Source organism: Erythrobacter sp. LQ02-29 (genome assembly GCF_022576075.2).
In the GTDB taxonomy this organism is placed as follows: domain Bacteria; phylum Pseudomonadota; class Alphaproteobacteria; order Sphingomonadales; family Sphingomonadaceae; genus Alteriqipengyuania.
On the sequence record NZ_JANCNT010000002.1, the window covers coordinates 1 to 49,921 of the forward strand.

Below are 49,921 nucleotides of genomic sequence, written 5' to 3' on the forward strand. Positions count from 1 at the left end.
TGTATTCCTCGATAATTTCCTTCGGCCCGTCGATCGTCATCCTAGCGCGCTCGACATTATCGGGCACTTCGCGCGGCGCACCGAACCCGCGACTTTCTGCGCCTTCCTGCGCGGCTTTACGGATCGTCTCACGGTCCGGCCTGTCATCCATAAACGCGTTTCGTCCCATGACTTATTTCCCTTCAATCTGCTGGATCATAGCGATTACCGCGTCTGCGTAGGCGTCCCGGTTATCCAAGGCTTTCGTTCGCGGGGTATCGTTTAAGTCCATTTCCTCGATCATTTCTCCGTCCTCGAACATATTGGCGTAGGCTTCGCGTTGCATGATCGTGACTGGCACCATCGGCACGCCTGCCTCATCCAGTTGGCTTCTCAATTCGCGCTCGCGATGTGTCGCGAACGCAGCGTTGGTGCGGTTCAGGAGAATTGCGAACGGGATTTCGCGCTGAAAGACTTTCGACGTGCCTTTGATGTGTTGGACCGCAACGCCGGCAAGCGAGATTTCCATGGAGGATGGTTTTATGGGGACGAGCACGAAATGCGCTCGCCCGAGCGCAAAAGTGGCCGTTTGGGTTTTGACGCCTTCAAGGTCCACGATGACATAATCGTGGCCGTCCTCGGCCTCGATTATGATGTCCATGACCTTTTCTGCGTCATCTGCCGGAGCCGATAGAACGGCAAACGGCATCGGCCGATCGAGCGATTTGCGGTTATCCTGCCAGCGCAGGATATTTTCGTTGCGGTCGCAATCGACGATTGCGACCTGGCTATGCTTCGACAGAGCTTGCGCGAGCAGAAGCGCGCTTGTCGTTTTGCCTGTCCCGCCCTTCGGGTTCATCATCACGATTACCGGCATTCCATCCTCCGCAGCGTAGCATAGCATTGTTGCCAAGGGCATTGCATAGCGCCATGCGGCGCTATGCGCAAGCCCGCTGCTGCGCATACTGCACCGGCCTGCACTGCAATGTAATGGTGTAGGCTGGTGTAGGCTGGTGTAATATTGCGGAGGCAAGCGCTGCGAGCGCTGTTCGCTCGATGAATGTTGATCGGATGGCCTCAGCGGTATAGCTGAACCATGGCAAAGTATCAGCGATCAGGATTGTTGGGGCGCGACGTTGAAAAAGCGCTGGACGAGGGCGGCAAAGTTATCTTTGCGCGGATTGTGCAACATGACAACGGCTCTTGGTTCATCAACGTGATTGGCGATTGGACCGATGGGCAGGAAATGAGCTTGGCCCTGTATGATCGGATGCGAGTAAGGCTGTTTAAGCGGCTTGGAACTTGCCTTTCAACAGTCCTCGAAAGTCTCGATTACGGTGGCTCCATTCAAATAATTCCAGTCGAAGGCAGGCACGCTCAAACGGTTATTTAGAGCGGCAAACTGCCGCCGCGTTTGACTGCTAAAGGTTGACGGCCTACCCCCCCATGTGATTCCGGTGGTAATTCACGTCTCCGGGTCGAAGGGATTACGCCGTGGGTATCCAATTGCTGAAAGCTAATGCGTTGCACTCGCGCTTGGCGAAGGTGCAGGGGAAGGCTCGATTGGAGATCGTTCCGTGCGAAAACGGAGCCTGGACGCTTACGGTAAAAATCGCAGAAACCCTTTATATTCTGGCATGTGCGGACGCGCCGAAGGCCCGAACATATCCGACGATGCTCGGCGCTGTAAGGCGTGCCCTTCATAGCTTTTCAGACGTAGCAAGCATTTGGGTCGAACCGGGCAATCGCATTGCTGGTTGCGCCCTGACTCTCGAAGGTGTAACGTGATTTCTATCATGTTTCACTTAGGGGGCCTTCGTGATTATAGCATCCGTTTCCTTGGCGGCGTTACTCGCGCAGTGCGCCCCCCAAGTATCGCCTGATACCATGGCGGCTATCGTCCAGACGGAGAGCGAAGGTAATCCGTGGGCGATAGGCGTGAATGGCGCGGCAGGCGTCAGACAACCTAGCTCCCAGGATGAAGCGATACGGGTGGCGCGTGATCTGATCGCGCGTGGCCGGAACATCGATATGGGGCTGGCGCAGATAAACAGCGCCAATCTGTCTTGGCTCAAGCTCAGCGTGGAACAGGTATTCGATCCGTGCACCAATTTGCGAGCGGGCGCTTATATCCTGACCGACAATTATCGCCGGGCTGTCAGCACCGGCATTGAGCGGCCGCTGCACGCGGCCCTTTCAGCTTATAACACGGGCAGTTTCACGCGCGGCCTGCGCAACGGATATGTTGCCAAGGTCATGCGCAATGGCGGGCAGGGGGCTTTGACGCTCGCGCCGACCGCTCCCGTTCTCATCCAGGGGGACAACGCTCCCTTGGAAGCCAGCGAGGCAATCGCGCTGGCGAGCGCTCCCCAAGTCGAAGAAGTGCCCGCGCGCCCTCCCGCATGGGATGTGTTCGGGAAAGCCGCGTGGGAGCGGAAATATGCGGACGCCAATCAAGTAGGGAAGGAAATTTCGTATGAATAAGTTTGTTGCGCGCGGCGTAGTCGCCGCGCTGATTGCATCGTTTGCCACCTCGCCGGCTTTCGCGGCCGCGACGGGCGGCGGGCTCTCGAACGTCGAAAATCTGTTGAACGGGCTTGTCGACCTCCTGACAGGGGGCATCGCCCGCGCAATTGCTATTATTGCGCTGATCTTCTGCGGCTTCCTCATTGCGTTCGGGCGCGGCTCAACGATGATTTGGAGTGTCCTTATCGGTATCGTGCTCGTCTTTTCGAGCGCGTGGATCGTGGACCAAATCATTGCCTAAGCGGTTTCCTCCGCTGCTTGGGTTGGGGGGCGTGGCACTGCTGGCCGCGCTCCCTGCACCGGCCTTCGCGAATGACGCGGCGGCGGTTGCGAACGCGATCAAAGATTATCTTCTTGGCGGAATGACCGTCTTCGTGACGCTGGCGATCATCGTCGTCGGCCTCATGTTTTGGGCCGGTCGCGGGGCCAGCCAAATGGCCGTGACGGGCATTTGCGCCATCGCCTGCCTTAGTGCCTACGGAGCGATAGTCAGCGCGATTACGGGCGGCGATGCAACAGCGGTTGCATCGGTCTTCCGCGCGGGACTGGTTGGGGTGGCCGCCGCTGCCTTCCCCTTGGTGCTCGTTCTGGCGGGCTATTCATACATGACCGGGCGCGGGTCTTTCCAGATTTTAATCCCGATCCTCGCCGGGCTCATTCTGGTGTTCTCGGCAAGCGCAATTGCCGAGCTGGCGGGGTTTTGAGCGATGACGCGGAATAGGGAAGGGCGCAAATGAGGCCGGAAGACGAACCGCTAGTCGATGATACGCTGTTCTTGGCGCTGACGCGGCCCGCGATGCTTTGGGGCGTTCCGCTCGAAGGCGCGGTTTATATCATCCTGATCGGGATCTTCGGGCTCTTGGCGACCGGAAACCCGCTTTACGGCCTTGGCCTTGGCGGTGGCCTGTTCTTCGCCGCGCGCCTCGTCGCCAAGCAAGATTACAACCAGTTCCGGGTGCTGTCGCTGTGGATGCGGACCAAGGGCCTGCCGGCGAATGGTCGCATTTGGAAAGGGTCAAGCTACGGGCCGCTGGCCTCACCACTGTTGAAGCGAAAGGGCTTTGCCAATGTTCCCGAAAGTTAAGGAAGCCCAACGCGACGCCAATCCGCGCAAATTGCTGCCCTTCAAGGGGCATGTCACGGAGAATGTGATTCTCTGCGATCGCGGCGAGTTGGTTGCGGTGATGCGCCTTGAAGGGCGCTCCTTCCAGACGATGGATATTTGGGAGGTCAACGACTGGCATAACAAGCTCAACATTGCGCTTCGCTCGGTCGGCAATGAGCGACTTGCGGTTCATTCCTACATGGTCCGCCGCGCCCGCAGCGAATATCCAGGCGGCGAGTTTCCCGAAGGGTTCGAGCGTGAGCTGAACGATGCCTATCGGGAATCGCTTGCTGGCAAGCGCATGTATAGCAATGAGCTGTATCTTGCGGTGGTCCAGCGCCGCGCGGTCGGTAGTGCCGGTAAGGCGAGCGATCGGCTGACCGCGCTGTTTTCCAAACAGCGCGAAGACGATGGCGATCTTTCGGACCGGATAGACGATTTCAACGGAACGCTGCGCGACCTGGCTAAGCTGCTAGGCGCTGGCGAGCCGCGCCTATTGTCGCTTTATGAGCGCGACGGCTTGCAGTTCTCCGAAGTTTTGGAGTTCCTGAACAAGGTTCTGACGGGGCGCGATCGTGCGCTTCCGCTCGTTCGCGGGCACCTTTCGGGGGCGCTGTTTTCTGACCGGATCATTTTCGGCAGCGAGGTTATCGAGCTGCGCGAAGCGGGCGGCTCACGATTTGCCGGCATCCTCGGCGTGCGTGAACATGCAGCCGTAACCTTTCCGGGCATGTTGAACGGCCTTCTCGGCGGTGATTTCGAGTGCATTCTTTCGCAGTCGTTTGGCTTCCTCGCAAAGCCTGCCGCCGCCGAACAGGCGCGCAAGAAAATGGCGCAACTCGTTTCGACCGATGATGTGGCGATCAGTCAGACGGACGAGCTGGCGGCAGCGCAGGACAGTCTCCAATCGAACGAATTTGTCCTGGGCGAGCATTCGATGCAGCTCATGGTTTTTGGCGCTGACGTAAAGCGGCTGAATGAAAATTTGAGCGTGGCGCGCGCGATTATGAGCGAAGGCGGGATGGTGGCCGCGCGCGAAGATTTGGCGCTCGAAGCGGCCTATTGGTCGCAACTGCCAGCCAATTACAACCTGCGCCCGCGTCCAGCGCTTATTACGTCGCGCAATTTCGCGGCTCTGGCGCCGTTCCATACCTATCCGGTGGGGAAGGCGGATCCGCGACTTCTTCACGCGCACCTCAAGCCTATTGCCGGCCTGCTGGCGGCGGACGGGATAACCGAACTTGTGGTCAATAAGCCGGGGGAAGTCGCGGTCGAAAGCAAGGCCGGATGGGCGTGGCATGATGTGCCGGACCTGACCGATACGGGGCTGACCAATCTCGGCCGATTGATCGCCAATTCGACCAATCAGAAGCTCGATGCGAGCCGACCGCTCGTTTCGGCCATGCTGCCGGGCGGCGAGCGCGTCCAGGTGGTAGCGCCGCCCGCTGTCGAAGCGGGCTGTTATTCGCTGACGATCCGCAAGCCTTCGGTGGTCGATTTTTCGATGGACGATCTCGAAAAAGGCGGATTGTTCGCATCCGTAACCAAGCCAGGCGAACAGGTATCGGACGCGGAGAAAGAGCTGCTGAAACTGTATCAAGCGGGGGAATGGGCCGAATTTCTCAAACTCGCTGTGGTGGCGCGCAAGAATATTCTCATCAGCGGTGCGACCGGCTCGGGCAAAACCACACTCTCGAAGGCGCTCATCGCGCATATTCCGATAGAAGAACGGTTGCTGACGATCGAAGACACGCGCGAATTGAACGCGCCGCACCGCAATGTCGTCCACATGCTCTATTCGAAGGGCGGGCAGGGCAAGGCGGCGCTGTCGGCTAAGGAGCTGCTGGAAGCGAGCTTGCGGATGCGGCCCGACCGGATTCTGCTGCAAGAGCTGCGCGATGGCACGGCCTTCTATTATTTGCGCAATGTTAATTCAGGCCATCCGGGGTCGATCACCACGGTTCATGCTGACAGCGCCGCGCTCGCTTTCGAGCAATTGACCCTGCTGGTGAAGGAAAGCGAGGGCGGTTCTGATCTTGCCCGCGATGATATTCGCTCGCTGCTCAAGCTGCTCGTTGATGTGGTCGTCCAGTGCAAAAAACAGGATGGCCAATTCATGATAACGGAGGTTTGGTATGGCCCTGCGGTCGAAAGCGAGTAGCCCTTGGCTTTGGCTTGCGATCTGCGTGGGCCTCCCGCTGTGGCTGCTCATTGCTGGCCTCGGCGCTGTTATCGCAGCGGGGGCCTTTGATCCGGACATTAACCCCCTCGGCATCCCTTCATTTGTCATCACCAATTGGCATTTCGATGCGGTGCGAAAAGGCTTCTTGATCGGCGCGGGCGGCTCGGCCGTCATTGCCGCGCTGCTGGCGGTTCTGATTCTCCGCAAGCCGGTGAAGCTGCATGGCGATGCCCACTGGGCGACGATGACGGATATTAAGAAGGCGGGCCTTCTTGCTCCGGAGGGCCTGCTGCTCGCGGCCTACAAGGGCAAGATATTGAAGCTGGGCGGATCGGAGCATGTTCTTGTCGAGGCTCCAACGCGCGCCGGTAAAGGCGTGGGCATCGTCGTTCCGAACCTTCTCCAATGGAGGGATTCGGCGGTAATTCTCGACATTAAGCGCGAGAACTGGAAGCTGACGGCGGGCTATCGGGCAGGGCTCGAACAGACCGTTTTCATGTTCGACCCGCTCGATCCTCGTTCGGCTCGCTTCAACCCGCTAGCGCATATTGACCGCTCCGATGGCGAGAGCGTCATTAACGAGCTGCAAAAGATCGGGACGATGCTCTACCCGGAGCCGAAAAACGCCGATACCTTCTGGATGGATAGTGCGCGATCAGCCTTTATCGGACTCGGCGCCTATGTCGCTGCGCATCATGACGAGGAAGGGCCGGGGGGCTATCTCCCCTTCACGATCGGGGAGGTTTATCGCCAGGCCACGCGCGCGAATGGCAAAGTGTGGTTCTCCAAGATCGTTGCGGGGACGGCGAAAGCTATTCCGCCTTTGTCGGGGCCATGCGTCAACGCATTGGCTGACTATATTTCCAGCTCGGATAACACCCATTCGAGCATTCGGCAGACACTCACGTCGCGTATCAATCTCTGGCTCTCGGCCGATGTTGACCGCGCCACGTCCGAAAGCGATTTCGACCTCGGCCAGCTTCGCAGCTTCAAAACGTCGATCTATCTGTGCGCCTCGCCGGAGAACATCGAACGGGTGATGCCTCTCTACAATCTGGTGCTGCAACAGGTCATCGACCGCAATGTTGCCGAACTGCCGAACAAGAAACAGCATCCCTATCAGGTGCTGTTGTTGATGGACGAATTTGCTCGGCTCGGATCGGCCAAGATGATGGCCCAGGCGTTCTCATTCGTCGCCGGCTATGGCCTTCGGCTCATGCCGGTCATTCAATCTCGCTCGCAGCTCAAGGATATTTATGGCGAGCATGTCGCCAGAGAGATTATCACCAATTGCGGCGTGGAAGTCATTTTCGGCGTGAAAGAGGATGCCATTGCCCGCGAGCTGGAATCGCGCATCGGCACCTATACGTTCAAGGCTCGGGCAAAAAGCCGGAAGCCTTGGGACGCATTTCAGGGCACGATAACCGTTTCGGACCAGCGGCGTTCATTGCGCAACGCTCGCGAAATTACCGATATGAGCGAGAATAAACTGCTCATCTTGCGCGCCGCTACGCCGGCGATCGAGGCCGACAAGCTCCGGTTCTACGAGATTCCCAAGCTGGAAGAGCTGTCCGGGATTCCGCCTCCAGCATTGCAATTGCGGCGGCCAGCTCCCGGTGTGGACACACACGTAGCGGCACCAGCGCCGCCGTCAGCCGCCGGATTGCCGTTCGATCCCGATGAGGTTCCGAACGGGGGCGCGGAATTGCAAAGCTGGATCTTGGCCAACCTTTATGAAGTCCCGGAAGGAAAAGAAAAATGGTGATTGGTAGCAACGCGAACAATGGCGCTGGAAGGCGTGGCCAAAGTCCAGCGGAAGGGGCTGACAGCTCAAGGGATGCTGCAAAGGGTGCAGGGGTGAATGCGGGGCAGGGCCGCGATGCGGGCCGTGGCAAAAGCGGAAGTGAGATTATTCGGCAGCAGCTCGAACAGGCCGCCGCACAGAAGTTTCCCGGCGATCGGACCGGTGCCGCAAACTTTATGAAGGAAGCGAGCAAGGCAATGGGTCGCGCTGAAAGGGAGGGGATGGTTCCCAGGCCACAGGGCCGCGAACGTCCGCAAGAACAGGAAGCCGCGCGCCCGCGCGATGGCGACAGGGACCGCTAGACGCGAAAGCCAAGGCGCAAAATACAACAAGCACAACCCTAATGTGCTAATTCTACGATTGATGGTGCGGGCATCGCCGGAAAACTAATAGGGGTGGGGACCTCCCCTCCTTTCTGGCGCGCGATGGGATTCTCACCCCGTACAACATGTGAGAAGTGTCTCTTATCATATGCTCTTCCGCTTCAAGGTGCAGTATGGTAGAAAGGAGGAGTTCTTTCTAGAAAGGCGCTCCTCATGAGCCTCAATGTCAAAGACCCCGAAGCCCATCGGCTCGCCCAGGCTATTGCTCAGGCGACGGGCCAGAGCATGACCCGCGTGGTGACCGACGCCCTGCGCGAGCGCTTCGCCAGGATTGAGCGCCGCAGGGGCAAGGCGAACGTGCAGGAGCTGCTGGCGATCGCCGATCGGGCCGCCGCGCATGTGAAGCGCCCCTATGTTGACCATGCTGAATTGCTCTATGACGAAAGCGGCCTGCCGAAATGATCCTCGATACGTCGGCCCTGGTTGCGATCCTCTATCGGGAACCCGAGGCGGAGGCTTTCGCGCGGCGCATTCACGATGCTGATACCTGCCGCATCAGCGTGGCAAACCATGTTGAATTGTCGATGGTCATTGAAAGCCAGCTCGGCCCCCAAGGGATGCGCCAGACCGAAGCCTTCTTCCGGCGCGCCGGCATCACGATTGAGCCGGTGACGCTCGATCATGGCGAGCTGGCGCGGCAAGCCTTTCTCGATTTCGGGAAGGGCCGTCACAAGGCGGGGCTGAACTTCGGCGACTGCTTTTCCTATGCGCTCGCCAAAGCGACTGGCGAGCCGCTGCTGTTCAAAGGCAATGATTTTTCCCTGACAGATATCGAGGCCGCCGCATAACTCCTGCGCCCGCGCCAACGTCTATAGTTATGGAGGCGACCGGAATGCGGGCCGTACATGAGAATATCGCAGGCCCGTTAGCGATCAAGGAAGATCTGGCCCTCTATGGCCTCGTCACCATTGGCGCGACGCTGCACAGCGGGACCAAGCTGGTTCTCCACGGCACGATCGGCGGGGACCTGACAATCGAGCCCCGGACCCGTGCGATCATTCATGGCACCGTCGCGGGGTGCATCTACAACATGGGCGGGCGAGTGGAAATATTCGGCTTTGTCGATGCTGTCGAAGACTCTTCCCCGGACGCCGTCACAGTCATTAACGCCGCCGCCTCCGTTCGCCGCGGGCGAGCGAACATCAACGGAAGCGAGCGAGACAGCTAAGCGTCTCTGACGACTGTCTGCGTGGGGCCGTGCTCCTTGGTAGCGCTGCGCCGGGATAGCTCGCTCTCGACCAATTTGAGCGCTTCTGACGCCTGATGCGCGAAGGGTCGCCGGATTCTATTTTCTCGCGATAAAATTGGCTAAGCTCTCGGAGCTGGGTGGGCTCATATGATCCCAGGCGTTTCTTGATGGTGGCGAGCGCTTCCATCGCTCTTGGCTGCGGTCCGTGTTCAGGATAATTTTCACGGAACAGCTCGGCCGCCTCGTGTTCTAGCATATATGCCGGCAAAGCCCAGTCCTGCAATGCCGCGGCCTGGTCGAGCGCGCCCGGCTTGGTCTCGATCAGCGCCAGGTAATGCAGCGGATCGGCGACGAACTCGCCCGTGCCATAGCTGCGCGGATGTCTCGCGATCTCGCTGTCGCCGCAAAGGATCACCACTGTATCGACGAAGCCCTTCACCACGACGTCCTGGAAGCCATAGCGGGTCGGGACCGAGTAATCGTTCGTCCGGTAGCGCACGAGCGCGCTCGACGATACGCCGGCGCTGCGCGTCTCGCATGGCTCGAACGTCCCGGCCGGCAAGACTCGCAGCGCCGTCAGGTCCGCCAGCAGCCGTTCGCCAATGGTCGCGGCGTGCCATCCAGCCCGCTCGCCCTGGCGGGCACAACAACGCTCGAGGAGTTCGGCATTGAAGTCGTCGAAGCTCGCCGCCTGCGCGATCGGCGTCATGAACTTGGCGCGGGCATGCTTCACCAACCCTTCGACTTTGCCTTTATCGTTGCCCTTGAGCCCGAACACCCGCGCCGCTTCCCGCTGGCTCTTCCCCTCGATGAATACAAACCGCCGCACCGCTGCGTAGACTTTCACGGCATACATCCCCGGCCGCCCCCCAAAAAGCAGCAGCCTAACCAATGGCCGGTTTTTACACCGCCTCGCTCAGCAAAATGCAGGCGTTCCAGTGGCTGGTTTTGTCAGCGCCGTGCACACGCACAGGATGTTGAGGTAACAGCTCTGGCGATACCAAATCGGGTCGACCGGTTTCGGGCGATGGTAGTTGGCAGCCATCGCGTCTGTACGCCAAAGGGAACAATTTGGGAACATCGCAGGCCTGATCGATTACGAAAGCGAAAGTGCCTATTCTTCCTGCGCACCATGAACTATGTCGATGATGTAGACGTGCACTCCATCGACCAAATAGCGGATGAGATAGGGTCGAATAAGCGACCATTGCCGCAAACCTTGGCCGATGCTCCGGCCTTTGTCGGGAAAATCGGCAAGGCTTTCGGCAGCTTCCACCAGCCGCTCAGCGAAGCGGGCCGCTGCTTCCGGGTTGAACTGTCCGATATAAGAGCGAATTGCGGCGAGGTCCGAAAGCGCCTCGCGCGTCCAGACTACTTGAGCCATTCAGGCGGCATGGGCGCTTCGTCGGCTGTGCCCCAGGTCTTGAGCCAGTCTGTCACTGCCGCATTTGGCACCACTCGCCCTGCCGCAATATCGGCCAACGCACGTTTGCGCGACAATTCGAGCGCATCGGGATCTTCGTAGAGGGTGCGTTCAGCGTTCATGCAATCAAACATAGCACCTCTCGCCTTGCAAGGCGAGATGCCCGTTCAACTTATGGCGCCGGTGCTGGCAGGATGTGAGGAGAGGAGAAGCGTCATCAACTACCTCCTGTGGCATTGAAGCGCTGGCCGGTCGGAGCGCTCAATAGACATTTTCGGTCCCGTAACGCGGGCGGTGATCCCGGCTCCGACATAGGTCGGTTCAAGCGAAAAAGCCGCGAGCCGCACGGGCTGGTCGTTTGGCTGCGACAGGTCAATCATTTGGCCGCCCTCGAAAACATCGACGGAATAGGCCTTCCCGTCGCTGCAAGTATAAACATGGCGTCCGATGGCATCGGGATCGGAGCCGGGGATGTGGTCCCGGTCTTCTGGCGAAGCCGAACAACCCGAGCTGGCCAAGGCGGCCAGGAGGCCAAGGATTGCGCTCGTCGGCCTATCGATCATCTGGGGCTCCGATTGAGGCTGCGACACGAACTGGTCGCCGTGGGCGCCACAGGGGGCAAGCGCCCACGGCGTGGCCCTTCTCGGTCACGCGATGGCCAGCAAAGTGCTTGAAGGACCGAAACGCGCGCGGGGGCCGATTAGAAGAAACCACCCATAGTAAAGGAGGTGTCTGCAATGCCTGTTCGGATGGATCGGAGCCGCGGTGCGCGACAAGGCGAACAGTTCGGAAGCGGTGGTCCTCCCCTCCGCCAGCGAGGCGAAGGGGAGGTCTCGTTGCGGCAGGCGACGTGATGTTGCCCGCGCAGTCTTGCGTTCGGCATCTTTTGCCCGAAACGCGAGAGCATCTGTCATTCGCGCTCTTCCGCAATCGTTTTCTGGCCCCTGCCGCCAATGACTTCTACCTTTTCGAGGGTAATTAAGCCAATGTCCGGGATGTCTGCGAGGCCATCGACAAAAGTCCGGAGCCTCTGCTCTTTCTCGACGATCTCGATGACGACTGCGCGATCGCTTTCAAAAACGTGACGCCGATGGATATGCGCCGATCTGCCGAAACCCAGCCTGGCATCCAGAACGGTGATGCCCGCCAATCCCGCATCGCGCGCGCGCGATGCAATCACCTCCAGTACCTTGCGGTCGCCCAGGTAAGCGCCTTCGTCGGTGTAGATACGCAGCAACTTTGTCGTTTCAGGCATGATTTTCCTCCTTCACGCCGTTTCTGGTGCAACGGGCGAGGCATTCTCGTCCTTCCTGCGCTGGCGGTTTTCGATTGCTCCGAGCACAACCTTCGCAATCGACGGCAACACCAGAAGGGTGAGGACGGTTGCAGCGATCAACCCGCCGATGACCGTGACAGCGAGCGGCTTCTGAACTTCAGCCCCGGTCCCTGTAGCGATCGCCATCGGAATGAAGCCGATCGCCGGAACAAAACCGGTCATGATGACTGCACGCATCTTCTCGGCCATGCCTTCCCGGATCGCCTCGATCAAAGGCATCCCGTGCTCCTGACGTTCTCGAATAGCGGTCATCACCACCAGACCGTTAAGAACCGAAACACCGGCCAGCACAATTAGCCCGACCGCTGCCGAGACGGAGAAGTTGATACCGGTCAGGGCGAGGGTGAAAATCCCGCCGGCCAAGCCCAGCGGCAAGGTCAGGAAGACCGCAGTTGCTCGTCCGGCCGATCCAAGGGCCACGAAAAGCAGCACGAAGATGGCGACAAAGGCAAGCGGGACCACGATTGAAAGTCGTGATGTCGCGGCTTGCAGGCTCTCGAACTGTCCGCCCCATTCCAGATAATATCCAGCAGGCAGCTTTACCTGAGCAATCTTTGCCTGCGCTTCCTGGACAAACGAACCTGCGTCGCGCCCTTCCAGATTCAACTGCACGACGACACGGCGCTTGCCGTTCTCGCGTCTGATTTCGTTGAGGCCTTCCGTGAGACTTATCTGCGCCACCTGTGCCAAAGGAACCTGCTTCCGCAGTTCGCCGGATTCTTCAGGCAAAAGCACAGGAAGTGAGCGGATGTCATCGAGATTGACCCGCGTTGCGTCAGGCACGCGTACAGTGATGTCGTAGCGCCGATCGCCCTCGTAAAGGAGGCCGGATTCGCGCCCTCCGAGAGCTGCGGCTACAGTATCGGCCACTTCCTGGACTGTCAGGCCGTAGCGAGCGATCATTGCGCGATCGAGTTTTACATCGAGCACGGGCGCACCGCCGACCTGATCGGCCTTTACGCTGCTTGCTCCCGGGATAGTCTGCAGCACCCGCACCATTTCGTTTGCCGTCTGCGACATTTTGTCGAGGTCGTCCCCATAGAGTTTGATCGCTACATCGCCGCGGACACCCGAAATCAGTTCGTTGAAGCGAAGCTCGATCGGCTGACTGACTTCATAAAGCTGACCGAGCTGAGCGCCGGCCGCCTTTTCGATGCGTTCAACTACATCGCCTTTGGTATGGACGCCATCCGGCCACTCGTCCTCTGGCTTCAGAATAACAAAACCATCGGAGACGTTCGGCGGCATCGGGTCGGTTGCGACTTCGGCCGTCCCCGTTTTTGAGAACATCAGTTCCACTTCCGGCAACTTAGCGACCGCTTCCTCGACCTTGAGTTGCATCGCCAGCGATTGTTCGAGACTGACCGAAGGCACCCGGGTGGAGGCAACCGCCAAGTTCTTTTCGTCGAGTTGCGGTATGAACTCCGACCCAAGCAGCCCGAAGACCGGAACGGCCGCCAGAAAGAAAGCGACGCCCCCGGCGATGAACGGGAGTGGCCGTGCAAGCGCCTTGTCGAGAAGAGGCAGATACCGATCCTTGCTCTTGCGGATCAGCCACACCTCCTTCTCGGCGACACGTCCGCGAATGACGATCGCTACCAGCGCAGGCACAAGTGTGATCGCAAGGATAAATGCGGAGACGAGTGCCAGCATGATGGTGATTGCCATGGGCGAGAAGGTCTTGCCCTCGACGCCTGTGAACATGAGGAGCGGCGCGAAGGAAAGAAGGATGATCGCCTGACCGAATACCGTCGGTTTGATCATCTCTTGCGAGGCGTGCATTGTCTCCTCAAGCCGTTCTCGAAGCGAGAGCAGCCGACCTTCATGTTCCTGCCGATGCGCCAGTCGCGCGAGACAGTTCTCGATAATGATTACGGCGCCGTCGACGATGAGGCCGAAGTCCAGTGCGCCAAGGCTCATGAGGTTGCCCGGCACGCCGAATGAATTCATTCCCATCGCCATCATAAGGAACGAGAACGGAATGACCAGAGCGGCGATGATCGCCGCGCGCCAGTTTCCCAGCAGCAGGAACAGCGACGCCGCCACGAGCAGGGCGCCTTCGGTGAGATTGCGTTCGACGGTTCCCACGGTGGCGCTGACCAGCTCGGCGCGGTCGAGAACGATTTTGGCTTCTACGCCCGGCGGCAACGTCTTCGATACCTGATCGATCCTCGCCGAAACGTCCTCGGCAACGATCCGACTGTTTTCGTTGATAAGCATGAGCACGGTGCCGATCACCGCCTCCTTACCGTTCAGACTTCCCGCGCCGGTGCGGAGATCGCCGCCGATCTTGACGTTGGCGATCTGACCGATCGTGATCGGAACGCCGCCTCGCGTGGCTGCAACGGCGTTCCTGATTTCGTCGACGGAACGTGCGCGCGCATCGACGCGAACAAGATAAGCTTCGCCGCCGCGATTGTAGTAATTGGCACCTACGGCAAGATTGGCCTTTTCCAGAGCCTCCCCTAGTTCGCTGTAGGAGATGCCGAAATTGGTTAATTTGGTCGGATCGGGTTCGACAACGAACGTCTTGGCGTAGCCACCGATCGAGTCGACGCCCGCAACGCCCGGCACTGCCTTCAGCTGGGGTCCGATGATCCAGTCCTGCACGGTGCGCAGATAGCCGGCTTTGGCGACCTCGTCGGTGAGCAGGTCGCCTTCGGGCGTGAGATAGCTTCCGTCGGGTTGCCAGCCAGGTTGCCCGGCGACCTTCTTCGCGCCCTTCCCGTCCGGATTGGTATAGCCGACGGTGTACATGACCACTTCGCCCAGGCCCGTTGTCACGGGTCCGATTTGCGGCTGCACACCTTCGGGGAGGTCCTCGGTCACCTGTCTTAGCCGCTCTCCGACCTGCTGTCGTGCGAAGTAAAGGTCGGTGGATTCCGAGAATATCGCTGTAACCTGGCTAAATCCGTTGCGCGAAATCGAGCGCGTCGTCTCTAGTCCTGGAATGCCAGCGAGCGAGATTTCGACCGGATAGGTAACCAGTTTTTCGATTTCGACCGGCGACAGACGCGGATCGACAGTGTTGATCTGCACCTGGTTGCTGGTGATGTCTGGCACTGCATCGATCGGCAACTTGGTCAGCTGCCAGATGCCGAGGCCAGCGATTGCAAGAAAGAGGAACAGGACCATCCAGCGGGCGCGGACGGACAGTGCGATAAGTCGAGCAATCATGAGCTATTCCTCCTCGCCTGCGCCCTTGCCGAGCTCGGCTTTCAGCAGGAACGCATTCGTGGTGGCGATCATCTGACCCGTCTTCAGCCCCGAAGCGATTTCCACGCGTCCGGCGCTGCGCCTGGCAACCGTGACATTGTTCGCGCGAAATCCGTCCTCGGTTCGCACAAAGACGACATCGCGGCCCTCCAGCGTCTGAAGCGCCTCCTCGGGAATTACGATCGCGTCCGACACCTCGCCGCGGCTCGGCAGCAAGCGGACCCGCACCGGCAGCCCTGGCTGGAGGCTTCCCGGAACGTCGAGCACGGCCGTTGCCGAACGCGTTTCCCCGGCAAGACCGGGCGTAATCGCGCGGACGCGTGCCTCGATTGTTCGTCCATCGGGTAACTCCACGACCGCCCGGTCGCCCGGAACGAGCCGCTGCGCATCCGTTGGCCCGACCGCAGCTTCGATTTGCACCTTCGACGGGTCCGCCACTCGGAACAACTCGGTTTCGGGTTGGACATATGCGCCAAGACTGACGTTTTCGCTGGTCACCCGACCGGATATGGGACTGGCAACGACTGAGCCGCTGCCATCGCCCGTGACATTGGCTGCCCTGGCCGCAAGCCGCGCGCGCTGGGCCTCGGCGGCCGCGACAGCAGCTTCGGCTTGCGCCCGCTCATAATCCACGCGAGCCGATACCTGCTGTTGGTAAAGTTGCCGTTCGCGAGCGAGATTGCGCTGAGCAAGAACCGCCTGCGCCTCTGCGGCGGTCTTCGCGGCTGCGATCTGGGCCGCGTCCCGGCTTCGGACGATGGCGAGCGCCTCGCCAGCGCGGACCGGATCACCGAGCCGCTTGTACACGCGGGTCACAGCCCCACTGGCCAAGGCCGTGACAATTGCCTCGCCGGTCGGCGAAGCGGTCACCGTAGCCTGAGCAAGAACCTCCGAACCGAGGCCGCCCGACTGAACCGTCTCCACAGCAATATTAGCCGCCCGGATCGCGTCCGGCGTCATCGCAAGAGTGTCCATAGGAGCGACCGCTTCCTCGGCCTGTTCCTCATTGCCGGTTTCAACGACAGGGTCTGCGGTACATTGCGATACCGCGACAGCTCCGGCGGCGACGAGCAACACCGCACCCGCTCCGCCCAGGATTCGCCTATTGGGTTGGATCATTGAACATCTCCGGAAATCAGGGGCCTGGCCGCGCGAGGAGTTCCAGCGCCGGAAGCCGCGAGGGCAAGAATGTGAAGCGGCGAAAGAGCTCCACCGAGAAAGTTTCCTTGCGCGTGCTGCGAACTGCAACCGAGCCCAGGACTGCGTGCGGTCAAGCAAGTCATTGGCCCGCAAGCCGCAGACAATGGGGTGTGCTCAATATCGATCACGAAGAAAGAGATCATTGCGCTGCCTCCATATCTCCCACAGCGGCGGCCTGACGTTCCAGGGTCGCCTGCGCTTCCGCTCTGGCGCGGCGTGCGGCGATGAGCTCAGCCTGCGTTTCGGAATACGCCTGTTGTGCATCAAGGAGCTCAATCAGCGAGGACTTGCCGGCCCGGTACGAGAGTTCGGCAAGTCGCAAGGCTTCGCGTGCCTGGTTGATGGCGCTGCCTGCCAAAGCCGCGACGCGGGCATCAGCGGCATCGAGCGCGGCTCGCGCATTTGCAATCGCCGCTTGCGTGTTGGTCAAAACGCTATTTCGCCGCGCTTCGGCCGCTTGAATGTCCGACCGGGCGGCCGCGACATTACCTTGATTGCGATCGAACAACGGAAGAGGCACAGACAAGCTCGCGACCAACGCGCGATCGCCCGTTTCGCGAAGCTGCCGCACGCCGACGCCGACAGACGGATCGAGACGGCCTTCGGCGCGAGCTTGGCGCAATTGAGCGTCGGCGATTGCGCGCTCGGCTTCGGCGAGGCGCACGTCGAGTGTTTGTGAGGCGCTAACGATGGGAGGCGGAGGGAGGAGATCGCTCCCGACGAGTTCGGCCGGCGGTATATCCGTTCCGAAAAGCGCTGCAAGTGAACGGCGGGCGGCCTCCTCCTCCGCCTCTGCGGCGCGTAGCGCCGCCGTTGCTTGTGCGAGCGCTGCGTTGGCTCGCAAGCCGCGCAGCGGCGGCTCTTTTCCCGCGTCGACAAGTGCGCGTGCGACACGCGAGACTTCGCGTGCCCTTGCCTCATTCTCGCGGGCAAGGGCCAAGTTGTCACGCGCAGCTACGCCCAAGGCAAAGAGATGGCGAACCTGCAAACCGAGATCGGCGCGCGTAATCGCGAAGCGGTACTCCTGGACAGCGAGTTGGGCTTCGGCGAGCGTCATGCGCGCCCGCCGTCTTCCGCCGAGATCGAGCCTCTGATTCACGGAAACCGTGGTTTCCGTCCCGTTGAATCCCGAATAGGGGCCAGTGCCTGCAAAGTTTTCGACATCGACATTCAGGCTAGGATTGAATCGAAGCCCGGCCTGTTGCAGTCGTCCGCGAGCGGCTTCGACCTCAGCGCGAGCGGCAACCACCGCCGGGGACCGCGCCTCAGCTTCCTCGAGCGCCTGGGCAAGCGTAAGGACGGGGGGCAAAGGTTCTGTGCGAACCGAGGGCGGAACAAAGGGCGCTGGGGGGCCGACAATCGGCTGATCATCCACCTGGGCCGCGACGGATGTGGCCGACGCAGCCACGAGCGCCGCAGCCACAACGGCCGCAAAATTGGCATGCATGTATCAAGAACTCCCGACAAACCGAAATACGCCCGCACAGGACCGGGCGAGCTATCAGTTGTCAGGCCATTGGTGGTCTGAGGATATCAGAGCAGGCGGCCAGCGAAAGGCTCACGCTGTTTCGCACCGGAACGGGCTTCGACGCAGCTACAGGCTCCGATTCTGCATTGGCCATCATCGGAATTCCGATCTGATGACCGTGGCACCCGTGCAAATTGTTTGACGCCTTGGAGGGATCGGACTGGCCATCGTCCTTCTGCTTTGAAAGGCCTTCGCAACAATCAATCGAGACCGCCGTGCTCGAATTTTGGCCCGGCTCAGCGACATGCGCCATCGCACCCGCCGACAATCCGAAGGCGAGCAAAAGGCTGACAATGATAGAGAGCAACCTCTTCATTGGGACCCCCTAGCCTTGCGGAATGCGCAAGGGAAGAGAAAACTGTATTTGTGTTCAAATCATTGTCTGCGAACCGCAGCGGCTTGTATGATATACGGTCACATACGGCTTTTGCTTTCACACATTTATAGTCCCATCAGCTCTGTACTCATTCCCTTCGGAAAGGTAAGCAATAATAGGCGCCAACTATCGTACCCGTAGACCGCTATGTCGTCTTGCAAAGAGTCTTCTGATCGGTATGACGGAGTACCCTCGCTATCGCCGCCTGATGGGCGCGCCGATTCTATTTTTCGTCCGGAAGGGCTCGGCTGCTATGACTAAGAGAGAGCAGGTGCTTCGGAGGTCGGAGCCGGGAGAGCAAGATGCTTGAGATAGCCGAAGACGATGGCCTGGTCCGGATACGGGCAAGCGGAACACTTGCGGGCTCGGACTTTGATCGCTTCGTCCCCGTCTTCGAAAGCGTGTCCGGACGCAAACCGGGTAGGATCCCCATGATCATCGAGCTTGCGTCCGACTTTTCCGGTTGGGATGTCGGCGGTCTGTTGCGCGACCTGAAGTTTGACGCAAGGCACCATGACGCCTTTGGGAGAATGGCAATCGTCGGCCTGAAGGAGTGGGAAAAATGGGGAACTAATCTCATCGCTTCGCTCTTCCCGTTCGGAGAGATGGAGTTTTTCGAGCTGGCGGATATGCACGAGGCTGAAGCTTGGGCGCGCAACAAAAGCCGGGGTCGAAAGTCGTGAGCGGCGCCGATTTCAACCTGGGCTCGCCGGACAAGCGGCGCACGCTTTGGATCGTGCTCTGGCTAAACGTGGCCATTGCGGTTGGCTTCTTTGTGACGGGTTATCTTGGCGACTCTAACGCGCTCATTGCCAACGGACTCGACAACTCGTCCGACGCCATAGTGTACGGGCTTAGTCTCCTGGCCTTGACCCGATCGCAGAAGTGGAAGCGCGGGGCCGCACGCTTTTCTGGCATCATGCTGCTGGTTTTCGCCGGCGGTGTGATCGCTGATGCCATACGCCGGTTTATCGAGGGATCCGAGCCGGGCGGCCTCATGATGATGGGGATGGCGCTCTTGGCCGGCGTAATCAATCTCTGGTGCCTCTATCTCCTGAAGAAGTTGAAAGGCAAGGACGTCAATTTGCGTGCAGCGACGACTTTCAGTTTCAACGACTTCGTCTCCAACGGCGGGATCATCGTTGCCGGGATCGTAGTGATGGTGACCGGTGCCAATTGGCCCGATCTGGTCGTCGGCATCGCGGTTGCAGGTATCGCGCTGTATGGCGGTATCGATATCTTGCGCGACGCCCACCAGGATACTCACGAGGAGCGCGGAACCGTTCACGACGAGGACAAAGATTGACGCTCATCGAATCGCTATTTTCTTCGCAAGACCTCTCACACGTCTTGCTTCTGGCGATGTTCGCGAGTGTGGGGTTGATCGCTGGGATGGTTTGGGCCGAGTATAGCCGATATCAACCGAACCAGAACGACCTAACTGCGCCCGCCGCGGCGGGCGTCCTCTTTGCCCTTGTTGCAGTTGGGGTAATGCCATCTGCGCAGGCGGATTCCCGCCCTTGGCTTGTTTCTCTGCTCCTCTTGTTCGGCAGTGCGGCTTATGTGCTGCTCGGCATACTTTCCCGCTACATCGAAGATCGCTGGGTCAAAAGCTGCAAGGTTCCGGGGGACGTCAGAAAAGCATCGGGTGGGACCATCAGTGCGGCCGCGATTATTGATCTTATGAGATACGGTCTTGTGCTTGGAGCGGCCGCAGCTGCCTCCGCGACTTCCGCGATTATGGTGGCCACAGCATTGATTCTGGTCAATATTTCTGGGGCTCGTCGAACTTTCGCTGGATATCATCTACTAGATCTGAGACGCATGGACGGGGTTGCGATATTGGTTCTGTTCGCATTGGTGTTCATTAGCGTCGCGCTCCTCGTGTTCTGGAGTTTGCACGGATGGAACGCAATTGACCAGGCTTGGACCCTGATTTTCCTTGCAGGGTTTCTCCTTGCGGCATCGGCCAAGACCTTGCTCGAGCACGATGACGAAAAGTCTGAAAACCACAGAAAGTCGCTCCTCGCTTTTATTGTTGGGTTCGCAACCTTCGCGCTTTTCACTGCGGCGCTCGCGACAGCTTTCAAGGAATTTAAAATCCCCCAGACGGGTTTGGAGCATCCTAAAGAGCAATCCACAGGCGCGTTGGGCGCCGAACAGGCAAGCGGGGCAAAAAGATAATGGGAAAAGCTCACGGCCACGCCGGGCATAATCACGGCGAAGAGAACCTTAGCGATCGTCAGCTGATTTTTGCGGTAGCGATCAACATGCTGCTGACCGTCGCGCAGATCGTCGGCGGAATTGTATCGGGTTCGCTGGCGCTCATTGCCGATGCGTTGCACAATTTCAGCGATGCAGCCTCGCTCGGGCTTGCCTGGTTCGCCCGCCGGATCGGGCGCAGGCCGGCTGACAAGCTCATGACCTTCGGATACGCGCAGGGCGAGGTTGTCGCCGCGCTCATAAATCTGACGACGCTCTTGATCATTGGCTTCTACCTGATCGTCGAGGCGATCAACCGTTTCGCCGATCCGCAGCCTATCGAGGGCTGGACGGTCATCGGAGTGGCCGGCATCGCTCTGGTGATCGACCTGGTCACAGCATTCATCGTCTATCGCGGCTCGCATGACAGCATCAACATGAAAGCGGCATTCTTGCACAACGTCTCCGATGCACTGGCGTCGGTCGGAGTGATCGTCGCGGGCATCCTGATCTTGCTCTACGACCTTTATGTCGCCGATCTGGTCATCACACTGATTATCGCCGGATACGTCATCTGGCAGGGCGTCACGCTGATGCCGAGGACTGTGCGGCTGCTGATGGGCGCGGTGCCAGACGAGATCGAATTCGAGCGCATCGTCAAGGCGTTGGAGGATCAGGACGGCATTCTCAGCGTTCATCATGTTCACGTCTGGAATCTGGGTGAGCATGCACGCGCGCTTGAAGCGCATGTCGTTCTCGAGGCCGATACTCTGAAGCTGTTTGAAACGTTGAAGAACCGTGTGAAGGAGCATCTCGCAATCGATTTTCATATCCATCACGCAACGCTGGAACCCTGTCAGGAAAGCGAGTGCGAGCGAGCGCTAATTCCTGAACACCCGTCTCCTGGCATGCATTCACACGGTGAAGGACATTAGCGGTTTGCCGCAAGGGTGATTTGTCGGGGCGTTCAAGCGCTGCGATCCAGGAGTTTAGGTGATCGGGATGTCAGTTCTTGCCTATACGCTGATCCCTCTTGCCGCGATAATCTTGGGCGCCGCCTTTGCGATCCTGCGCAAACCGGGAGCCGCGTTCACGGCGGGCGTGCAGCATCTTGCGGCAGGGGTCGTATTTGCTGCTGCGGCCGGCGAAATCCTTCCCGACCTCAAGCATGCCCAGTCCCCTGTCGCGGTATTGGCTGGCGGCCTGGTCGGCGTTGGGCTCATGTTGCTGATCAGGAGAGTCGGCGAGAATTACCAAGGGCCGGTTGGTCTGACCGTTTTGATCGGTGTCGACCTGTTCATCGATGGGCTCGTGCTGGGGATTGGTTTTGTCGCTGCGCTGCAAACGGGTCTGTTGCTTACGATCGCGCTATCCCTGGAAGTCATGTTCATTGGTGTCGCGCTCGCTCTCGAGCTCCAGCAACGAAGTTGGTCGCGCGCCAAAATGCTGGGGACGATGGCGGCCGTGGGCTTGCTCCTGCCCATTGGAGCGCTGTTCGGGACGGCTGCGTCCGCTCTGCCCGCGCCCATGCTGGCGGGTTTGTTCGCGTTCGGCCTGGTTGCGTTGCTCTACCTGGTTACCGAAGAACTCCTGGTCGAGGCGCATGAGGCACCCGAAGGACCCATCGTCACCTCGATGTTCTTCGTCGGATTCCTCGCGTTGCTGATGCTCGAAGAAGGTCTGGCCGGATAGCAGAGATCTTCGGGTCGTGGCCGCCCGATATCAATCTCGATTTCGATCGATCTGTCGGGCCTAAGTCCCTGACCAAGAATGATGTCTATCACGCCATCAGCACGGGCAGAAAATCCCACAGCACGGCGACCCCGGCAAGGGCGATACCGAGTCCGGCAACGGAAACGATCGACCGTATACGCTTCCAGCGCCACAAGGCCGCGAGCGCAGCGAATGCAGCGAGCGTCAGCGCAAGCGTGATCCACAACACCACCGGATCGCCTGGCAGCACCGAGCTTACCGACCAGGCAAGTCCGAAATGCGCCGCCCAGACAGCCAGTGCGGCCGTCGCGGTCCACCAGTCGTGATCATTGTGAAAGTCGGCCGCCATCGCGTCAGCCCGGGAACAGGCGCAGGGCGAGGGTGAAGACCAACGCCATGAGTGCGGCGAAGAACAGGTAGCGCGAAACCACCTCCATCGTTGTGTTCGCGGGGGTTGTCAGCAGTCCGCGCCCGCTGCGGTATCCCAGATAGGCCGCCATGAGCACGCCGATCGCGGCAACGCAGCCTGCAAAGGCAAGCAGAGCGAAAACGGTCGCCCCCTGCCCGGTGGCGGCAGGCGCCAGAGCCTCGCTCTGCCAACCGGCTGCATCCCAGCCCAGCGCAGCGAGGAGCAGCGCGGCGGAGAATGCCTCCGTCATCCAGGGTAGCTGGCCCGCGAACGATCCCGGAGTGCGGGCCGCAAGCAGTCGCCGCCCTCCCCACGCTGCGGCCGCAGCGAACAATTCGAGCGCCGCGATCCCGGCTGTCTGGCCCAGTGGCGGAGCCCCGATCCAGACCTCGGGATGAATGCCGTACAGATAGAGATAGCTGAACAGGCCCATGAAGCCGATCATGCCCATGACAATCATCAGGACGTTCAGGGCCCACCAGCCGTGGCTGGACGGCCCTGTGATGGCGATCGGCACGGTAATTCCAGCCCCGATGTCGGCCATCTTCTGTGCAATTGGGCGGTCGGTCTCCCATAACCAGCGCAAGACGCATCCCACTGCGATCACGCCGCTGAACACGGCGAAGCCATAGGCCTGCACAGTCAGCGAGAGAAAGAAGCCGGCAGTGAAGACAGCCGCTCCCACCGGCCAGGGCGAAGGTCCCGGCATGAGTTGAAGATATTGCGGTTCGGCATTGACCGGCGAGGTAATGATCGTCTCGCGTAGTCCGGTGGCACTGTTGGGCAGGAAGTACCGCCCCACCTTCACGTCGTCGCAGATGCCGGGATCATCCCACAGCGGCTCGCGGCTCCGTACCAGGGGAATCGAGCGGGTGGAGTACATGCCCGTGGGCAGCCATTCGAGCGTCCCTGCGTCGTAGACGTTGCCGGCATCGTGATCGGTGGTGAAGCGGAAGTTGCGCAGCAGATCGAGCAGGAACAGCAGCACGCCGAGGGCGATGACGAATGCGCCTACGGTCGAGGTCAGGTTGAGCATATCGAGACCGCGTTCGGGCAGATAGGTATAGACGCGTCGCGGCATACCCATGAAGCCGGTCAGGTGCATCGGCAGGAATGTGATGTGCAGTCCGGTGAACATGAGCCAGAATACCCACTTACCCAGCCGCTCGGACAGCGGGTTCCTCGATGTCATGCCGTTCCAGTAGTAGAACGCCGCGAACATCGGAAAGACCATACCGCCTAGCAGCACGTAGTGCAGGTGTGCGACGATGAAGTAGGTGTCGTGCGCTTGCCAGTCGAACGGCACCATGCCTACCATCACCCCGGTCAGGCCGCCCATGACGAAGATAACGATCGATCCGACGACGAAAAGGGCCGGGGTGGACCAACGGATCCTGCCCGAAGCGAGTGTGGCTATCCAGCAGAAGACCTGAATGCCCGCCGGGAGCGAGACCGCCATGCTTGCCGCACTGAAATAGCCGGTCGAAACGCGCGGCATTCCCGTGGCGAACATGTGGTGCGCCCACACCCCGAAGCTGATGAACCCCGTCGCCACGAGCGCCAGCACGTTGAGCCGGTATCCCACCAGCTCGGTGTGCGCCACGGTCGCCACCATCATGCTCATCAGCCCCGCGGCGGGCAGGAAGATGATGTAGACTTCGGGATGACCGAAAAACCAGAACAGGTGCTGCCACAAGAGTGGATCGCCGCCGCGGGTGGGATCGAAGAATGGCCAGTTGAAGGCGCGTTCCAGTTCGAGCAGCAAGGTGCCCAGAATCACGCTCGGAAAGGCGACTACGATCATCACCGCGAATACCAGCATGGCCCACGCGAACATCGGCATCCGATCGAGCGTCATGCCCGGCGCACGGGTGCGTAGCACGCCGACGATGATCTCGATCGCGCCGGCGATCGCCGAAATCTCGATGAACCCTATGCCGAGCAACCAGAAATCGGTGTTGATGCCGGGGCTGTATGCGATCGACGTCAGCGGCGGATACATGAACCACCCGCCGCTGGGGGCGAGCCCTACGAAAAGCGAAGCGAAGAAACACAGTCCGCCCACCAGATATGCCCAGAAGGCATAGGCCGACAGACGCGGGAACGGCAGATCCCGCGCTGCCAGCATTTGTGGCAACAGCATTACCCCCAACGCCTCGACCATCGGCACGGCAAAGAGGAACATCATCACCGTGCCATGCATGGTGAAGAACTGATTGTAGGTTTCCGGCGCCAGGAAGCTCTGCAACGGTGCGGCGAGCTGCACGCGCATTCCCAGGGCAAGCACGCCCGCCAGCAGGAAGAACAGGAACGCGGTCGCGACGTAGAAAAAGCCAATATAATTGTTGTTGACGACCGTCAGCAGGCCCCATCCCTTCGGATTGGCCCAGATTCGCTCGAGTTCCTCCACCTCGCCTTCGGGCCGCGGACGGTGCGTGGGGAACAGCCGGTACAGATGGTGGTCGAAGCCTGTTTCCGACTTCATTTCTGCGTTTCCAGCCAGATCGCGATCGCGCCCAGTTCTTCGGCCGAAAGCGTGGGGTAGCTCGGCATTCGGTTTCCGGGCTTGATCGACTGGCTGTCGCCGATCCAGCCGATCAGCGTTCCGCGATTGTTAGGCAAAATCCCAGCGCCCAGAGTTAATCGGCTGCCGACATGCGTCAGATCCGGTCCGGCGAGGCCATTTGCCTCGGTTCCTTGGACGCGGTGACACGCCGCACAGCCGCTATCCATGAAAACTTGCCGCCCAGCCGCGGTCGCGTTACTGCGCCCGACTGGCGAGCGTACAGGGCGCAGGCCGGGCTGGTTCTCGCCGTCGATCACCGCCGCCGGCTCCGGCAGCGTGGGTGCCGTCCCGCCCGCCCGGCGCGCCGCAAGCCAGGCGGACCATTCGGCCGGTTCATGCGTCACGGTGACAAAACCCATCAGTGCATGGGCCGCACCGCAATACTCCGCGCACACTCCGCCGTATCGCCCTGGCTTGTCAGCCTGGACACGCAGCAGGTTGGTGCGGCCTGGAATCATGTCCTTCTTGCCCGAAAGGTGCGGAACCCAGAAGCTGTGAATCACGTCCGCGCTCTTGAGTTCGAACACGACCGGACGCCCCACCGGCAGATGGATTTCGTTCGCATCGCGCAACATCACATTGCCGGCGGAATCGAGATAGTCGACCCGAAACCACCACATTTCGCCCGTCACCCGGATACGCATCTCGTCTCCGGTGATGTCTTCGGTGAGTGCAGCAGTTAGCGTTAGCCCCCAGACCAGCAGCCCGGTCAGCACAAGCCCGGGAAAAGCAATCCCGCCGATCCAGACGGTCCTCTCGCCGCCAAGCTTTCTCTTGATCTGCGGCGGACCCTTGATCGCCACCCAGAGCGCAACAAGCACGACGCCCGTAACGACGAGCCCCATGCCAAGCAGCGCCCAGGCGAGCACCGTCACCCGTTCGGCATAAGGTCCGGCCGGATCGAGTACCGGCGGCGGCCAGCCCCAGAGCGCCTCAATCATCGTCGAAGCCGTACAGGTACGCCGCCACGTCGCGCGCCTCGGCTTCGTTCAGCGGCATTGGCGGCATCGTCGATCCAGGCTTCGCCGCTGGCGCGTTGCGCACGAAGGCGGCGAGGTTTTCCGGCGTGTTGGCCAGCGCCCCAGCTATGAGACCGGCGTCGTCGAAGCCCTCGAGCGAAGGCCCCGTGCGGCCTTGTGGCCAGGCAAGGCCGGGAATCGTGTGGCATGCGCCGCAGCCAACCCTGCTGATCGCTGCCAGACCGCGCTGTTCCTGCGCAGGAGGGAAGGTATAGCGCGATTGCGGCGGTTGCTTGCACGCGGTGAGCGTAAGAGCTCCACCCGTCAGCGCCAGGAGGCCAAAGATTTGTCGTGCGTCGACGCGAAAAAATGTGGCCGGGATCCTCATGCTGCTTTGAAAGCCAGTTGTCTGGCCGTAGGTTTGATGGCTGAATGAACTATACAGGCAACATACGAACTTGCCAGGGGCTGGCGGCGATGGCCCTTATGGCGCTCGCTTCTTGCGACAAACCCGAACCGACCGCTCCGGGTGCGTTCGAGACGACCGGAGAACTGATCGCTCTTTCGGGCGGAGACGCGGGTGCGGCCGGGGCTTGTGTCACTTGTCACGGACTGAAAGGGCGGGGTGACGGCAACCTGTCGCCCCGGCTCGCCGGACTCGATGCCGGGTACATCGCGCGCCAACTCGAATATTTCTCCGCAGGTCAGCGGCGCCATCCGCAGATGAGCTGGATTGCCGCGCGCCTGGACTGGCGCGCGCGGGTAAAGGTCGCGAACCACTACGCCGCGCTCCCGGTGCCGGAGGAGGAGGAGGGCGAATTTCTTTCGGTCGCCGCCTGCTCGCCCGCCATAGCCCGCCTCTACCAGCAAGGGGATGCGGTGCGCGAGATCGAGGCCTGCGCCGTGTGCCATGGCGCCAACGCGCGGGGCGTGGGCGCAGGCAACCCGCCGCTCGCCGGACAACCAGCGCCCTACCTGGTGCGCCAGCTGGAAAACTGGCGTTCGGGCGAGCGCTACGGCGATCCGCTTGATGCGATGACGCATGTCAGCCGTCTGCTTTCTGCGGCGGAGCTGGTGCCGCTTGCGGAGTATAGCGCACACCTGACGGATGCGAACGGGCGTCGGGAACCTCGGGCAATATGCCCTCCAACACGTCGTCGCGATCCCAGAAGTGGTGCTTGATTGCCGCGGCCGCATGCAACGGCACCAACAGCGACAGCGCGACAATGGTTATCACGTGCACATCTTCCGCATGGTCGAGCAGCCAGTATTGCCATTCGGGCGTGAGATCCTGGAACGGCATCGCCGGGACCGGGACCAGTCCCGCCAGCGAGAGCGGGCGCGCAGGCTGGATCGCGGACCACAGGACCCAGCCCGAAAGAGGGATCAGCACGAAGAGCGCGTAGAACGCTGCCTCTACAGCGTAGGCCAGAGTCGATCGCCAGCCCTGATTATCGGCAGCGTTTATCGGGCCCGGCACCATCAGGCGCCACAACAGCCGCAGCGCTCCCAGCAGGAGAAGCGTCAGCCCGATCTCCGAATGAAGGCGATAAGCCTCCAGCTTGTCCGGACCGACCATGTAGCGCTGCATCAGCCAGCCCGACCCGAGTTGATAGATCACGACCGCCGCCATGACCCAATGAAAGGCGACCCCCACCGGCGTGTACTTGCCCCGCCCGCGGTAACGCTCGGCCCAGTCGCGCAAGGAACTGATCATCGCGCCGGCTCGGGACAAAACGATCGGTAAAGGATCGTCAGTGCAGCCAACAGATAGATCAGGGAGGCGGGTGCCCACATCACCACGCCGGCGAGTTGCTGGTCCTCAAGCGGCGAAAGGCCCCATGCCTGGGTGGTCAGCCAGTGCGGGGCGTAAAGAGCCGTTCGGGCGAAGGTCAGCAGTGCGCCGAGCAGCCCCATCGCCACCATCGTTGCAAGCAGCGCGCCAACTGCCGCGGCTGCGGGCGCGCGAACCACTTGCGCCCACCAGATCGCAGCCGTGCCGGTGATCGTGATCTGCATTGCCCAGAATACCGCATCATAGCTCATAGCCGCCGCGTAAAGCGGGGGTGCGTGCCACACCAGAAACACCAGCGCATGCACCGCAGTATAAAGGGCGAGCGAGCCGTGAACCGCACGACGCTCCAGTGCGAAGGCTTTCATGACCAGTGGAGCGAGCAGCGCGACCAGGATAACGTCATGGACGACACGGATGGTAAACAGAGCAGAACCAAGCACGCAGAACGGGCTGAGAAAGAGAAACAGCGCGGTCAGGCCTGCGCCTGTCGCGCTTTTTTTCGCTTCGTGATCGCCCCAGCGGGACCACATCGCGACTGCCAGAACGAATCCCAGGCCGAGCAGCGGATCGCCATTCCAGCGCGCAAGCCATTCGCCCGGCGCGGGCGCGGCACCGCAGTATGGACTCCACATCGTCGTTGCGTCTGCCAAGGTCGGTCTCGCTGGCATAATCTATCTCGGCATCAGCCGATGCCTCATCCTAGAGGCGTTACGATGAGCAAACAACAATTGCCGCTGGCGCAACAGGCACTAATTCACGACCGATATCTGCCCGACGCCTTCACCGTCCAGCATATTCGCTGATCGCCGCTCTCCTAGTTGCTTGCTTGCGTTGCTATGGCCTGACGAAGTCGGCGAAATCCACTTCAGTCCGGTATGGCAGCGCACCCTCTGGATCGCGCTTTTAATCAATGCCATCAGGTCCGGGGTCGAAATCGTAGCGGGCATGGCGGATTCGCGCGTCCTGCAGACCGATGCACTCGACTTTCTGGGAAAATGTTGCACTACGCCATCAGCCTCGGAGTGGCCGGAATGGCGCTCGCTTGGCGAAGACGCGCGGCGCTTGCCAAGACCGCGACTATGTTCGCTTTCGGCGTCTGGGTGCTGGGTTCCGCGATCTGGGCTTCCCTGAAGGCGCATCGCCGGATGCCGGGACGATGGGCATTATCGGCAGCGCGGCTCTTCTGGCGAACCTGACGGTTGCGGTGCGGCTGTTTCGCTTTCGCACCGGGACGCGAACATGCGCTTGGTGTGAATCTGCTCGCGCAAGGACGCGATCGGCAGTGTTGCCGTCCTGGGAGCAGCGCCGGGTGTCTTCGGAACAGGCCGTGCATGGCCAGACCTCACTGCGGCCGCCATGGTGGGCCCGGCCGTTTAGGAAAGCATCGAAGTCTTCGGTCAGGCTTGCGGCGAACTGCGCTAAGCCTGAGCCGAGGCATCGCCGGAGTGGGAGCGCTATTCAGGCGATAGCACAAACGAGGAGTGCGAATGCAGCGATTGCTGGATGTCTTCGGAACCGGCGCAGGAATGCTGTGGCAGGCTTTCTGGGTGCTGGTGAAGGGCGCTCCTCCCGCTATGCCATCGCCGTCCTGATCGCCTCCACCAACTTGCTTATCTAACTCGGCGTGATGCGACGGCTCATTTCACTTTTCGAGTAGGACGGCGGCAAATTTCTTCGTGGGTCTACGCGCTGGTTCCAGCGCATTCGCAATCGGCTTCCGTGGTGCTTGGTCTATCGAACCTGCGAGCTGCTCGGAGCCCGCATAGAGTACAGATTCGACTATCGCAAAGAATGTCAGAACCAGGATCTGGGCCGTGGCCACGCTCCTGTCGAAAGCCTTGCGGCTGTTATCTTATGGCGTTCTTCGGCTGCCCTGTTCTCGAGAGCTGACCTATGGATTCCATCAGGGCTCATTCGTGATCGCTTCCCGGAGAAAGCGCACGCAATATATCGCAATCGCCGATCGAACCGCCGGCGCAGGAGTCCACGAGCCCGGTCAACTCCCGTCGCAAGGCGGTCAGATCGGCGATCTTGCGATCGATCGCGGCGAGATGCTGAACCGCGATCGCATCGACCGTGGCACAGTTTTCCCCGGGGCTACGCGTGAGATTCATCAGCTGGCTGACCTGATCGAGCGAGAAACCCAGATCGCGCCCTCGCTTGATGAAGGTGAGCCTTGCGAGCGACGCCCTGTCGTATTCACGGTAGTTGCTGGCACTGCGACCCGGCTCTTCGAGCAGCCCCGCTTTCTCGTACCAGCGGATCGTTTCCACACGGACGCCTGTCCGACGTGCCAGTTCACCGATGCGCATTGATCCGGCCCCTTGACCCTATAGTGACTTCAGGGTGCATATGGTGGAACCATGACCGATTCCAACACCGACAGGTACACCAATGGCAGGATGTGATTGCACGCCGAGCGATGAACCCGCCGACGATCCCCAGTGGCGCCGGGCGCTCTGGATCGCGTTGGCGATCAATCTGGCGATGTTCGTGGGGGAAATCGGCGCGGGGCTGATCTCGGGCTCGCAAGCGCTGCGGGCCGACGCCCTGGATTTTCTCGGCGATGCAGCCAATTACGCCATCAGCCTCGGTGTTGCCGGTTCGGTCCTTGCATGGCGCGCGAAGGCGGCGCTCGCCAAGGGCGCGACGCTCGCGCTGCTGGGCCTGTTCGTGCTGGTCTCGACCGGTATCGCGCTGATGAACGGAACCGTGCCGCGGGCCGAGCTGATGGGGGTCGTGGGGGTCATCGCGTTGATCGCCAATGGCGCGGTGGCGATCATGCTGTATCGTTTTCGCACGGGCGACGCCAACCGGCGTTCGGTCTGGATTTGCTCGCGCAATGACGCGATCGGCAACATCGCCGTGGTTGCCGCTGCCGCAGGTGTATTCGGGACCGGCACGGCCTGGCCCGATCTTATCGTCGCCGCGATCATGGCGGCGCTCGGCCTGTCCGGCGGGTGGCAGATCACGAGGCACGCACTGCGCGATCTCGCCGAAGCGTCACGTTCGTCCGGCACATCGGCCAAGGCTCATTTTAAGAATGCTTCGCAATAGCCTTGACCCTGTAGCGGCTTCAGGGTGTATGCGCGCCACATGACGAATCTCGGATCGAATCGCATTATGCGCCGGCTGGGCGGATTTCTGGCAGTCCTGCTCCTTGCCGTAGCATCGGGACTCGTGGCGTCGCCTGCGGCAGCCCAGGCGCTCGAGCCGGCGACCGCGCAACGGGTCGGCACGACTTGGAAGCTCCTCGATTACATCGCGGTCGACTACGAGGGCGCGGTGTCGCAGGGCAAGGTCACCAGCGACGGCGAATATGCCGAGATGCAGGAGTTCGCGGCCACGATCGCAGACGAGATCGGTGCACTGCCCGACCGGCCGAAGAAGGCCGAGCTCGTCCGCGAGGCGCGCGTCCTGCGCGACCAGATCGCCGCGAAAGCTCCAGCGGCGCGGATAGCTTCGACCTCCCACACGATCTCCGGCGTGCTGCTCGAGGCCTATCCCGTCCCGGTCGCGCCTTCGAAAGCGCCAAACGTCGCGCGCGGTGGGGCTCTCTTTGCCGATAACTGTACCGCCTGCCATGGCACGAGCGGCAACGGCAAGGGACCCGATGCTGCCGGGCTCGAAACGCCGCCGGTTGCGTTCACCGACGCAGCCCGCGCGCGCAAGCGCAGCCTCGCGGCACTGGAGCAGGTCATCTCGCAAGGGATCGACGGCACCGCGATGCAGAGCTTTCGCGACCTTCCTCCCGAGGATCGCTGGGCGCTCGCCTTCCGCGCCGGCGAGTTCGCTTTTTCTCAGGCCGACGTGCGCCGCGGCGAGAAATTGTGGCAAAGCAGCGCCGACATTCGCGCGAGAATTCCCGACCTCAAGGCTCTGGTCACGACCACCCCCGAAACGCTGGGCGAGCAGATCGGGCAGGCGCGGGCCGACGCCGTCATGGCCTATCTTCGCGTGAATCCCGAAGCTGTGACGGCGCGGGCTTCGGGCGATGCCGGCAAAGCCATGGCTACGACTCGCGCCAAGCTCGCGGCGAGTGTGGACGCCTATCGCTCCGGAGACGTTGAGCAGGCCAAGACGCTCGCTTTATCGGCCTATCTCGACGGTTTCGAACCCCTTGAGCCGCTGCTCAGCGCCAAGGACGCTGCACTGATGGCCAATCTCGAAACGCGCATGGGCGCATTCCGGGCAGCGATCGGCGAAGGCATCGCGCCCGATGCCCTGGCGGCGCAGGCAGGAGCGATCGACACGCTCCTCGATGACGCTGAGCGCGCCCTTGCTCCAGGCGCATCGAGCGCCGTCACGACCTTCGCCGGCGCCTTTGCCGTCCTGTTGCGCGAAGGCCTCGAGGCGCTGCTCATTGTCGTGGCGATGATGGCGTTCCTCGAAAAGGCCGACCGCAAAGACGTGTTGCGCTACGTCCACGGCGGCTGGACGAGCGCTCTCGTTGCCGGAGGAGCGACCTGGCTGGTGGCCACCTATGCGATCGGCATTAGCGGCGCGAGCCGCGAGCTGACCGAAGGGTTCGGCTCCCTGTTTGCCGCGGTCGTGCTGCTGTCGGTGGGCATCTGGATGCACGGCAAGGCGCAGGCCGGCCAATGGCAGCGGTATATTGAGGAAAAGCTCGCAAGGGCGCTTGGCGGCCAGTCGGGATGGTTGCTGTTCGGCCTCGCCTTCGTGGTCGTATACCGCGAGGTATTCGAGACAATCCTGTTCTTTGCCGCCTTGTGGTCGCAGGGCAACGGAGCGGCGATGCTCGCTGGAACTGTCGCCGCCGTGCTCGTGCTCGCCGGCCTCGCGTTGGCGATGCTGCGGTACAGCCGGCAGCTGCCGATCGCCAGCTTCTTCCGCTACAGCTCCTGGCTGATGGCCGCGTTGACAGTGGTGCTGGCGGGCAAAGGTGTCGCCGCATTGCAGGAAGCGGGCTGGATCGATATCGCGCCCGTCTCTTATGTGCCGCGACTTTCGATCTTGGGACTTTTCCCCACGCTCCAGACGGTCGCGGCGCAGATTCTCGTCCTCCTTGCACTCATCGTTGGCTTTACGGTCAATCGTCGCCGTGTCGCAGCAGACTGACTAACTTCGAACGGCACAATGCTCGGACCTTGAAAGAACTAGCGCTTCTGTAAACCCGATCCTGCGCATCATCCACAGCACTGCGGTAGGATGGCGATCCACATAGCAATGGAGATCAGGAAGAATTGGAAATGATCGTCGCCTTCGGCGAAGATACGGGCCACGGGACGCCGTATGGCCCGCATGGACGCAATGTCCAGTCCGAAGAAAGCGCCGCAGCCACCGCATGAGAAACGGTGACACAGGCCCTCACCGCTGCAGAAGCGATAGAGCATCACGGCGACGGCTCCATTAACAACGAGCGCGGCAACGCCGACCACGCCCATCACATGCGCTTCCGCTGGCGCGCCATTCCAGATCGACCAGACAGTGCTTCCCAACACCTAAAGGCCGAGGGCGGCGAGCGTTGCTCCCTTGAGCAGCGCGGCGCGCGCACGCCACATCAGCACCATTCCTGCGACCCAAAGACTGATCGCATAATTTGCGGCGTCGCCGAGGAAATCGAGCCCGTCAGCAAGCAGCGCCTGCGATCCCGCTGTCACGCCCGCCACGAGCTTGACCAGGAATATCCCTACGTTGATCACGAGCGCGATCCAGCGTGCGAGGCGCCAGCGTGGCGCGTTGGTGGGAGGATCGGTTACGGAATGCCGCATCTTGGGGGCCCTTGCTCCGGTATGATGCAGCTGCGCCGCAAGGCCGCTCGATCAAATGTGGCAAGTGTCAGAGAGATTGAAGTGGGGCCCCTAGGCCGCTCGTTGAATGGAGGGTGCGCTACGGGGCTCTTTCTTAGGGCGAGGGACCCGGCACGCCCACAATTGGCGATCTCGTGCGGGTCCTAAGCGTCTCTAACGGCTGTCTGTGCAGGGCCGGGCTCTTTGCTAGCGCCGCGCCGGGATAGCTCGCTTTCGACCAATTTGAGCGCTTCCGATGCCTGATGCGCGTAAGGGTCGCCGGATTCCATTTTCTCGCGATAAAATTGGCCAAGCTCTCGGAGCTGGGTGGGTTCATATGATCCCAGGCGTTCCTTAACGGTGGCGAGCGCTTCCATCGCTCTTGGCTGCGGTCCGTGTTCAGGGTAATTTTCACGGAATAGCTCGGCCGTCTCATGTTCGAGCATATATGCCGGCAGCGTGTCGGTGGCATCGAGGCGGGCAAAGACCTCGCCAATGGCCGAAAAAATGATCCTCTGTCCCTCTTTGATGCTCTCAATCTCGCGCTCGATCGCGTCTAAGGCCGGTGGGCCGCTGTCAGCGGCTCCGGTGGTGTCTTCGAGCTTGGCCAGCACTTCGCGCAATAGCGCAATCATCACGTCTTCTTTGGTGCTCATCGGCCTCGATCCTTATCCTGGCGCATGTCGCGCAGGCGCTCGCGCATTTCACGCAGCGACTTGCCAGCGTCGTTCTGATCGGCCGATTTGCCTGTCTCGGGCTTCGCCGGCTTTTGCGCTCCATCGCGCCCCGTTCGATCCGACTGGCGACCCTCGCGCATCTTCGCCAGCATCTCGCGCAACTCACGCTCGTTGCGCAGGCCGCCAAGCATGTCCTGCAATTCCTGCAATTGCTTGTCGTCCTGGGCCGGGGCTTTCTCGCCCGAACGGGCTTCGCCCGTAGCGCCTTCGGCGGCCGATGCTTCATCGGTCGGGGCCGTGGACGGGGGCCGTTGGCCAGCCTCGCTATGCTCGGTCGCCTGCGGCGTCCGTTCCTGTCTGTCGGCAGCGGCCTTGCCAGCGTTTCCGGCGTCATAGCTGACGGCTTTGTCTGCGACAAAGCGAGCAAGGCTCGAAGCGGCTGCTCGCGCCTCCGGCGAACCGTTCTCGTGCAAGTCCTCGATGGCTTTCGCATAGATCGAAAGGACACCATCGCGGGTGGCCTCGGCCATGGGCGCGCGGCCTTCCTTGTCGAGCGGCTTGCCGGCCTCCCTCATCTTGCGCGCCTTGATGCTCTCGGTCGGTCGTTCGGCAAGCCGCGCCTTCCGGCTCGTGGCGTTTGCGTCAATGCCGCGATCGCGCAGCTCGGCCGCAAACTTTTCACGATAGCGCTGCAAGTCTTCGCGCTTCGGATAGTGCCGGTGCTCGGTGTCGCTGTTGCGCGTGGCATAGGTGAAATGGACGTGCGGGCTGTAGGTGTCGGTGTGCACCGCCATGACATATCGGTGCCCAGCGAACTCGTCTTTCGCCAGCGCCCTTACCGCGTCCTTTAGCTTTTCGGGATCTGTCCCGTTCGGCATGGAAAAGGTAATGGAGCGTGAAACAGCCCCCTTTCTCCGGTCGTCGCCCGATACGGCAAACGCCTCCCATTCGCGGGCGCGCTCATACATATTTTCAATGCCTTGGAGCTTTTCGCCGCGCTCGTCCTCAAGCTCGAACTTGTGTTCCTCGTCGCGGTCCTCGCGGGCGATATAGACCATATTCGCCCCGGTATGTGACGCGCCGCTCTGCGTGCCCGTCACCTTCACCATGACCTCCGGCGTTCGGCTCGCGGTCCGGCTGACGGCATTCAAGAGCGCCGTCTGACCGCCGCCGCTACCTTGCCCGCCACCCTTGCAGCCGCCGCCAGCGCGAACGGCTCCTAGGCCGGGAACGCGCGCATTCGCGCCGCGATCGGCAGAGCCTTTTTTGCCGCTGACCGGGTGGCCCATGAGCTTGGAAAGCTCGATTGCCGTAGTGGGAGAAAAGTAGCTCATTTCACGCTGCGCCAATAAAGGCTGTCTGCCGCCGCCATCTGTTCGATGGCGCGTTGGCCTTTCTCGACCGCGCTCATGACAGCGCCGCGGGTCGCGTCCAGCTCTTGCGCGCACTCGATCATTTCGCGCGGATCGCCATCGTTGACGGCGGCCATTAGGTGTCGCGCCGCTGTGTTCACATTGCGCCCGATGGGATTGATTTCCGCCCGGATAGAGAACGCCGCTTCGCGCACATCCTTGGAGTAGAACAGGGCGCTTTCGCCGCCGTCATAATAGCGCGCGTGGATCAGTTTGCGGACAATATCGCTCGGCAAAAGATGCTGCCTGGCTGCGTCCTCGGCAAGCGCTCGATGCTGCTTTTTGCCGATGCGAACCTGAATCCGAACGCGGTCATTGTCATCGCTCCCGCCATCGCGGCGATCGTCGGCTCGCGCGTCTGTAGCGGCTGCCAGTTCGCGCTTGATGAAGGCGCTACGGGACAATCCGGCGCGCTCTGCCGCCGCGTCGATCGCCGCGGAAAGGCTGTCATCAAGTCGAATCGTCACTCTGGAAATTGCTTTCTCCCAAGCCCCGTGCAGCGGACTGCCAAATGCCCATTGTCCGACAATAGAGCCATTTGGCCTATCCTGCCATCCCTTAATATTGCTTTTCACTACCCCATTTCCCTTCAGGCAGCAAGGCTAGCCATCAAAAGACGCAGAAGATGAAAATCGAGGAAAACGAGCGGCCTTCAAAGGCTCAAAATTGAGCTGAATTTCAGGGCAGGGCAGACGCGGAAGATTGAAGGCACGGAAAGGATTTATCGCCGTCCTGGTCCTCGACATGCAGCAATCTAATGACCGTCACCGTCATAGTCGCCAGCTCGCACACCATCACCGGCAAGCCCCAACAGCGCCAAAAGCAAATGGGGAAGATAGGCCGCGACAACCAGCATGAGGAAAAGCCGAATCCAGCTTCCTAGGCGCTCCCCAATCGAGGCAACCGAAGGCTCGATGATATAGCCGCCGATTGACGTAATGAGGCCAAGAGCAATGAAGCCGACCATGATCCATCCGATGAAATTGCGGACAATCAGATAGAGCGCTAACCAGGTGCCGAATGCGATCCAGCCCCAATGGATGCCGAGCGGGTCAGCGATATATGCGAACGGATTCTCCATGGCGTTAGCTCCTTGGGTTTCACCGGCCCATGAACCCAAGGACGGTGCGCCAATGGCTCACGTGGAAAGGGGCCATATTCCACGATACATCAACAGACAATGTTCTGCAATCGTTCCGGCTTCGGATTACGCGAACGGTCCTGCTCGATAGTAGGCCTATAGGGCAAAAAAGAGCCCGCTACGATCTTCCGGCGCGGGCGCGTTGTTGTCGATGGAGGAGGCGGTCAGTTGATTATCGCTCCGGCTGCTGTGACGGCCGCGATAACCAAACCAAGCCGATCATCCATTGCAGCTTTCTAAGCTCTGCGAGGATGGGGCGTTGGCCTCTGCGATCTTCATGGCGATATGCCCTCAATGGCATCAACTGCCTGCTGGGCCAGCTCGTCATCGGCTTTAATGCGTTGCAATTCTGAACAAGGCAACTTGCGTCATTCGGCCTCGTCGTGATTTACGGGGTGAAATCCGGGCCAGCAATTGCTGGCCCGGATTAGCGATCAGTCACTGGTCGCTGTCGCGGTCGCCCTTGGCGAGCACGGCCGCGCGATCGACAATCAGGTCGGTCGGATAAACGGTGTTGCCGTTCTGCTCGCGCTTCGAGGTCTGAATATCGCCGCGCGCATTGATGAGGTCGCCCTTATTGAGCTTCTTGGCCCACGCGATATTGGCGCCGAACATGATCAGGTCAATCCAGGTGGTCGTTTGCTGATACTCGCCGTCTTCGTCCTTGCGGTTCTTATTCACCGCCACCGAAACGTAAGCGACTTTCTCGCGTATGGTGGTCTTGCCGACGCGGCCGCGAACTTCAAATTCAGCTACATTTTGCATTTCGTATCTCCTGCTGCCGGGATCATTCCCGATAATCTCGGGCGTGCCGGGGAGCCGACGCGGGCAAGCGAAAAAGGGGAGGGTCGGCGCCGCAGGCGTGGAAACCGCAGGCCGATAGGCCGGTTTTTCGCTTGCCCGCATTAGGCGGCTCTTCGGCTAAGCGATTATCGAGAAGGAAATGATCTTGGCAGCGGGCGAGGATGCACGGCGCGCTGAATCGTTCGCCGGGGCCTGGCTGTCCATTTATGGAGCCGTGGTTGGTGGTGTGACCGCAAGGATGAAGGCGACGTTCCGACGATGCGCCGCCGCCCTCCTTGTCGCGATCCTCCGGGCCTTTGCTCTCTGCGACCCTATGCGCGTTCTATCGGCATCCTCGATGCGCGCGCGGCGGCATCGCCGGTGCCCGCCTGTCGCTGTCGCACTTCCCGGGCAATCTTTGCTAAGAGCGTCCGACTGCATCCAGTGGCATCAATGACCTCCCGCCATGTGCGCCCGTCGCCAAGCATGGATGCGATAGCAGCATTCCGCGCCTTGTTCTCGGGCCGCCCTTTGTACAAGCCCGCAGCTTTGGCACGCGCCGTCCCTTCGGACTGGCGGCGACGCCGATCATCATAATCCTTTCGGGCCACAGCAGCGAGAACATCGAGCATCATGTTGTTGACGGCAGAGAACATGCGCGCGGTGAACTCGTCGCCAGGGGCAGCGAGGCTCCATGACGTGGGCAGGTCCAATGCCACGATCCGAACCTGCTTTGTGTCGATCTCGGATCGCAGCTTCGTCCAATCCGGAGCGGTGAGGCGAGACAGCCGATCGACCTGCTCGACCAAAAGAACGTCGCCAGGTTCGCAATCTGCCAAAAGACGAAACAGCTCGGGCCGATCCAGCTTCGCCCCGCTTTCGTTTTCCATGTAGCGGGCAGCGATGCGCAAGCCTCGCTCGGCCGCGAACGCATCAAGGGCACCTCTCGCCCGAGAAGCGTTCTGCTGCGAGGTTGAGGCACGAAGATAAGCACGAACGAACATGGGCGGTCTCTTTAAGGCAGTCCTTTTTTGAACAGTCTTTTTTACGTTGTCAAATGACAATAATAAGACCGGACGGACGCCGGTCCTCAAAAGGTATACCCTAACTGAACCGTCATGGATGGCGATCTATCGCCAATTCCCGATGCATGTTGACGGGGGCGCTATTCATCGCATATTTCCGATGCATGGAACCCGAAGCCTCCCTCGCAATCTTGGGCGCTCTAGCGCACCCTACGCGCCTAGACGCATTTCGGCTGCTCGTCCGCCACGAACCTGACGGCCTATCGACAGGCCAGCTCGTTGATGCCTCAGGCCAAACACAAAGCACGTTTTCAACGCATCTGGCTGTTCTCGTGAAAGCCGGCCTTGTCCTTCCGGAGAAGCGGGGCCGCCAGCAAATTCAGCGGGCAAACATAAACGCGCTGAAAGGCCTCGTGCTCTTTCTGGCGAAGGACTGCTGCCAGGGCCGTGCCGAACTTTGCGAACCGCTTGTCGCTGAACTCACCTGCTGCTGAAGGATATACTGTGGCTACCGACATTATCATCTATCACAACCCGGACTGCGGCACCTCGCGCAACACGCTGGCGATGATCCGTAATGCGACCATCGAACCGCATGTGATCGAATATCTGAAGACACCGCCCGCGCGTGCCTTGCTGGTCGAACTGATCCACCGCGCCGGCATGACCCCGCGCGATCTGTTGCGCGAGAAGGGCACCCCCTATGTGGAGCTGGGCCTGAACGACACATCGCTGTCGGACGACGCGCTGGTGGACGCGATGATAGCGCATCCGATCCTCATCAACCGCCCCCTCGTTGTGTCACCGCTGGGTGTAAAACTTTGCCGTCCTTCCGAAGCGGTGCTTGATCTGCTGCCGACAGGCCAGCTCGGCGCATTTGCAAAGGAAGATGGCGAACAGGTCGTGGACGCTTCGAGCCAGCGTATCGCCTGATGCTGCCAGCAATTCTGATCTTCATCGCGACGATCACGCTCGTCATCTGGCAACCCAAGGGCCTCGGTATCGGGTGGAGCGCGATGGGCGGGGCGATCGTGGCGCTGCTTGCGGGCGCTGTGTCGCTATCCGAGGGAAGCGATGATCTACGCCAATGTGATCGGCTGCGATCTTGGCCCCAAAATCACACCCATCGGATCGCTTGCCACCCTGCTTTGGCTTCATGTCCTCGGGCAGAAAGGCATTCGCATCGGTTGGGGCTATTACTTCAAGGTCGGCGTAACGCTGACGGTTCCGGTGTTACTGGTGACGCTCGCAGCTCTTGCAATCAGGATCAGCATGGCATGACGGCGCTCGTTTATCTTGGCGCAGCAATCGCAGAAATCGCCGGCTGCTTTGCTTTTTGGGCATGGCTTCGATTGGATAAGTCCCCCTTATGGCTAGCGCCGGGTGTCGTGTCGCTGATGCTGTTCGCATGGCTTCTGACCCGCGTGGACAGTGACGCAGCGGGGCGAGCCTACGCTGCATACGGCGGCATCTACATTTGTGCGTCCCTCGCGTGGCTATGGGTTGTGGAAGGCGTACGTCCAGACCGTTGGGACGTCGGCGGAGCCGCCCTTTGCCTCATTGGCACCTGTGTCATCCTGCTAGGACCAAGGACCGCCTGATGCCTCTTCGCGATCTCCACGACGCCGAGAATTTCCCGGCGCTTGATACGGCCTATGTCCACCAGCGTCCCGCCCTGGGGCTGGGCGCACTCGATCCTGCGCCGCGCATTCTGCTGCTCTATGGCAGTCTGCGCGAGCGATCCTTCTCCCGTCTCGCCGTGGAGGAAGCCGCGCGGCTTCTACGTCTGTTTGGCGCGGAAACTCGCATTTTCGATCCATCGACACTGCCGCTGCCCGACCAGGTGGCGGGAGACGATCACCCCGCCGTTCATGAACTGCGCGAATTGGCACTGTGGTCGGAGGGCCAGGTGTGGTGCAGCCCGGAACGGCACGGTCAGATCACTGGCATGATGAAGGCTCAGATCGATCATCTGCCGCTGGAGATGAAGGGGAAGCGGCCGACGCAGGGCCGCACACTGGCGGTCATGCAGGTGTCTGGCGGTTCGCAGTCGTTCAACGCCGTCAACTCTCTACGCCTTCTCGGCCGCTGGATGCGAATGTTCACCATCCCCAATCAGTCGTCGGTGGCAATGGCCTACAAAGAGTTTGACGAAGCCGGGCGCATGAAGCCGTCAAGCTATTATGACCGGATTGTCGATGTGATGGAGGAACTGGTCCGCTTCACAATCCTGCTGCGACCGCACTCTGACCAGCTAGTTGATCGATACTCTGAGCGTCAGCAGTCCGGCGTGCCCGTCGATCCGTCAACGGATCTATCGAGCATCGCGTAAACGCCATGAATCCCACAAACAGCGGCTTCCCGATAGGTTGACTGACAACTAAACCACCGCTTTGTTGACGCATTTTGCGAGTTATCACTGGCGCTGCTAACGATCAGCTTATCCGAAGGAAGGACTACCGGTGAAAATCTGGGCGAAAATTATCGCTGTTCGGGGCTAATGTATCCTTGTGGTGCTGCCGCAGAGGAATGGCATTACCAAGCCACCCGATGATCTGCCCCAATCTATGCACACGCGGTTTAAGACCGCTTGCAGCGCCACAGGCCGCAAAATGGTGAGCGAGCTGGTTGCGTATATCGAAGAACGCACTGCCGAGCTGGAAAGCGAAGCTGGACTAACCCGCAAATGATGTATTGTGCAAATGTGGGTTTTAAGCCGTTCTATATTTGTTCTTTCTCAAACTGCATGTTAGGGCGGCAAGCGACATGATGAAAAACGTCGATTCCTTCTCGTTCTATGAGTTCTTCGCAGGCGGCGGGATGGCGCGCGCTGGTCTGGGGCAATCGTGGCGCTGTCTGTTTGCCAACGATTTCGACAAGAAGAAGGGCGCGACCTATGAACGAAATTGGGGCGAGGGCGCGCTCGTCGTAGATGACGTGCGCCATATCGGCCCTAATACGCTTCCTGACCATGCAGATTTGATCTGGGGTTCGTTTCCTTGCCAAGACCTGTCTCTTGCAGGCGGCGGCGCGGGCTTGAAGGGGGACCGCTCTGGCACCTTCTGGCCCTTTATGACGGTCATTCAAGGCCTCATCGGGGAGGGCCGAGCGCCCCAGATGATCGCACTAGAAAATGTCGTCGGGACCCTTACATCGCATAAGGGTGCCGACTTCATTGCAATTTGCGATGCCCTCAACCGCCTCGGCTATCGTTTCGGTGCCCTTGTAGCAGATGCATCATTGTTCGTCCCACAGTCGCGGCCCCGCCTCTTTGTGATCGCTATCAGGTCAGACCTCACACCCAGCCAATACGGGCAAGGCCCACAACAACCGTGGCATACTAGCGCCCTGCGTCGTGCTCATGACCAGCTTCCCACGCGCTTGGCGGAAAACTGGATGTGGTGGAACATGCCGAAGCCTCCGAAGCGCAAGCAAAACTTCCGCGACCTGATCGAAGATAATCCCGAGAGCGTTGCGTGGCACTCTGCGAAAGAGACGCGCGAGCTTCTCTCAATGATGAGCGAAATTAATCTTGCCAAAGTCGAAACTGCCAAACTTTCGGGTGTCCGCATGGTTGGGGGTGTCTATAAGCGGACACGTTTCCACCACGGGATCAAGGTCCAACGCGCCGAGGTTCGATTTGACGACATTGCAGGATGCCTGCGCACTCCTGCGGGCGGCTCATCGCGGCAGCTCATTATCGTAGTGGAAGGCGATCGCATCCGATCTCGGCTGATCTCCGCACGCGAAACGGCGCGCCTCATGGGCTTGCCTGATAGTTATCAGCTTCCCGCCGGCTACAATGAATCCTATCACCTGACTGGGGATGGGGTGGCGGTGCCAGTCGTTCGACATATTGCCCAGCACATTCTAGAACCTAATCTAGTGGCAAACAGGCGAACCGAAGAAACGATAGCTGCATGAGCGATGCGATACCGTGTAAGAAAGACCCTGATCTAGCGCGCAAAATCGAGGTTTTCTCTGAAACCCTCAAAACACGCTCGCATGAAATCAATCCATTCGGGATGACCGAAAAGGACTTCTACGACAGCGGGATTTTTGAAGGCTCAATTCAGCGGGTCCGAGGACAAATCTCGGCCTCGATGGCCGAGAAAAAGCAGTTTGTAGCCCATATCCTCAACCATCTGGAAGATCAGGGATTCATCAAATCGTGGCTTGAGGCGGGCAATGCCAATCGTCATGATTATTCGGTCGTTCTTAAAAACGAGAAGATCGCCGCTATCGAGTTGAAAGGCTGCCTCGATGGCAACAACACAAATATTTCAGCGCGCCCCCCTCATGCAAATGAGTTCGTTGTTTGGAGCGTTTGCCAGAACAAAGGCGCTGATCCGCGTCACAATGTTTGGTCAGGTAGCGAAAGCTCGATGGCCTCGGCCTCGTCGCGAATATCAACGGGCACCTCATAGCTGCCGGTAATGGTCTTGTTCTTCTGCAACAGCTTCAAAGCCCGATAGCGGCGGCCTCCGGCGCAAATCAGCACCTTGCCGCCCTTCTCGTGGCCGATCAGATTTTGCAAAAGGCCATGCGCTTCTATGTCGCTTGCCATCGCCTCGATCTTGCTCGGCTCGACCGTGCGGACATTCAGCGGGGAAAGGGCCAGTTTCGACAGTTTAATGGTCTGGATCGTCATCGTTTTTCACTCCTTCAATTTCTAAGGCGAAGCCGCTGCCTACGGCCTGCGGCTCTGCCCCCTGGCGAAGGCGGGATGGGGAAGGGTGAAGCCAAATCGATGGGAGTGGTGCGGGCAGCGCGCCTAGAGAGGCCCGCGCGCGAATGCGCGCGCTCGGCCGAACTTGGCGAGCAACACGGTCCTGTCGATTTTGCTTCGGGGAAACGAAAGGGCGGCGCCCTTGGTGTTTCCGCTCGCGCGGCGAATGCCGCGCAGATTACGATTGCGGCCCTTGGCCGCGCTAAGGCAGCTTAGCCTTAGTAGGGACCGCGCACCACATCGGCATAAGGACGCTGGCGGCACTGGCGGCAGCGCAACCGCGCGATCATTTCATAAAGCAGGGTCTTTTCGGGAATGCCGCGCATCCGCGCGAACTCGCCTAGCTGGATCTTCTCATGCCGCCCGCATGGACATGTGATGCGCAAGACGCAGCTCCGCCGATACCAGATAGGGTCAATCGGCTTTGGGCGGTTGTAGTTGGCGGCCATGCCCGACGCTATACCGGAACAGACAAGGAACGTAACAGGTGCGCATGGCAGCGCCGGGAGCGCTAGGCGCGCGCTCAAGCGGCGGCTTTTTCCTGCAAAATATCGTTCCAATCCTGATCGGGCCTGCCGGGCGGCGGAATGATTTTCAGCTCGCGATTGTTCTCGGTCAGATGATCGTGGGCGCGGTCGATCGCGCTGGCGGCTTCCTCGCCATGCTGTGAATAGATGACGACTTTGTGCACGCTTTCGGGGATGCTGATAAGGCCATAGCGCTCAATGCCGCCAGCGCCCCACACTTTGAAGCGGCCACCCGATAGCTGCATGACCGAAACCGCTTCCTCGAAGCCCTCGGCCAAGCGCAGCACTCCGTCACGCGGCAATCCGCCAATGCGCATCGCAGCATTGCGAATCAGGCCCAGCGCCAGCTTGGATTCGCCGCTGCCGCCGTGTTGAACCTTTTGGCCGGTGCGTGGGTCAATCAGGATGCGTTGCAGCGAGATTATTCCTTCGTCGGTTTCGAAGGGAATGAGTAAGGCATGATGGATTTCGCGTTCCTCGGCGGTGCCGACAACGCAATGATCGGTATAGCGTAGCTTATGGCCTGCCGGGTCGATGGCACGCGAACGCAGATAGGTTTCGGCAGGGGTTCCAGCGATGGGCTTTCCTTCATTCCATATCGAAAGCGCGAGCTGGCGGTTTGACCGGCGCGGCTGTGGCTCATGAATCTGCCCGTTGGTGCGGCCGTCGATGCGCTGCTGGCGCATGGCGGCAAGAACGTCTTTGCGATCGCACCCGGCCCAGCATTTGACGAGCACGGCTTTCTTGCCAGGCGAGATTTGCAGCGACGGATTACGATCATCATGGGCGGGGCAACAGACCATTCCATAGGAGCCGTGCCAACGCCCCCCCATGTCGGCCACGATCTGACGCGCGCGTTGTTCGGCGTCCATCGACAAGTGCTTATTCCTTCCACGTCATATCACTACGCCGTGATTTATGCGGTAAATCACAGCTCATATCCAGCCCTTTCGACTGGTTCCAGACCATGAGCCCGGCCCGTCTAGGGCCGGTCATTTTGCGCCCGCAAGGGCGCTCTCTTTCCTAACTTTCAATTTGAGTGCGAAGTTATCCACAGGGCACCGTGGTGTTAATAGAGGTGTTAAAAAGGGTGTTAAGCGAATCAGTGGTTTTGTAAGCCATTGAAAGTAAGCGTAAAAAAGAACGATTTTCGCGCTCCCGGTATCTAATGTCCGAATCTCGGTATCTAATGTCCGAATCTCGGTATCTGTTGTCCGAATCTAAATTGGGTCACGTGGCGGTATCTGATACCCCGAAAATGCTTGCATTGGTATCTGAAACCCCGAATAGTGTTCTGCATGGCGTCGAAAATGGAAAAATCACGGGATGATGTGCTGCATCCGTCGAACCTGACGGCTGACAAGCGTGGACCGACTGACCTTTTCACCTGCGATGTTGCCGATGCGGTATTGAAAGACTTGATGCCCACGTTGGAGCATCCGTTTTATTCGCTCTCGAAGAAGCCAATGATGGCCGAGAGAATATATCGGCGCGGTGACAACTGGCTCAAAGTCAGCCCCAGCGCAAAGGGCATGGCGACAATCTACGATAAGGATCTTCTGATCTACGCAGTGTCGCAGCTCGTCGCCGCGATCCGCGATGGAGCGGAGCCAAAGCAGCGGGTTCGTATCAACTGCCGCGATTTTCTGATGTTCGCCAATCGCGGGCAAGGCGGCAAGGACTATCAAGCGATCTGCGATGCGATAGAGCGCTTGGACGGTACGCGAATTACCACGAATATCAAGACGGGCGACGAAGAACAGTTCGATGCTTTCGGACTGATCGACGGCGGCACGGTGCGCCGCAAGGATGGCCTTAACGGGCGCATATTGTGGGTTGAAATCAAGCTGTCGGACTTTGTGTTCAATGCCATTCGGCATCACGAAGTTCTGACACTACACCCCGATTATTTCCGCCTCGCCAAGCCATTGGAACGGCGAATCTACGAGTTGGCGCGGCGGCACTGCGGGCAGCAAGCGAGCTGGTCGCCATACATGAAAACGCTGTTTGAAAAGTCGGGCTCGACGGGTTCGCTCAAGCTGTTTCGTTCCAGGGTGAAGGAAATCTGCAAGATCAACAATATGCCCGATTATGAGCTGGAATTTCGCGCGGCGGGCGATCAGGTCGTTTTCATGAACAGAGAAACGATGCCCCTCGATCGCGACCATAAGGAGGGTGCGGGCTCTCCTGCTGGCGGCGTCCTGCCGATGCTTCAACAATCGACTTATGAGAAGGCTCGCAAGGCGGCACCAGGTTGGGACGTTTACGCGCTCGAGAACGAGTGGCGCGTGTATGCGGCCGACCGAGGCGAATGCGTAAAGAGTGTTGATGCGGCTTTTGTAGGGTTTTGCAAAGCACGCTTTGCAAAGATGGGGCGCCCCTAGGAGGGGGGCGGTATCTAATGTCCGAATCCCCGGTTGCGGGGTGAAATGGCGGAAACCGTAGGTTTTCCAGCCATTGGCCGCGTGGGTATCTAATGTCCGAATCCTTCGGGTGACAGGAAAAGCGGCGCGAAAATCAAAGCCCTTGCCCTTCAATAGCTCGAAAAGTGTTAGAAAACCGTGGGTTTCCCCTGCCCTGCCGCGTCCCGGTATCTAATGTCCGAATCCTCGATCAGGTCGCAAAAGGCTCGAAAACCCTAGGGTTTCGGGCCTTTCTCGCCACCCCGGTATCTAATGTCCGCAGCGAGGCAGCGGGGCGCGGTATCTAATGTCCGCAGCGGGTCGCGGTATCTGAAACCCCGAACCTTGGCGGCGGGGCCGCTAGATCGTGGTTTTGGTCAGATACTCGCAAAGCGGGTCGCTTGTGCGATCCAGCAAAGCCTTGTCGCGCGCGGTTTCGAAGGCGCGCGGGCGTTCGAGCACGGTAGGATGATTGACTTCGAGCCAGAGATTTTCGGTGAAGCGACTGCCATTCCAGAAGGGATGCGCGGTGGCGAGATAGAATAACAGCTCACCGAGCAAGCCGCGATCCAGTGAGTTGGTCGCTTTGGCCTGGTCGTAGCGCTCGAAGATATATTCGAGGTTGGCCTGAACGAAGGCGGCGGGATCGTAATAGGGATGCGGGGCGGTTATGTCGGCGGTGCGATACTTCCCGGCCCAGCGGAACAGCTTGTCATAAGTTTGCTTATGAATGGCCAGCAAACCTTTGAGGCCGGGGTAATCGCCGTGTGCAAGCACGCGTTCGCGCGCGGCGTCTTCGGCCTTCTGAACGGCAGCGTCCAGCTCCGCGCGATCGGTGATGCGCAGCTTATTTTGGAGCGTTAGGCCATCCTTAAGATAGTAATATTCCCCGTTCATCGCGCAGGGATAGCCGGGGGCGGAACTTGATTCAATCTCCGCCCGACGAGTGACTAGCGCCAGTCCCATTCTAGCACCCTTTATCCAGTTGCGAACGCTGCTTGGCAAGCGCGACCATATGTTCCCAATCGGTGCGCCAAAGGCCACGATGCGCCCTTGCGGCCTCTTTCATGGCCTCTTGATAGCGCCCGCCTGAAAACATGCGGTAATCCACGGCGTAGCCAGCGGCGATCATGGTGAGGCCCACGCTGTCACCATTGGCAAATCTGCATTCCAGATTGTGCCGGCTGTAGCTGCGGGCAGGATTGCGACACGCCTTGAATTTGGCTTTGGTGCAGGTGATCGGGCCATTGTCGTTGACGAGGCCCTGCAGAACGCGCCCGCTGACCTCTTTGGAGGCCTCGGGCGCGTCGGGCGCGTCGATCCCGACAATCCGCACGCGGTCGTCTTCGAAAGCGAGCGTATCGCCGTCGATGGCATAGGCCGGGCCTGATACGGTCATGAACTTTTCGGGCATGACCAGCGCACCAAGCGCGACGACAAAGGCAACACCGAAAAGGGGCAGGCGGTAATCCATTGGGGCCTCATCCAAGCCTAACGTGATTTATGCAAGAAATCACGTTAGGCGAATTTTTGATGGGGCGCGACCCGCATTCGCGGGGCGCTCAATCTGCATTGTCGCTAGGCGCGCGCCAGTAGCCATAGACGCAGCGTGTTCCGTCTCGGCTGCAATCGTGGGTGTCGTGCAGCTCGCCCTCGATGACGGCGGCATAATGACGGGACAGGCTGACGATGATCCGGCCTGCGGGCAGCTCGTCGGCCGAAAGGTGGACGCGGCACCCCTCCCCTATCTTCATGGTGGGCACCCATTGCCAGCCCAGGGCGCCCATGATGCGGCGCATAGTCGCGCCGCGAACGCCATTGCGCGCGCCGCTGCGCCCTCCCCTTCGCCTCGATCCGCGTTCGGTCTTGGCGATTTCATTTATCAGGACATAGGCTTGATTATAGCCGATTCCGGTGGCGATGCTGATTGCGCGTGCGGCGCAATCTCTAGCATCGCCGCGCCGCCCTGCGGCGGCGCGACCTCCATCGTTATAGACGTGGCGGATCATGCCGCCTTCCTCATTTCGGTGGGTTGCAGATCGTTGAGATAATCGACCGCCTTTGTCGCCAGCGAGGATGCGCGGAAGATGGCGCGGCTATCTTCCTTCAAGCATTTCAGCCAGCTTTCCATATAGGCGGCATGATCTTCGCGGACTGCCGGGGAAAGGCCCAGCTCGGCGCAAAGGAATGCGCTGCCCAGCTCGGCAACAAGTTCCTCGAAAGCATAGGACGCCCTGCCCGTTCCGATTTCGCGATTGCAGCGGCTCTTGTGGCCGGTCCAGTGCGTCAGCTCATGCAAAAGCGTGGCATAATAGGCCTCCTGCGCGGGCATGGTATCGGTGCCGGTGAAAAGGCCGATTTCGGGCATCCGCACAAGGTCAGTTGCGGGTTGATAGCAAGCGCGCTGTCCGCCTTCCTCGATGAGCGCCCCGGTCGCGGCCGCGAAGGCTTCGGCCCGCTCGATCCGTTCGATTTCGGTGGTGGGCGCTGCCTGCGGTGCTTCTTCCTCGTAACCGTCGATCTGGCTTGAATGGAAAACGGTCGAACCGCGCGCGAAAACCTGTTTCGTTTCCTCGCCCGTTTCTTTGTCGGTGCCCTCGATGATCTTATAGAACACGATGGGCGCGCCCTTCTCGCCCTTGCGCACGAATTGGCCGCGTTCCTTCCATTGCTTGAACGTGCCCCATGCGCCGCCGTTATAGCCGCGATTCATCGACACAGCCCAAAGGGTCAGCACATTTACGCCGCGATAGGCGTTGCCGCTGGCGATGTTCCGCAAGCCGATGGCCTGTTGGTGCCACGGCATTTGAAACGTCCCTGCCCCTTGCTCGATGGCGGCAATAATCGTTTCGGTGACGCGCTCGTGAATGGTCTGCTTGGTGTTGCTCATCGTCTTGCCCTTTCCTTTTCCAATCGCTGCCGAAGGCCATGCGCTCATGGCCTTCTGCCCCCTGGCGAAGGCGGGATTGGGGATGGGCCAAGCCAAAACGATGTGAGTGGTGCGGGCAGGAGCCATAGGAAGGCTTGCCGGCGAGAATCCGCTATGCGGATCTTCGCCGGTCTAGCCGCGCTTGGCGATCAACACGGTCATGTCGTTTTGGCTTGGGAGGAAGGGGAAAGGGCGGCGCCCTGCCCCTTCCTGAGATGAATATTGAATCGCCTTGGGCGATGCTTTCGGAGCCGCTGCGGCGGCGATCCACGCTAAGGATCGTTACCCGAATGGGACGAAACCGCTGCAAGCGGGTTCGGTCGGCAAAGCCGATAGAGCCTGACAGCGGCCTAGAAGGCCGCTGGAGCGCGCCCTTTTTCAATTCTGGCAGGTTTTGACCTGAATATGTCAAACGCCTCTCACGAGGCTGCTACGGCCTTTCCTGACCTATTTCGGGCACCCTGCCCGTCTCTTGCTCGATGAACGCCAGCAATCCTTCCCACTGCGCGAACCGCTTGCGCTTACAAAGTCGCTTGTATTCCTCGATAATTTCCTTCGGCCCGTCGATCGTCATCCTAGCGCGCTCGACATTATCGGGCACTTCGCGCGGCGCACCGAACCCGCGACTTTCTGCGCCTTCCTGCGCGGCTTTACG

The 49,921-nt window shown here is 60.2% G+C and carries 55 protein-coding genes and 6 pseudogenes; 29 read left to right on the plus strand and 32 right to left on the minus strand.

Annotation, left to right across the window (positions count from 1 at the left end):
* Positions 1-172: 172 nt before the first annotated feature.
* Positions 173-856: an AAA family ATPase gene (locus MKP08_RS13985; protein WP_241555652.1), complete on the minus strand. Its 684-nt coding sequence runs from the start codon at positions 854-856 to the stop codon at positions 173-175.
* A 219-nt stretch (positions 857-1,075) separates the two neighbouring features.
* Between MKP08_RS13985 and MKP08_RS13990 the strand changes: the two genes are divergently transcribed.
* The 11 genes and pseudogenes from MKP08_RS13990 (at position 1,076) to MKP08_RS14040 (ending at position 9,147) form a co-directional block, all read left to right on the plus strand.
* Positions 1,076-1,372: a hypothetical protein gene (locus MKP08_RS13990; protein WP_241555653.1), complete on the plus strand. Its 297-nt coding sequence runs from the start codon at positions 1,076-1,078 to the stop codon at positions 1,370-1,372.
* Positions 1,373-1,797: 425 nt separating this feature from the next.
* On the plus strand, positions 1,798-2,463 hold the full coding sequence (locus tag MKP08_RS13995; protein ID WP_255750600.1) for a lytic transglycosylase domain-containing protein: 666 nt from the start codon (positions 1,798-1,800) through the stop codon (positions 2,461-2,463).
* The gene (locus MKP08_RS14000; RefSeq protein ID WP_241555655.1) at positions 2,456-2,746 is read left to right on the plus strand and encodes a TrbC/VirB2 family protein; all 291 of its coding nucleotides are present in this window, start codon (positions 2,456-2,458) and stop codon (positions 2,744-2,746) included. Before MKP08_RS13995 ends, MKP08_RS14000 begins: the two co-directional genes overlap by 8 nt.
* 31 nt (positions 2,747-2,777) lie before the next feature.
* Entirely contained in the window at positions 2,778-3,209 is a 432-nt protein-coding gene (locus MKP08_RS14005; RefSeq protein ID WP_241555656.1) for a TrbC/VirB2 family protein, read from the plus strand.
* Positions 3,210-3,280: 71 nt separating this feature from the next.
* Positions 3,281-3,589, plus strand: coding sequence for a type IV secretion system protein VirB3 (locus tag MKP08_RS14010; RefSeq protein ID WP_241555657.1), 309 nt, complete (start codon positions 3,281-3,283; stop codon positions 3,587-3,589).
* Positions 3,590-3,911: 322 nt separating this feature from the next.
* Positions 3,912-4,700 (plus strand): annotated as a pseudogene (locus MKP08_RS14015) (transporter); the annotation flags it as partial.
* 69 nt (positions 4,701-4,769) lie between these two features.
* Positions 4,770-5,771: a P-type DNA transfer ATPase VirB11 gene (gene virB11, locus MKP08_RS14020; RefSeq protein WP_256970103.1), complete on the plus strand. Its 1,002-nt coding sequence runs from the start codon at positions 4,770-4,772 to the stop codon at positions 5,769-5,771.
* Positions 5,746-7,557 (plus strand): type IV secretory system conjugative DNA transfer family protein, encoded by a 1,812-nt coding sequence (locus MKP08_RS14025; RefSeq protein ID WP_241555658.1) that lies wholly within the window; start codon positions 5,746-5,748, stop codon positions 7,555-7,557. Before virB11 ends, MKP08_RS14025 begins: the two co-directional genes overlap by 26 nt.
* Positions 7,558-8,132: 575 nt before the next feature.
* Positions 8,133-8,381 (plus strand): type II toxin-antitoxin system VapB family antitoxin, encoded by a 249-nt coding sequence (locus MKP08_RS14030; protein ID WP_241555659.1) that lies wholly within the window; start codon positions 8,133-8,135, stop codon positions 8,379-8,381.
* Positions 8,378-8,767, plus strand: coding sequence for a type II toxin-antitoxin system VapC family toxin (locus MKP08_RS14035; RefSeq protein WP_241555660.1), 390 nt, complete (start codon positions 8,378-8,380; stop codon positions 8,765-8,767). The genes MKP08_RS14030 and MKP08_RS14035 overlap by 4 nt, the downstream gene beginning before the upstream one ends.
* A 44-nt stretch (positions 8,768-8,811) precedes the next feature.
* Entirely contained in the window at positions 8,812-9,147 is a 336-nt protein-coding gene (locus MKP08_RS14040) for a hypothetical protein (protein WP_241555661.1), read from the plus strand.
* 283 nt (positions 9,148-9,430) lie between these two features.
* Here the strand turns inward: MKP08_RS14040 and MKP08_RS14045 are convergent.
* The 8 genes and pseudogenes from MKP08_RS14045 to MKP08_RS14080 all read right to left on the minus strand — a co-directional run.
* Positions 9,431-9,934: pseudogene (locus tag MKP08_RS14045) on the minus strand (IS21 family transposase); the annotation flags it as partial.
* 348 nt (positions 9,935-10,282) lie between these two features.
* On the minus strand, positions 10,283-10,552 hold the full coding sequence (locus MKP08_RS14050) for a type II toxin-antitoxin system RelE/ParE family toxin (protein ID WP_241555662.1): 270 nt from the start codon (positions 10,550-10,552) through the stop codon (positions 10,283-10,285).
* Positions 10,540-10,713 carry an antitoxin gene (locus tag MKP08_RS14055; RefSeq protein WP_256970101.1) on the minus strand — a complete coding sequence of 58 codons (174 nt, stop codon included), beginning with the start codon at positions 10,711-10,713 and terminating at the stop codon, positions 10,540-10,542. The genes MKP08_RS14050 and MKP08_RS14055 overlap by 13 nt, the downstream gene beginning before the upstream one ends.
* A gap of 788 nt (positions 10,714-11,501) precedes the next feature.
* Positions 11,502-11,846, minus strand: coding sequence for a DUF190 domain-containing protein (locus MKP08_RS14060; protein WP_241555664.1), 345 nt, complete (start codon positions 11,844-11,846; stop codon positions 11,502-11,504).
* Between the two features lie 12 nt (positions 11,847-11,858).
* A complete protein-coding gene (locus tag MKP08_RS14065) occupies positions 11,859-15,104 on the minus strand; it encodes an efflux RND transporter permease subunit (protein ID WP_241555665.1) in 3,246 nt (1,081 codons plus the stop codon).
* 3 nt (positions 15,105-15,107) lie between these two features.
* Complete coding sequence (locus MKP08_RS14070; protein ID WP_120326039.1) at positions 15,108-16,262, minus strand: efflux RND transporter periplasmic adaptor subunit; 1,155 nt, start codon at positions 16,260-16,262, stop codon at positions 15,108-15,110.
* A gap of 220 nt (positions 16,263-16,482) precedes the next feature.
* Positions 16,483-17,790, minus strand: coding sequence for a TolC family protein (locus MKP08_RS14075; protein WP_241555666.1), 1,308 nt, complete (start codon positions 17,788-17,790; stop codon positions 16,483-16,485).
* 61 nt (positions 17,791-17,851) lie between these two features.
* Complete coding sequence (locus MKP08_RS14080) at positions 17,852-18,187, minus strand: hypothetical protein (protein WP_241555667.1); 336 nt, start codon at positions 18,185-18,187, stop codon at positions 17,852-17,854.
* A gap of 362 nt (positions 18,188-18,549) precedes the next feature.
* Here MKP08_RS14080 and MKP08_RS14085 point away from each other — a divergent pair, with 362 nt between their 5' ends.
* The 5 genes from MKP08_RS14085 to MKP08_RS14105 all read left to right on the plus strand — a co-directional run bounded on the left by MKP08_RS14085 (position 18,550) and on the right by MKP08_RS14105 (position 22,141).
* Positions 18,550-18,930, plus strand: coding sequence for an STAS/SEC14 domain-containing protein (locus MKP08_RS14085; RefSeq protein ID WP_119082023.1), 381 nt, complete (start codon positions 18,550-18,552; stop codon positions 18,928-18,930).
* Entirely contained in the window at positions 18,927-19,553 is a 627-nt protein-coding gene (locus MKP08_RS14090; RefSeq protein ID WP_119082024.1) for a cation diffusion facilitator family transporter, read from the plus strand. The genes MKP08_RS14085 and MKP08_RS14090 overlap by 4 nt, the downstream gene beginning before the upstream one ends.
* Positions 19,550-20,431 (plus strand): hypothetical protein, encoded by an 882-nt coding sequence (locus tag MKP08_RS14095; protein WP_241555668.1) that lies wholly within the window; start codon positions 19,550-19,552, stop codon positions 20,429-20,431. Before MKP08_RS14090 ends, MKP08_RS14095 begins: the two co-directional genes overlap by 4 nt.
* Positions 20,431-21,384 (plus strand): cation diffusion facilitator family transporter, encoded by a 954-nt coding sequence (locus tag MKP08_RS14100; RefSeq protein ID WP_119082026.1) that lies wholly within the window; start codon positions 20,431-20,433, stop codon positions 21,382-21,384. The genes MKP08_RS14095 and MKP08_RS14100 overlap by 1 nt, the downstream gene beginning before the upstream one ends.
* 67 nt (positions 21,385-21,451) lie before the next feature.
* Complete coding sequence (locus tag MKP08_RS14105) at positions 21,452-22,141, plus strand: ZIP family metal transporter (RefSeq protein ID WP_119082027.1); 690 nt, start codon at positions 21,452-21,454, stop codon at positions 22,139-22,141.
* Between the two features lie 88 nt (positions 22,142-22,229).
* Here MKP08_RS14105 and MKP08_RS14110 read toward each other — a convergent pair whose 3' ends face one another.
* The 4 genes from MKP08_RS14110 to MKP08_RS14125 are packed head-to-tail and all read right to left on the minus strand — an operon-like array spanning position 22,230 to position 26,484.
* Positions 22,230-22,511, minus strand: coding sequence for a hypothetical protein (locus MKP08_RS14110; protein ID WP_119082028.1), 282 nt, complete (start codon positions 22,509-22,511; stop codon positions 22,230-22,232).
* Between the two features lie 4 nt (positions 22,512-22,515).
* The gene (locus MKP08_RS14115) at positions 22,516-25,056 is read right to left on the minus strand and encodes a cbb3-type cytochrome c oxidase subunit I (protein WP_241555669.1); all 2,541 of its coding nucleotides are present in this window, start codon (positions 25,054-25,056) and stop codon (positions 22,516-22,518) included.
* Complete coding sequence (locus MKP08_RS14120) at positions 25,053-26,078, minus strand: cytochrome c oxidase subunit II (RefSeq protein ID WP_241555624.1); 1,026 nt, start codon at positions 26,076-26,078, stop codon at positions 25,053-25,055. Before MKP08_RS14120 ends, MKP08_RS14115 begins: the two co-directional genes overlap by 4 nt.
* Positions 26,071-26,484, minus strand: coding sequence for a cytochrome c family protein (locus MKP08_RS14125; protein ID WP_241555625.1), 414 nt, complete (start codon positions 26,482-26,484; stop codon positions 26,071-26,073). Before MKP08_RS14125 ends, MKP08_RS14120 begins: the two co-directional genes overlap by 8 nt.
* A gap of 98 nt (positions 26,485-26,582) precedes the next feature.
* Here MKP08_RS14125 and MKP08_RS14130 point away from each other — a divergent pair.
* A pseudogene (locus tag MKP08_RS14130) lies at positions 26,583-27,089 on the plus strand (cytochrome c); the annotation flags it as partial.
* 52 nt (positions 27,090-27,141) lie between these two features.
* Here the strand turns inward: MKP08_RS14130 and MKP08_RS14135 are convergent.
* Both MKP08_RS14135 and MKP08_RS14140 read right to left on the minus strand, forming a co-directional pair.
* Complete coding sequence (locus MKP08_RS14135; protein ID WP_241555626.1) at positions 27,142-27,813, minus strand: cytochrome b; 672 nt, start codon at positions 27,811-27,813, stop codon at positions 27,142-27,144.
* Positions 27,810-28,541 carry a cytochrome c oxidase assembly protein gene (locus MKP08_RS14140; RefSeq protein ID WP_241555627.1) on the minus strand — a complete coding sequence of 244 codons (732 nt, stop codon included), beginning with the start codon at positions 28,539-28,541 and terminating at the stop codon, positions 27,810-27,812. The genes MKP08_RS14135 and MKP08_RS14140 overlap by 4 nt, the downstream gene beginning before the upstream one ends.
* Before the next feature lie 172 nt (positions 28,542-28,713).
* Between MKP08_RS14140 and MKP08_RS14145 the strand changes: the two are divergent.
* Positions 28,714-29,268: pseudogene (locus MKP08_RS14145) on the plus strand (cation transporter).
* 533 nt (positions 29,269-29,801) lie between these two features.
* On the opposite strand, the gene MKP08_RS14150 reads toward MKP08_RS14145, so the two are convergent.
* A complete protein-coding gene (locus MKP08_RS14150) occupies positions 29,802-30,203 on the minus strand; it encodes a helix-turn-helix domain-containing protein (RefSeq protein WP_241555628.1) in 402 nt (133 codons plus the stop codon).
* Positions 30,204-30,285: 82 nt separating this feature from the next.
* Between MKP08_RS14150 and MKP08_RS14155 the strand changes: the two genes are divergently transcribed.
* Both MKP08_RS14155 and MKP08_RS14160 read left to right on the plus strand, forming a co-directional pair.
* The gene (locus MKP08_RS14155) at positions 30,286-30,948 is read left to right on the plus strand and encodes a cation transporter (RefSeq protein ID WP_241555629.1); all 663 of its coding nucleotides are present in this window, start codon (positions 30,286-30,288) and stop codon (positions 30,946-30,948) included.
* Between the two features lie 66 nt (positions 30,949-31,014).
* The gene (locus tag MKP08_RS14160) at positions 31,015-32,970 is read left to right on the plus strand and encodes a cytochrome c/FTR1 family iron permease (protein WP_241555630.1); all 1,956 of its coding nucleotides are present in this window, start codon (positions 31,015-31,017) and stop codon (positions 32,968-32,970) included.
* A 68-nt stretch (positions 32,971-33,038) separates the two neighbouring features.
* Here the strand turns inward: MKP08_RS14160 and MKP08_RS14165 are convergent, their stop codons facing one another.
* From MKP08_RS14165 to MKP08_RS14200, 8 genes are all read right to left on the minus strand, one after another.
* Complete coding sequence (locus MKP08_RS14165) at positions 33,039-33,296, minus strand: hypothetical protein (RefSeq protein ID WP_241555631.1); 258 nt, start codon at positions 33,294-33,296, stop codon at positions 33,039-33,041.
* Positions 33,297-33,353: 57 nt separating this feature from the next.
* A complete protein-coding gene (locus tag MKP08_RS14170; RefSeq protein WP_241555632.1) occupies positions 33,354-33,623 on the minus strand; it encodes a cation transporter in 270 nt (89 codons plus the stop codon).
* Between the two features lie 182 nt (positions 33,624-33,805).
* The gene (locus MKP08_RS14175) at positions 33,806-34,297 is read right to left on the minus strand and encodes a hypothetical protein (protein ID WP_241555633.1); all 492 of its coding nucleotides are present in this window, start codon (positions 34,295-34,297) and stop codon (positions 33,806-33,808) included.
* Positions 34,294-35,667, minus strand: coding sequence for a relaxase/mobilization nuclease domain-containing protein (locus MKP08_RS14180; RefSeq protein WP_241555634.1), 1,374 nt, complete (start codon positions 35,665-35,667; stop codon positions 34,294-34,296). The genes MKP08_RS14175 and MKP08_RS14180 overlap by 4 nt, the downstream gene beginning before the upstream one ends.
* Entirely contained in the window at positions 35,649-36,305 is a 657-nt protein-coding gene (locus tag MKP08_RS14185; RefSeq protein WP_241555635.1) for a ribbon-helix-helix protein, CopG family, read from the minus strand. The genes MKP08_RS14180 and MKP08_RS14185 overlap by 19 nt, the downstream gene beginning before the upstream one ends.
* 179 nt (positions 36,306-36,484) lie before the next feature.
* Positions 36,485-36,811: a hypothetical protein gene (locus MKP08_RS14190; protein ID WP_241555636.1), complete on the minus strand. Its 327-nt coding sequence runs from the start codon at positions 36,809-36,811 to the stop codon at positions 36,485-36,487.
* Positions 36,812-37,309: 498 nt separating this feature from the next.
* Positions 37,310-37,777, minus strand: coding sequence for a single-stranded DNA-binding protein (locus tag MKP08_RS14195; RefSeq protein WP_241555637.1), 468 nt, complete (start codon positions 37,775-37,777; stop codon positions 37,310-37,312).
* Positions 37,778-37,986: 209 nt separating this feature from the next.
* On the minus strand, positions 37,987-38,658 hold the full coding sequence (locus MKP08_RS14200; protein WP_241555638.1) for a recombinase family protein: 672 nt from the start codon (positions 38,656-38,658) through the stop codon (positions 37,987-37,989).
* A 185-nt stretch (positions 38,659-38,843) separates the two neighbouring features.
* Here MKP08_RS14200 and MKP08_RS14205 point away from each other — a divergent pair, with 185 nt between their 5' ends.
* The 8 genes and pseudogenes from MKP08_RS14205 (at position 38,844) to MKP08_RS14240 (ending at position 43,106) form a co-directional block, all read left to right on the plus strand.
* A complete protein-coding gene (locus MKP08_RS14205; RefSeq protein WP_241555639.1) occupies positions 38,844-39,173 on the plus strand; it encodes a helix-turn-helix transcriptional regulator in 330 nt (109 codons plus the stop codon).
* A 10-nt stretch (positions 39,174-39,183) separates the two neighbouring features.
* Positions 39,184-39,612, plus strand: a complete 429-nt coding sequence (gene arsC / locus MKP08_RS14210) for an arsenate reductase (glutaredoxin) (protein ID WP_241555640.1) — start codon at positions 39,184-39,186, stop codon at positions 39,610-39,612.
* Positions 39,612-39,728, plus strand: a pseudogene (locus MKP08_RS14455) (ArsB/NhaD family transporter); the annotation flags it as partial. The gene arsC and the pseudogene MKP08_RS14455, both read left to right, overlap by 1 nt.
* Before the next feature lie 16 nt (positions 39,729-39,744).
* Positions 39,745-39,960: pseudogene (locus tag MKP08_RS14220) on the plus strand (ArsB/NhaD family transporter); the annotation flags it as partial.
* Positions 39,957-40,280, plus strand: coding sequence for a YnfA family protein (locus MKP08_RS14225; protein WP_241555671.1), 324 nt, complete (start codon positions 39,957-39,959; stop codon positions 40,278-40,280). The pseudogene MKP08_RS14220 and the gene MKP08_RS14225, both read left to right, overlap by 4 nt.
* On the plus strand, positions 40,280-41,011 hold the full coding sequence (gene arsH, locus MKP08_RS14230) for an arsenical resistance protein ArsH (RefSeq protein WP_241555641.1): 732 nt from the start codon (positions 40,280-40,282) through the stop codon (positions 41,009-41,011). Before MKP08_RS14225 ends, arsH begins: the two co-directional genes overlap by 1 nt.
* Positions 41,012-41,445: 434 nt before the next feature.
* Positions 41,446-42,603 carry a DNA cytosine methyltransferase gene (locus MKP08_RS14235; protein ID WP_241555642.1) on the plus strand — a complete coding sequence of 386 codons (1,158 nt, stop codon included), beginning with the start codon at positions 41,446-41,448 and terminating at the stop codon, positions 42,601-42,603.
* Positions 42,600-43,106, plus strand: coding sequence for a hypothetical protein (locus MKP08_RS14240; protein WP_241555643.1), 507 nt, complete (start codon positions 42,600-42,602; stop codon positions 43,104-43,106). The genes MKP08_RS14235 and MKP08_RS14240 overlap by 4 nt, the downstream gene beginning before the upstream one ends.
* On the opposite strand, the gene MKP08_RS14245 is transcribed toward MKP08_RS14240, so the two are convergent.
* The 3 genes from MKP08_RS14245 to MKP08_RS14255 form a co-directional block, all read right to left on the minus strand.
* Positions 43,034-43,330: a ParB/Srx family N-terminal domain-containing protein gene (locus MKP08_RS14245; protein ID WP_241555644.1), complete on the minus strand. Its 297-nt coding sequence runs from the start codon at positions 43,328-43,330 to the stop codon at positions 43,034-43,036. The two genes, MKP08_RS14240 and MKP08_RS14245, sit on opposite strands and share 73 nt — an antisense overlap.
* 296 nt (positions 43,331-43,626) lie before the next feature.
* Complete coding sequence (locus MKP08_RS14250; protein ID WP_241555645.1) at positions 43,627-43,857, minus strand: hypothetical protein; 231 nt, start codon at positions 43,855-43,857, stop codon at positions 43,627-43,629.
* Positions 43,858-43,931: 74 nt separating this feature from the next.
* Positions 43,932-44,807 (minus strand): toprim domain-containing protein, encoded by an 876-nt coding sequence (locus MKP08_RS14255; RefSeq protein ID WP_241555672.1) that lies wholly within the window; start codon positions 44,805-44,807, stop codon positions 43,932-43,934.
* Between the two features lie 438 nt (positions 44,808-45,245).
* Here MKP08_RS14255 and MKP08_RS14260 point away from each other — a divergent pair, with 438 nt between their 5' ends.
* A complete protein-coding gene (locus MKP08_RS14260; protein WP_241555646.1) occupies positions 45,246-46,319 on the plus strand; it encodes a replication initiator protein A in 1,074 nt (357 codons plus the stop codon).
* Between the two features lie 378 nt (positions 46,320-46,697).
* Here the strand turns inward: MKP08_RS14260 and MKP08_RS14265 are convergent, their stop codons facing one another.
* The 5 genes from MKP08_RS14265 to MKP08_RS14285 form a co-directional block, all read right to left on the minus strand.
* Positions 46,698-47,303 (minus strand): Fic family protein, encoded by a 606-nt coding sequence (locus tag MKP08_RS14265; RefSeq protein ID WP_241555647.1) that lies wholly within the window; start codon positions 47,301-47,303, stop codon positions 46,698-46,700.
* A gap of 1 nt (position 47,304) precedes the next feature.
* Positions 47,305-47,811 carry a thermonuclease family protein gene (locus tag MKP08_RS14270; RefSeq protein ID WP_241555648.1) on the minus strand — a complete coding sequence of 169 codons (507 nt, stop codon included), beginning with the start codon at positions 47,809-47,811 and terminating at the stop codon, positions 47,305-47,307.
* 88 nt (positions 47,812-47,899) lie between these two features.
* Complete coding sequence (locus MKP08_RS14275; RefSeq protein ID WP_241555649.1) at positions 47,900-48,346, minus strand: hypothetical protein; 447 nt, start codon at positions 48,344-48,346, stop codon at positions 47,900-47,902.
* Positions 48,343-49,227, minus strand: coding sequence for an ArdC family protein (locus tag MKP08_RS14280; RefSeq protein WP_241555650.1), 885 nt, complete (start codon positions 49,225-49,227; stop codon positions 48,343-48,345). Before MKP08_RS14280 ends, MKP08_RS14275 begins: the two co-directional genes overlap by 4 nt.
* A gap of 469 nt (positions 49,228-49,696) precedes the next feature.
* The coding region (locus tag MKP08_RS14285; protein WP_241555651.1) for a hypothetical protein at positions 49,697-49,921 on the minus strand (225 nt) is incomplete at its 5' end.

Excerpts from the sequence above, each read along its gene's own strand:
- MKP08_RS14125 (WP_241555625.1), bottom strand. The coding sequence starts at position 26,484 with ATGAGGATCCCGGCCACATTTTTTCGCGTCGACGCACGACAAATCTTT.
- MKP08_RS14280 (WP_241555650.1), bottom strand. The coding sequence starts at position 49,227 with ATGAGCAACACCAAGCAGACCATTCACGAGCGCGTCACCGAAACGATT.
- MKP08_RS14100 (WP_119082026.1), top strand. The coding sequence starts at position 20,431 with ATGGGAAAAGCTCACGGCCACGCCGGGCATAATCACGGCGAAGAGAAC.
- MKP08_RS14085 (WP_119082023.1), top strand. The coding sequence starts at position 18,550 with ATGCTTGAGATAGCCGAAGACGATGGCCTGGTCCGGATACGGGCAAGC.
- MKP08_RS14060 (WP_241555664.1), bottom strand. The coding sequence starts at position 11,846 with ATGCCTGAAACGACAAAGTTGCTGCGTATCTACACCGACGAAGGCGCT.
- MKP08_RS13990 (WP_241555653.1), top strand. The coding sequence starts at position 1,076 with ATGGCAAAGTATCAGCGATCAGGATTGTTGGGGCGCGACGTTGAAAAA.
- MKP08_RS14225 (WP_241555671.1), top strand. The coding sequence starts at position 39,957 with ATGACGGCGCTCGTTTATCTTGGCGCAGCAATCGCAGAAATCGCCGGC.
- MKP08_RS14030 (WP_241555659.1), top strand. The coding sequence starts at position 8,133 with ATGAGCCTCAATGTCAAAGACCCCGAAGCCCATCGGCTCGCCCAGGCT.
- MKP08_RS14255 (WP_241555672.1), bottom strand. The coding sequence starts at position 44,807 with ATGGACGCCGAACAACGCGCGCGTCAGATCGTGGCCGACATGGGGGGG.
- MKP08_RS14065 (WP_241555665.1), bottom strand. The coding sequence starts at position 15,104 with ATGATTGCTCGACTTATCGCACTGTCCGTCCGCGCCCGCTGGATGGTC.
- MKP08_RS13985 (WP_241555652.1), bottom strand. The coding sequence starts at position 856 with ATGCCGGTAATCGTGATGATGAACCCGAAGGGCGGGACAGGCAAAACG.
- arsH (WP_241555641.1), top strand. The coding sequence starts at position 40,280 with ATGCCTCTTCGCGATCTCCACGACGCCGAGAATTTCCCGGCGCTTGAT.
- MKP08_RS14150 (WP_241555628.1), bottom strand. The coding sequence starts at position 30,203 with ATGCGCATCGGTGAACTGGCACGTCGGACAGGCGTCCGTGTGGAAACG.
- MKP08_RS14195 (WP_241555637.1), bottom strand. The coding sequence starts at position 37,777 with ATGCGGGCAAGCGAAAAACCGGCCTATCGGCCTGCGGTTTCCACGCCT.
- MKP08_RS14115 (WP_241555669.1), bottom strand. The coding sequence starts at position 25,056 with ATGAAGTCGGAAACAGGCTTCGACCACCATCTGTACCGGCTGTTCCCC.
- MKP08_RS14050 (WP_241555662.1), bottom strand. The coding sequence starts at position 10,552 with ATGGCTCAAGTAGTCTGGACGCGCGAGGCGCTTTCGGACCTCGCCGCA.
- MKP08_RS14190 (WP_241555636.1), bottom strand. The coding sequence starts at position 36,811 with ATGGAGAATCCGTTCGCATATATCGCTGACCCGCTCGGCATCCATTGG.
- MKP08_RS14135 (WP_241555626.1), bottom strand. The coding sequence starts at position 27,813 with ATGATCAGTTCCTTGCGCGACTGGGCCGAGCGTTACCGCGGGCGGGGC.
- MKP08_RS14120 (WP_241555624.1), bottom strand. The coding sequence starts at position 26,078 with ATGATTGAGGCGCTCTGGGGCTGGCCGCCGCCGGTACTCGATCCGGCC.
- MKP08_RS14080 (WP_241555667.1), bottom strand. The coding sequence starts at position 18,187 with ATGAAGAGGTTGCTCTCTATCATTGTCAGCCTTTTGCTCGCCTTCGGA.
- MKP08_RS14165 (WP_241555631.1), bottom strand. The coding sequence starts at position 33,296 with ATGGGCGTGGTCGGCGTTGCCGCGCTCGTTGTTAATGGAGCCGTCGCC.
- MKP08_RS14270 (WP_241555648.1), bottom strand. The coding sequence starts at position 47,811 with ATGGATTACCGCCTGCCCCTTTTCGGTGTTGCCTTTGTCGTCGCGCTT.
- MKP08_RS14250 (WP_241555645.1), bottom strand. The coding sequence starts at position 43,857 with ATGGCCGCCAACTACAACCGCCCAAAGCCGATTGACCCTATCTGGTAT.
- MKP08_RS14070 (WP_120326039.1), bottom strand. The coding sequence starts at position 16,262 with ATGATCCAACCCAATAGGCGAATCCTGGGCGGAGCGGGTGCGGTGTTG.
- MKP08_RS14170 (WP_241555632.1), bottom strand. The coding sequence starts at position 33,623 with ATGCGGCATTCCGTAACCGATCCTCCCACCAACGCGCCACGCTGGCGC.
- MKP08_RS14260 (WP_241555646.1), top strand. The coding sequence starts at position 45,246 with ATGGAAAAATCACGGGATGATGTGCTGCATCCGTCGAACCTGACGGCT.
- MKP08_RS14075 (WP_241555666.1), bottom strand. The coding sequence starts at position 17,790 with ATGCATGCCAATTTTGCGGCCGTTGTGGCTGCGGCGCTCGTGGCTGCG.
- MKP08_RS14205 (WP_241555639.1), top strand. The coding sequence starts at position 38,844 with ATGGAACCCGAAGCCTCCCTCGCAATCTTGGGCGCTCTAGCGCACCCT.
- MKP08_RS14000 (WP_241555655.1), top strand. The coding sequence starts at position 2,456 with ATGAATAAGTTTGTTGCGCGCGGCGTAGTCGCCGCGCTGATTGCATCG.
- MKP08_RS14025 (WP_241555658.1), top strand. The coding sequence starts at position 5,746 with ATGGCCCTGCGGTCGAAAGCGAGTAGCCCTTGGCTTTGGCTTGCGATC.
- MKP08_RS14110 (WP_119082028.1), bottom strand. The coding sequence starts at position 22,511 with ATGGCGGCCGACTTTCACAATGATCACGACTGGTGGACCGCGACGGCC.
- MKP08_RS14200 (WP_241555638.1), bottom strand. The coding sequence starts at position 38,658 with ATGTTCGTTCGTGCTTATCTTCGTGCCTCAACCTCGCAGCAGAACGCT.
- MKP08_RS14040 (WP_241555661.1), top strand. The coding sequence starts at position 8,812 with ATGCGGGCCGTACATGAGAATATCGCAGGCCCGTTAGCGATCAAGGAA.
- MKP08_RS14235 (WP_241555642.1), top strand. The coding sequence starts at position 41,446 with ATGATGAAAAACGTCGATTCCTTCTCGTTCTATGAGTTCTTCGCAGGC.
- MKP08_RS14105 (WP_119082027.1), top strand. The coding sequence starts at position 21,452 with ATGTCAGTTCTTGCCTATACGCTGATCCCTCTTGCCGCGATAATCTTG.
- MKP08_RS14175 (WP_241555633.1), bottom strand. The coding sequence starts at position 34,297 with ATGAGCACCAAAGAAGACGTGATGATTGCGCTATTGCGCGAAGTGCTG.
- MKP08_RS14240 (WP_241555643.1), top strand. The coding sequence starts at position 42,600 with ATGAGCGATGCGATACCGTGTAAGAAAGACCCTGATCTAGCGCGCAAA.
- MKP08_RS14035 (WP_241555660.1), top strand. The coding sequence starts at position 8,378 with ATGATCCTCGATACGTCGGCCCTGGTTGCGATCCTCTATCGGGAACCC.
- MKP08_RS14265 (WP_241555647.1), bottom strand. The coding sequence starts at position 47,303 with ATGGGACTGGCGCTAGTCACTCGTCGGGCGGAGATTGAATCAAGTTCC.
- MKP08_RS14245 (WP_241555644.1), bottom strand. The coding sequence starts at position 43,330 with ATGACGATCCAGACCATTAAACTGTCGAAACTGGCCCTTTCCCCGCTG.
- MKP08_RS14275 (WP_241555649.1), bottom strand. The coding sequence starts at position 48,346 with ATGATCCGCCACGTCTATAACGATGGAGGTCGCGCCGCCGCAGGGCGG.
- MKP08_RS14155 (WP_241555629.1), top strand. The coding sequence starts at position 30,286 with ATGGCAGGATGTGATTGCACGCCGAGCGATGAACCCGCCGACGATCCC.
- MKP08_RS14055 (WP_256970101.1), bottom strand. The coding sequence starts at position 10,713 with ATGAACGCTGAACGCACCCTCTACGAAGATCCCGATGCGCTCGAATTG.
- MKP08_RS14160 (WP_241555630.1), top strand. The coding sequence starts at position 31,015 with ATGCGCCGGCTGGGCGGATTTCTGGCAGTCCTGCTCCTTGCCGTAGCA.